Raw genomic sequence first — 57671 nt, 5'->3', positions numbered from 1 at the left:
CAAGTCTAAAGACAAGTTCTTAGCGAATGGCAATAATTCAGGTAAAACCACTTATGATAAATTATTACCATCCATGGCTTTAAGCTGGCAGATTTTACCTGAGCTGATGACTTATGCCAGTTATGCACAAGGCTTTGAAACGCCGACCTTTACCGAAATGTCTTATCCAGCAGATGGCAGTAGTCGCACACTTGATCTAAAAGCAGCAGAAAGTGAAACCTATGAGATGGGATTGAAATCTGCAAATACATTAGGTGATTTTACTGTTGCTATTTTCCAAACTCAAACTGAGAATGATATTGTCTCTGCAGAAAATGACAATGGCCGCTCTTCTTTCCGAAACGCAGATAAAACTTTAAGAAAAGGTATTGAACTCTCCTGGAATAAAAATGTATGGCGTGATTTAAAAGCACAAGCAAGTTATAGCTATATAGATGCTACTTTTGATGCTGAAATTCCCGCAATCGGTACGGTTGCCGCTATTTCAGCCGGGAACTATATTCCGGGGATTGCCAAAAATCAGGCATTTTTAAGTCTGGGCTGGAAGCCTGAAAGTGGCTTACACGCAGGACTCGATGTGCGTTACTCCGATAAGATTTATGTGAATGACTTAAATTCTGATACTGCACCAAGCTACACAGTCGCTGGTGCCAATGTAGGTTATCAGTGGAAAATGCAGGATTGGGCAGTGAATACTTTTGCACGGGTGGACAATCTGTTGGATAAAGACTATTCGGGTTCAGTCATCGTCAATGAAAGCAATTCACGCTTCTTTGAACCAGCGGAAGGACGTAACTGGAGTGCTGGCTTGAGTGTGACCAAAGCATTTTAAGTAAATTTTGAATAAAAAAATCCCGCTATGATGCGGGATTTTTATTTTATTGTCCCACAATGAATTCAGCTCGTGCATAGAGTTCATCAAAGGTAATAATTTCTACATTTTTTGAATTTTGCCGAAATAATTCAAAGGTTTTTTCTTTAATTTTTTTCTCTTGCGCATTTTTGCTTTTATCGAGTTCAGTCCATTTTCCAATAATTAAAATAGTCTTAGAGTCATAAGCTTTTTGTTTAATTTCTTCACCATTTTTATCATACTCTCTTGAGCTTTCACTTAGCTTAATTTGCCCGCTAGCTTTATGTTCCAATATTTGGGAATGTGCTTCGTATAAATCAGTAGATAATTTCCAGCTATTAGATCGATTCATCTTTTCGCTGAAGAGTTTCGTATCAGGTCTTTTGATTTCTACAAATGTAGTGAATTTATTGTCACCCAATAGAAAATCCGCATTGACTGCATTTTTCCCACCTAAGTTTGCTGCATTCAGATTAGCTTCATCTTGTAGTATGGACTGAAATCTATAATCTAAGCCATATCCGAAAATCCATGGATTGTTTTTAAAAAAGTATTGCCATACTTTTTCAGGTGATGAATTTTGGATGCTATTTTCATTTTTATATGTATTGAGATAATCTTCACTGTTGAGAAGTTTCTTAAATTTTTGAAGACTAAGTTTCCTATATCCAGTATTTACAATGTCGTGGTTTGTAATCACTCCACTATTTAGAAAATCAGAAACTAGGCTAGATTTATCATCGTTATTTAATGTTTGATTAATAAGTGTCGAGATAGATTCTTTGCATTGATTGTTTTGTTCTAAAGAAAACGAAATTTTGCGTTCAGTTACTTGTGAAATATCAAGGATTTTTATAATTTCAAGAAATTCAGTTATGTGCCCTAGTGTAAAAGAGGAAAGGGTGATATGTCCTTTTTGTTTTCCATTTTCATAGGTTGTTAATGTGAGTCCTTTGATTAATTCATTTTGATAAGTAAGTCTTAGTTTAATACGTGGACTTATCTGTACATCTAAATGGTTTTGATCAGTTTCAGGCAGAATTACACTGATATATTTACCTGACTGATTAGTGAAGTTGTTTTGGTATAAAGTGAAAATATCGGAATTATGTACACATTTTTCATCAAAATTCATTGATGGTGAGAATGCTTGGTATTGCATAAAGTTATCCCATTTATTTGATTTATATGAAAATATTTTTTTAATTCGAATCAGAATAAAAAAGGGAGGGATTAACCCTCCCTTTTTAGAAATAAATCTAAAAAAGCATTACCAGCTTAACGCACCACCAGTTTGGTAATCCGTTACGCGTGTCTCGAAGAAATTCTTCTCTTTACGCAAGTCCATCATTTCTGACATCCACTGGAACGGGTTGTTCACACCAGCGAACTGTTCAGGCAAGCCTAACTGCGCCAGACGACGGTTAGCAATGAACTTCAGGTATTCTTCCATCATGCCAGCATTCATGCCGAGTACACCGCGTGGCATCGTGTCACGTGCGTATTCGATTTCCAGCATTGTGCCTTCAAGAATCATCTGAATGATTTCTTCCTGGAACTCGGTTGTCCATAGACCCGGGTTTTCGATCTTGATCTGGTTAATCATATCAATACCGAAGTTCAGGTGCATGGATTCATCACGCAAAATGTACTGGAATTGCTCGGCAACACCATTCATCTTGTTACGACGGCCCATCGACAGGATCTGGCTGAAACCGCAGTAGAAGAAAATCCCTTCAAGTACACAGTAGAACGCGATCAGGTTGCGCAGCAGGATCTGGTCATTTTCAGGTGTGCCGGTTTTAAAAGTAGGATCACTTAAAGACTGGGTATATTTCAGACCCCACGCTGCTTTACGTGCCACTGACGGAACTTCGCGGTACATGTTGAAGACTTCGCCTTCATCCATACCGAGCGATTCGATACAATACTGGTAAGCGTGTGTATGAATCGCTTCTTCAAATGCCTGACGCAAGATGTACTGACGGCATTCAGGGTTGGTAATGTGACGGTAAATCGCCAGTACCAGGTTGTTTGCAACCAGTGAATCGGCAGTCGAGAAGAAACCGAGTGAACGCATGACAATGGTACGTTCATCTTCAGTCAGGCCGTTTTCAGATTTCCAAAGTGCGATGTCATGGTTCATGTTGACTTCTTGCGGCATCCAGTGGTTTGCACATCCATCAAGATACTTCTGCCAAGCCCATTCGTATTTGAACGGAACAAGCTGGTTCAAGTCGGCACGACAGTTGATCATCGCCTTGTCGTCAACCTGTACACGCTGTGCACCCATTTCAAGCTCTTCCAGACCTGGAGCAACATCAAGTTGTTCTAGAGAAGCAGATGCTCTTGCCAGCGAATCGGTTGGATTTGATCCTCGGTTTTGAGTGGCTCTAAGGGGTTGTGTAGTTGCCACATCCGGCGATGCGTTGCCTGCATCAGATACCATCTGTGAATTAGTCGCTTTTTGCGGCTCGACGGGCGCAGGCTGCTGTTCAGGAGCAGCCGGTTTTTGCGAATCATCTTCGAAATCGTCCCAACTTAGGATAGACATATCAATTCTCTCTACGTTGCTTCATATCTTTTATGAGACATTCAGCTTGGCTGAGATGTCTTACTATACGCTTAATTTGTGTAAGCAAAATTAAGTTTTATCGATGAATGCTGTGAATTTATACAGCAGCACTATCCCCACTACTTATTTTGTTTACGCTGCTGGCGTAGTTTGAACCAGAAATAAGCAAGTGGTGCGTAAAAGGTAATAGCAAAGGAAATCAGCAATGCCGCAAGTCCTAACATGTAGTTGTGGGTCATATAGGGCATTGAGGTTTCCTTTTACTTTTAGTTTGTGAATCCTAGCCGAAACTAGGATTCACGTTTAAATCATTTTTTAGATGATTTTGCTGGCTTCACTGTTTCAACAATCGTGGTCTTTGGGTGCTTTTTAGCATATTCCAAAGTAACGTATTGACCAGTGATAGCACTTCGAGCTGCTTTTTGATTATTAGCCATGCTCAGTACTCCTTGATACAAAATCAAGATGACTCTTACTGGCTCATAAACTAATTCAATGATAGAATCGCTCACGCATTCTCATATGCCAGCCTCGTTGTGACCATCTTGGTATCACTTCGAGATTGAAAGCCTTCTAGTTAGTTTTGGTCGACGCTAGAGGGCTTTTTTATTGCCTAAATTTCGTAATCCCCCTAAATCCCCCTTTATAAAAGGGGGACTTTCTCCCTCCTTTAATAAAGGAGGGTCGGGGGAGGATTTAAAACCTGTCAGATTACTGACAAGCCTCACAATCTGGATTGTCAATTGAACATGCCATTGGCACTGGAGCCGCTTGCGCAAAACCTTCTTCCTCTGCAGGAACTTCAGGTTTTTTCGCTTCAACCACTGGAGCGGCTGCTGCAACAGGTGCTGCAGTTGCAGTCGCTTTAACAGCATTTAGTGCGCCAGTGTTAATGGTCGATTTCTCAGCAGAAGTCGCACCCAATGCACGTAGGTAATAAGTGGTTTTAAGACCACGTAACCAGGCCATCTTGTAAGTGATGTCCAGTTTCTTACCGTTTGCACCAGCGATGTAAAGGTTCAGAGACTGAGCCTGATCAATCCATTTTTGACGGCGTGATGCAGCATCTACGATCCAGCGTGTATCAACTTCAAATGCAGTCGCGAAGATGGCTTTAAGCTCTTCAGGAATACGGGAAATCTTCTGTACAGAGCCTTCGAAATGTTTCAGGTCGTTGACCATTACTGCATCCCAAAGGTCACGTTCTTTCAACGCACGTACCAGGTACGGGTTAATCACGGTGAACTCGCCAGACAGATTCGATTTCACATACAAGTTCTGGAAAGTAGGCTCAATCGATTGAGACACGCCACAAATGTTAGAAATCGTTGCAGTTGGCGCAATCGCCATCACGTTTGAGTTACGCATACCGTCTTTTTGAACTTTGGCACGTAAAGTGTCCCAATCCAAACGTTGAGTGCGGTCAACTTCGAACATACGTTCAGGACGTGTTTTTGCAACCAGATCCAGTGAGTCGATTGGTAAAATACCCTGATCCCACAATGAACCTTTAAATGTCTCATAGGTACCACGTTCAACAGCAAGGTCACTTGAAGTTGAAATCGCGTAGTACGAAATCACTTCCATTGATTCATCAGCAAACTCAACCGCAGCATCAGAACCATACGCCAGGTTCATTTCGTATAAAGCATCCTGGAAGCCCATGATACCCATACCGACTGGACGATGTTTCAGGTTTGAATTACGTGCTTGTGGAACAGCGTAGTAGTTGATGTCAATCACGTTGTCGAGCATACGCACAGCAGTTTTTACTGTACGTGCCAGTTTTTCGCGATCCAGTACACCGCCTTGCACGTGTTGAACCAGGTTGATCGAACCTAAGTTACACACCGCGATTTCTTCTTTGCTGGTGTTCAACGTAATTTCGGTACACAGGTTAGAAGAGTGCACTACACCTACGTGTTGCTGTGGTGAACGTAAGTTACAGACGTCTTTGAATGTGATCCACGGGTGACCAGTTTCAAACAACATCGACAGCATTTTTCGCCACAAATCTTTTGCACGGATTTTCTTGTGCAGCATGTTTGTTTCTTTGGCAATGCCTTCGTAGTAAGCATAACGCTCAGCGAATTCTGCACCGGTCAAATCATGTAGATCTGGGGTTTCAGAAGGTGTGAACAATGTCCATTCCGCATCTTCGAATACACGTTGCATGAACAGGTCAGGAACCCAGTTCGCTGTGTTCATGTCGTGGGTACGACGACGGTCATCACCGGTGTTTTTACGAAGTTCCAGGAATTCTTCAATGTCCAGGTGCCAGGTTTCAAGATATGCACAAACTGCACCTTTACGCTTGCCACCTTGGTTGACCGCAACAGCCGTATCGTTCGCGACTTTAAGGAATGGAACTACACCTTGCGACTTACCATTGGTGCCTTTGATGTAAGAGTTTAAAGCACGCACTGGTGTCCAGTCGTTACCCAAACCGCCTGCCCATTTAGACAGCATGGCGTTATCACGCATTGCGCCATAAATATCATACAGGTCATCATCAATGGTGGTTAAGTAGCAGCTCGATAATTGTGGACGAAGCGTACCTGAGTTAAACAGGGTAGGCGTCGATGCCATATAGTCGAAGCTAGACAACAAGTTATAGAACTCGATGGCACGTTCTTCACGGTTTTCTTCATTGAGCGACAAGCCCATAGATACACGCATAAAGAACAATTGCGGCAATTCGAAACGTACGCCATCGGAATGGATGAAGTAGCGGTCAAATAAAGTCTGTAGACCTAGGTAGGTAAACTGGTTTGAGCGTTCTGGTTGAATCGCCGCTGCCAGTTTCGCCAGATCAAAGTTAAGCAGTTCTGGTGAAATAAGCTCAAGCTCAATCCCTTTTTTCAGGAAAGTTTCAAGTGCTTCACCTTCATGCGTATCCGTAGGCAGCCCCAGGAATTTCAAACCAGTCGCCACCAGATCATCACGCAACAAACGTGCGGTCACATAGGTGTAGTTCGGCTCTTGCTCGATCCGGGTACGGGTCGCCATCATCATGGTGGTGGAGATGTCAGACTCTTTTACACCGTTGTACAGGTTTTTCACGGTCTCATCGACAATGGCTTGTACATCAATTCCTTCAAGGCCTTCTGCTGCTTTAGTAACATGCGCAGTTAAAGCACTTAAATCAAGTGGCTTAAGTTGGCCTTCAGCATCGGTAATTTGCAGGGTCGGATGATGGTGTGCACCTAACTGTTTACGTGCTTCAGAACGTTGTTCACGGTAAATGACATAAGAGCGTGCAACTTTCTGTTCGCCCGTACGCATTAGCGCAAGTTCAACTTGGTCTTGAATTTCTTCGATATGAATCGTTCCGCCAGAAGGTAAGCGACGTTTAAAGGTATTCAGTACCATTTCCGTCAGTTGCTCGATACGATCATGGATCCGGCTCGAGTCAGCGCTTTGCTGGCCTTCAACCGCCAAAAACGCTTTACCAATTGCGACAGAAATTTTTTCTGCATCAAAAGCGGCAACATCACCGGTGCGTTTAATCACCTGAAGTTGACCAGGAGTTGAAGTGATTACGCTCATGTTAGCATAGCTCCATTGTCATCTATTTTTATGTTTATGGACCGTTTGAACTGGGCAAGTTTCATGCACAGTGTTTGAGGAATAAACACAAGACCTAGTGGTTTTAAAATTAATTGAACACAAGATACGGGAAAATTTAGGGTAGATCAATATTGACATTTAGCTAAATATTTTTCTTAAGTTTTGCTTTAATCCTTGTAAAAATATCGCTATTTTTATTGATTTTTGTATAAGCCTTATCAGGCAAGGCATAGCATAACAAAGTCCCGGGAAAGTGCTTATAGATAACATTGTGGATAACTAAAAAGTGCTGAATCAAGCAGTCATATTTTGTCCATGTAATAGTTGTGTAAATCACAAATCAGATCTAAATCACTGTTTCAAGCATAGTTGCCCAAAAAATGCACGATAAAATATTACAAAATGCTATCTTGATGTATCAGTTTGGTGAACGCTATCTTGTTTACAATGTAAACGTGTGTATATTGCAAGCATATTAAAAACGTATCTATTGGATTTCAAAAGGATACGCCTATAGCGTAGATCCACCAAATAAGGGGCAATACATGAGCCAAGAAGAAAAGTTACCCAAGATTTTAATTGTTGAAGATGATGAGCGTCTTGCTCGTTTAACACAGGAATACCTCATTCGTAATGGACTTGAGGTTGGGGTGGAGCCAGATGGTAACCGGGCCATTCGCCGGATTATCGCTGAGCAGCCAGATATGGTGGTGCTGGATGTGATGTTACCAGGAGCGGATGGTTTGACCATTTGTCGTGAAGTGCGCCCGCATTATCATCAACCGATCTTGATGTTGACTGCGCGTACTGAGGACATGGATCAGGTCTTGGGTCTGGAAATGGGTGCCGATGACTATGTCGCTAAACCGGTACAACCACGTGTATTGCTGGCACGTATTCGTGCATTACTGCGTCGTACGGACAAGGTGCCTGAAGATGAAGTGGCACAGCGTATCGAATTTGATGATCTGGTCATCGACAATGGTGGTCGTTCAGTTACTTTAAATGGTGATCTGGTTGATTTTACCAGTGCGGAATATGACCTGTTGTGGTTGCTTGCATCAAATGCTGGCCGTATTCTTTCCCGCGAAGATATTTTCGAGCGTTTACGTGGCATCGAATATGATGGTCAGGATCGTTCAATCGATGTGCGTATTTCGCGTATCCGTCCAAAAATTGGTGACGATCCAGAGAATCCGAAGCGTATTAAAACCGTGCGTAGTAAAGGTTATCTATTCGTTAAAGAAACTAATGATATTTAAGCAAATGTACGTTGTTGCTTGAACGAGCAGGATAAACTATAGGTGTTTAAACACAGTATATTTTTGCGTATATACGCAGGACTCGTCATCCTTGTCGTGTTGGTGGCTGTGTTCGGCTATCTGTTGGTACAGATTATCAACTATCAGCGTGCGCAAGAATATCGTGAGTCTCTGACTGATGGTATGGCCTATATCATCAGTGAGGGTGTCGCGCGCCAGCCAAATCTTCAGCAAAAGATGGATTGGGTTTCCGATGCTTCTGATTTGCTGGAATTGCCAATTCACTATGTAGAAGCCAGCAAGGTGGATATCACCCGTGCAGAAGGTCGCCGTATTGCAGATCGTAAAGCCGTGGTGCGCTGGGATGCCAAAACCGGCATTGCCTATATTGTGGTGGGGCTGCGCGATGACCCGAATCATTATCTTTATATTAAAGCTGACAGTATTACTGAACGGCAGATGAAAGCCTTGCCGGTGTTTATTCTGGACTATCTGGTCTATTATCCAGGTCAGGAAAAAGAATATCTGTCCGCTATTCAGGATCATTTTTCTTATCCGGTATCGATTGAAAACGTACAGAGCTTACCTTTAGATTCCGAGCAGATCGGGCGCTTGCGTCTTGATCACAGTATTATCCTGTATCGGGATAGTGCCTCAATCCGTGGCACCACCATTTCAATTATTTCGCCAATTCCAGGTTCGACCTCACAAGTCTTGGTGATGGGGCCGGTGCCATTGTTTAACTGGATGCCATTCCAGTTAGCGACTGGTATTACCTTATTGAGCCTGTTTGTGCTGAGTCTGGGGGTGTATGGTTTGCTGGTGCCAATGCAGCGCAAGTTGCGTGAAGTCAGCTATGCCTTAAACAAAATGAAAACCGGTAATATGTCATTGCGTCTTCCTGTCGAAGGAAGTGACGAAATGGCAACGCTGGCCTCTAGCTTTAACAATATGTCTGATCATATTCAGCGCCTGATTGAAGCCCAGCGTGAACTGATGCGTGCGGTGTCGCATGAACTTCGTACACCGGTGGCGCGGATTCGTTTTGGTGTGGAAATGATGGCAGATGAAGATGATTACGATTATCGTCTGCAACAGGTCGAACAGATTGATAAAGATATTGAAGCACTGAATACCCTGATTGACGAGATCATGACCTATGCCAAGCTAGAACAGGGCATGCCTTCGATCGAGTTTGAAAAGGTCAATCTGTTTGAAGTGCTGAATCAGGTAGCTCTGGAAACTGAAGCATTAAAAACCCAGAAAATCATTGAGCTACATTCAATGCCTGATGTGGTGGTTGAGGCAGAACGCCGTTATCTGCATCGCGTAATTCAGAATCTGGTCGGCAATGCGGTACGTTATTGCGACAATAAGGTGCTGATCAGTGGTGGTCTGGATCAGGATGGTCAGGCTTATGTCTCTGTTGAAGATGATGGCCCGGGAATTCCGGAAGTGGATCGTGCCCGGGTCTTTGAAGCCTTTGCCCGGCTGGATGACAGCCGCACCCGTGCTTCGGGTGGCTATGGTTTGGGTTTATCCATTGTCAGCCGGATTGCGTACTGGTTTGGTGGCAAGATTCATGTGGATCAAAGTCCGAGCTTGGGTGGTGCGCGCTTTATCATGAGCTGGCCTGCACAGCGTTATGTAAAGAAGAGCAAGCGCAAGTTGGCAGAAAAGACTGAGGAAATCAGTGATCATTCAGCTTGATGTTATATAAATGCTTTTGAGTTATAAAAAAAACGATGCCTGAGCATCGTTTTTTTATTGGGGAAGAATTTTATTCCTGAATGGTGGCATCCGGCTCAATCAATGGTTTGCCTTCTTTTAGGCCATGCAGGGCTTCAGGATTGAAGTCGATCATTAGCTTGGTATTTTTTCCATCAATGCTATAGCGCTGGATCAGCCTCTGATCACCAGATAAAGTTTCTACTTTGTATTCATCGGCAATATTCATGATGCCATCCAGATTAATGCTGGAAGAGGCATGATCCTCTTGAAACAGTGCATGGATATCGCGCAAGTCAAAAGCGACCTGACTTATATTGGGGTGTTTCTGGACATAATCTTGGATATGTCGCACCAGTAACTGGGCAAATAAAAAATAATTCGGCTTATGCGAGAAGCGTAGAGACATGCAAGGACTCCTTATTGTTACTTTATTAATGTCATTATGTGGCTTAGAAATACAAATAACATATTCTGAATCAGTCTGTTGGGTGTGTTGCAAAAAGATACAATTGCTTGCCTTGAGTGAGGTTGGGCTTAAAGTGCTTTAATCCAAGTTAAAATGTGAAAATCATGTTAAATATCAAATTAAATCAAAAGCTTTATCCGCTGAAAGTTATGGATAGAATAAGTTTTTGTCTGATTTTTCTTTGCTTTGGTCGTGAAAGGGGCTATATCTAAGCCAGAGGCCAAGCAAGAATGATCTGAAATGGATTTATTTTTCAGGAATACTGTTTATAGAAAAATTAATAGAAAATTAAAACTTAATCCAATAAAACGATTAAATCGGATGTTGAGAGATCAAACGCAAATTAAATGCTGAAATGCCTAAAAAATCATCCCAAAGACTAAGGCTTATAAACTAGCAAGTGAAATCCAAAATCAGGTACAATTGGCGGGATTAATTTTGTGTTTGGTGTATTTGAAGGCCAATACATACATTCTTTGTTAACAAATAGGCCTGCCAGGAGTTATCCCCGCATGAGTGCTATTACTCCATACGAATGGGCAATTATTGCCTTCGTGATCGGCGTTACATTTTTATGCGTCTTTATGCTGACCGTCCCATTACTCCTCGGGGGTAAATCATGGGGCCGTGCCAAGCAGGAGCAGTTTGAGTCAGGTGTTGTTGGTGCAGGTGGGGCTCGTATCCGCTTGTCTGCAAAGTTCTATTTAGTTGCAATTTTCTTCGTGGTGTTTGATTTAGAAGCACTTTATCTATATGCATGGGCGGTTTCTGTTCGTGAAGTAGGTTGGATTGGTTTTGCAACTGCAGCTATCTTTATTTTAGTTTTACTTGTTGGTTTGGTTTACGAATTATCCACAGGCGCACTCAACTGGGCACCTTCAGACAAACGTAAAGCCGCAGGAATTAAAGCTAAGATTGGTTCGCCAAATATGGATCTAGCAGAAATTACGCGCTTTAACTCAATTGAAGAATTGGTAATCGACCCTACAGGTCAAATCCCAGCTCAATCCTCTGGTCGTGTGAAAAGCTCACCGGCTAAATCATCTGATAAGGAGTAAGACGGGATGAAATATACATTAACCCGTGCGAATCCGGATGCTGATCAATATCCACTTCAAGAGCGTATCCTTGTAGAAGATCCGTTACTTGAAGAAGAAGTGAATAAAAATGTATTCATGACTCGTTTAGAGGATGTGGTACATACAGCAGTCAACTGGGGTCGTAAAAACTCAGTTTGGCCGTTTAACTTTGGTACATCATGCTGCTATGTAGAGTATGCGACGACCTTAACCGGTGTGCATGACTTGTCACGTTTTGGTGCCGAGGTGATTCGTGCTTCACCGCGTCAGGCGGATTTAATGATTGTGGCGGGTACCTGCTTTGTGAAAATGGCGCCTGTCATTCAACGTTTGTATGAACAGATGCTTGAACCGAAATGGGTCATTTCAATGGGGGCATGTGCCAACTCAGGTGGGATGTACGACATTTATTCAGTGGTACAAGGTGTGGATAAAATCATCCCGGTCGATGTTTATGTTCCCGGCTGCCCACCACGTCCTGAAGCTTTGATTCAGGCATTAATGCTGTTGCAAGACCAGATTCAACTCGAGCGTCGTCCGCTTTCTGCGGTGATCGGTGATGATCTTAAGCCAGTGTATAAGCCAAAGATGATGCCGGAACGTGACCGTAAGAAAGATCAGCGTGTTGCTGTGAAGAACTTGCGCTCTATGGATGAAATTAAATAATTTAAACGACTGGTCTTTTTTGCTGCACCCGCTATGGGTGTAATTGTCGTTTAGGTTGACTGAATTTGTATTAAATAGGAAGCCAAGCCAATGGCTGAAACTGACATTGCTATGCCAGAATCAACACCAGTTGATTCACGCCCAGCATTTGCCATCATTGAAGAACTCAAAACCAAATTTGGTGAGAACTTCTATGTGCAAACGACTTTCGAGGATTTCCCGACAGTCTGGGTTGAGCGCGCACGTGTACAAGAAGTTTTAATGTTCTTGCGTACAGTATCACGTCCTTACGTGATGTTGTTCGACTTGTCTGCGGTAGATGAGCGTCTGCGTACGCACCGCGACGGTTTACCTGCGTCTGACTTCACAGTGTTCTACCACTTGTTGTCGCTCGAGCGTAATACTGACATTCGTATTAAGGTTGCCTTAGCTGAAAGTGATCTGAATCTTCCGACGGCAACCAACATCTGGCCAAATGCCAACTGGTACGAACGTGAAGCTTACGATATGTTTGGGATCAATTTCGAAGGGCATCCAATGCTCCGTCGTATCTTGTTGCCAACCTATTGGGAAGGTTATCCGCTACGTAAAGAATATTCTGCACGTGCGACTGAATATACCCCGTATTTACAAGACAAGGCCAAGCAGGACTACGAACAGGAACATCTGCGTTTCGTGCCTGAAGATTGGGGTATGAAGCGCGGTAATGCCGATGAAGACTTCATGTTCCTGAACTTGGGGCCTAACCATCCATCTGCGCACGGTGCATTCCGTGTAATTTTGCAGCTGGACGGCGAAGAAGTGAAAGACTGTGTGCCTGATATCGGTTATCACCACCGTGGTGTGGAAAAGATGGCTGAACGTCAAACCTGGCATTCATTCATTCCGTATACAGACCGTGTCGACTACTTGGGTGGTTGTGCACAAAACATGCCTTATGTGATGGGCGTGGAGCAAATGGCGGGCATTACTGTACCGGACCGTGCGCAATGTATCCGCGTGATGATGTCGGAATTGTTCCGTATCAATAACCACTTGTTGTTTATTGGTACTGCAATTCAGGATGCCGGTGGTATGACCCCAGTATTCTATATGTTCGCTGACCGTCAAAAGATTTATGACGCGATTGAAGCGATCACGGGTTACCGTATGCACCCAGCTTGGTTCCGTATAGGTGGTACTGCGCATGACTTGCCAAATAACTGGCAGCACCTCATTCGCGAAATCCTCGACTGGATGCCGAAGCGTATGAATGAATACTACACAGCTGCATTACGCAACTCTGTATTCATGGGTCGTACACAAGGTGTAGCGCAATATGACGCTAAATCTGCATTGGCTTGGGGTGTAACCGGTACTGGTCTACGTGCTACAGGTATTGACTTTGACGTTCGTAAATATCGTCCGTATAGCGGCTACGAAAATTACGATTTCGAGGTTCCTTTAGAGTACGAAGGCGATGCTTATGCACGTGTCATGGTTCACTTCCGTGAAATCGAAGAATCACTGAAAATCGTCAAGCAATGTCTAGACAACATGCCGTCTGGTGCGTACAAAGCAGACCATCCACTGGCTGTTCCACCACCAAAAGACAAGACATTACAAGATATTGAAACCTTGATTACGCACTTCTTAAGCGTATCTTGGGGTCCTGTAATGCCGGCAGGTGAAGCATCTGTGATGGCGGAAGTGGTGAAAGGTGCGTCGAACTACTACTTGACTTCAGACAAGTCAACCATGAGTTACCGTACCCGTATTCGTACACCAACCTTCACGCATTTACAGCAAATGCCTTCTGTGATTAACGGCAGCCTCATGTCTGACTTAATCATTTATTTAGCGACCATTGACGTCGTAATGGCTGACGTGGATCGCTAAGGGGTAAACGCATTATGATGATTTTGACTGATAAAAAGCCACGTGTGAACGTTGAAGGAATTTTGACTGCGGACGAAATTCACGATATCGAACATCACATGGGGCACTATCCATACCCACGTGCGGCATGTCTGGACGCGCTAAAGTGTGTACAACGCCGTAATGGCTGGGTAGATGATGCGCAAATGAATGCCATCGCGCAAATGCTGAGCATGAGCGTTGCAGATCTGGAAGGTGTGGCAACCTTCTATAACCGTATTTACCGTCAGCCGGTCGGTCGTCACGTAATTTTGTTATGTGATTCGATTGCGTGCTTCTTGATGGGTGCGGAAACTTTGGCAGAAGCATTCCAGCGCGAATTAGGCATTCAGTTTGGTCAAACGACTGCAGATGGTCGCTTTACCTTGTTGCCAATTTGCTGTCTGGGCAACTGTGACAAAGGCCCAACCTTAATGATTGATGAAGACACGCACGGTCTGGTTGAAGTGACTTCGGTGAAACAGCTGTTGGAGAAGTATGTATGAATACTGAACCAAAACCAATTTATGGCGACGGTAACCCGGAAACGCATCCACTCACATGGCGTTTAAGCAAACAAGCGAACGTACGTAATGCAGATGATTACGAAGCGCTCGAAGGTTATGCAGGCTTTAAAAAAGCCCTGTCGATGTCGCCTAAAGATGTATTGGACGTGGTGAAGGCAGCGACTGTTAAAGGTCGTGGTGGTGCAGGCTTCCCGGCAGGCATCAAATGGTCACTAATGGCGCCAAATGACAATTCAGGTCCACGTTACCTGATTTGTAATGCCGATGAGATGGAACCAGGTACCTTCAAAGACCGTTTGTTGATGGAAGATCTTCCACATCAACTGATCGAAGGGATGCTGATCGCGGGTTATACACTTGAAGCAACCCACGGTTATATCTTTATCCGTGGCGAGTACATCGAAGCGGCTCAGTACTTAAATGAAGCGCTTGAGCAAGTTCGTGCCAAAGGTTACTTAGGGGATAACATCCTGGGTACCGGCTGGAACTTCGAGTTACACGTGCATACCGGTGCAGGTCGTTATATCTGTGGTGAAGAAACTGCATTGATTAACTCGCTTGAAGGCCGTCGTGCCAACCCGCGTACCAAACCGCCATTCCCGCAAGTTGCAGGTGCTTGGGGTCGTCCTACGATTGTCAACAACGTAGAGACCTACAACAACTTACCCGCCATCATGCTGCGTGGCCCTGAATGGTATATCGGCTTGTCTGCGGGCAAATCGAAAGATCCAGGTACCAAAATCTATGGTGCATCAGGTAAAGTGAAATTCCCGGGTCTATGGGAATTGCCTTTTGGTACGACTGCGCGTGAAGTGATTGAAGATCACGCGGGTGGTATGCGCGATGGTTTAACGCTGAAAGCATGGTTACCGGGTGGTGCATCAACGGACTTCCTGGCGGCCGAGCATATCGATCTTCCGATGGATGCGGAAAGCATCATGAAAGCAGGTTCTCGTTTGGGAACATGTCTGCTCATGGTGGTTGATGAAACCCAATGTATGGTTTCAGCAACACGTAACCTAGAAGAATTCTTTGCACGCGAATCATGTGGTTTCTGTACCCCTTGCCGTGATGGCTTGCCTTGGGCAGTGAAAGCGTTAAAAGCGCTGGAAAATGGCACAGGTAAACAGGAAGATATCGATCACTTACAAGAGTTAACGCGTAAGCTTTGGATCGGTAAAACTTTCTGTGCCCACGCACCGGGTGCAATGGAACCGCTCATGGGCGCACTCAAACATTTCCGTGGCGAATTTGAAGCGAAGGTGGTGAATGCCGCTGCTCAAGTTAGCTCCGTAGAACAAGCTTAAGGAATTCGACTATGGCTACAATTCATGTCGATGGCAAATCGTATGAAGTCAACGGCTCGGAAAACTTGCTACAAGCATGTTTGAGTCTTGGCATTGATATCCCATACTTTTGTTGGCATCCGTCCTTAGGTTCTGTCGGTTCTTGCCGTCAATGTGCCGTGACTCAATACGCGAATCCGGAAGATACCCGTGGTCGTTTGGTCATGTCATGTATGACGCCTGCATCTGACAATACCTACATTTCGATTGAAGACAAAGAAGCAAAAGATTTCCGTGCTTCGATTGTTGAATTCTTGATGACCAACCACCCGCACGACTGTCCGGTTTGTGAAGAGGGTGGTCACTGTCATTTACAAGATATGACCGTAATGACACAGCATGACCGTCGTCGCTACCGTTTCACCAAACGTACCCATTACAACCAAGAGCTTGGCTCATTCATTTCTCACGAAATGAACCGTTGTATCGCCTGTTACCGTTGTGTGCGTTATTACAAAGACTATGCAGGTGGTACGGACTTCGGCGTGTATGCCAACGCATCACGTGTGTATTTCGGTCGTCCGGAATCAGGCACTTTAGAATCTGAATTCTCGGGTAACCTGACTGAAGTTTGTCCAACAGGTGTATTTACCGATAAAACTCATTCGGCACGTTATAACCGTAAATGGGACATGCAATATGCGCCAAGCGTATGCCAAGGCTGTTCTTCAGGTTGTAACATCTCTCCGGGTGAGCGTTATGGTGAACTTCGCCGTGTCGAAAACCGTTTCAATGGTGAAGTTAACCAATACTTCCTATGCGATAAAGGTCGTTTCGGTACAGGTTATGTGAACCGCGAAGACCGTCCGCGTCAACCACAATTCCGTAAAGGTGCGACTGTAGAAACTGTTTCAGTAGATGTAGCACTTGATACGGTGATTGCAAATATCCAGGACAAAAAAGTTCTGGGGATTGGTTCACCGCGTGCATCACTTGAATCAAACTTCGCGCTGCGTGAGTTGGTGGGTCAAGAGAACTTCTCAACAGGTTTATCTCAAAAAGAGCAAAATCTGGTTGAACTTGCAGCTTCAATCATGCAAACCGAGGGTGTTTACAACCCGAATATGCGTGAAATTGAAAGCTATGATGCAGTTTTGATCTTAGGTGAAGACTTAACCCAAACTGCGCCACGTATGGCTTTATCTGTTCGCCAAGCTGCGAAAAATAAAGGCAAAGAGATGGCAGCGGAACGTCGTACCCAGGAATGGCTGGCTGAGCCGGTACAACGTATTGCTCAAGATGCGAAATCTCCGATTTACATCCTGGCTGCGACACAAACCCGTCTGTCTGATGTTGCCGAAGGCGAAGTGGTTGCTTCTCCAAACGACATTGCACGTTTAGGTTTTGCTGTTGCTGCGGGCGTGAAGGGCGAAGCAATTCTCGGTTTAGATGACGATGCGAAAGCATTTGCACAAACGATTGCCGACACCTTAAAAGCTGCGAAAAAACCATTGATCATCTCGGGTACCAGCTTACATGATGCATCAATCATGGAAGCTGCTGCACAAGTTGCACAAAATCTGGGTAATGCAGGCTTGACCTTGACAGTTCCTGAAGTGAACTCGATGGGTATGGCAATCTTCGGTGGTCAAAGCTTAGAGCAAGCCTTTGCACAAGATTATGATGCAGTGATCGTGGTTGAAAACGATCTGTATCGTCGTCTACCTGCTGCACAAGTGGATGCTGCACTTTCAGGCAAAGACGTGATTGTTTTAGATCACTCTGAAACTGAAACAGTGAAAAAAGCCGACATCGTGCTTTCTGCTGCAAGCTTTGCTGAAGGTGATGGTACGGTGGTATCGCAAGAAGGCCGTGCACAACGTTTCTACCAAGTGTATGACCCGAGCTACTACAATCCTGAATTGGCAATCAAAGAATCTTGGCGCTGGTTACACGCTCTGGAAACCGGCGTGAAAGGCAAAGCGATTTCTTGGACGTTGCTGGATGATGTGATCGAGTCAGTTGCGAAAAACGTACCTGCACTTGAAGGCATTCTGGATGTTGCGCCTGATGCGGGCTTCCGTGTCCATGGTCTTAAAGTAGCACGTGAACCACGTCGTTACTCAGGTCGTACTTCGATGCGCGCGCCATTGTCTGTCCATGAGCCAAAACAGCCAGTGGACAACGACTCTGCATTAACCTTCTCGATGGAAGGTTATGTCGGAACTCAAACACCTTCAGCACTGGTACCATTTGCATGGTCTGCCGGCTGGAACTCGCCGCAAGCCTGGAACAAATTCCAGGACAATGTCGGTGGTCATTTGAAAGGTGGTGATTCAGGCGTTCGTTTATTCGACCGTTTGGCAAAACTTCCGGCACGTACCTTTGTTGCACCGGCACCTGTTTTGGTTAATGCTGAAAGCTTCCGCCTAGTTCCAATGCACCATATTTTTGGTTCAGGTGAATTCACCGTAAAAACACCGGCAATGGAAACACGTATTCCTGAAGCGGTATTTGCGGTCGGTGAACAGGATGCAGCCCGCTTAAATGTTCAAGATGGTCAGACAATCACGGTGAAAGCAGGTGAGACGTCAATCGTTCTTCCAGTTCAAGTGATTGAATATTTACCGACAGGTTATATTGGCTACCCAATCGGTCTGGCACCGACGGTATCTCTTGCAGAGCCTGTTTCAGTCGCGGTAGGAGTGTAATTCATGGAACAAGAATTAATCCGTCAAACGCCGCTGTGGGCTGAAAACTGGCCAATTGCCTATTCAGTCATTCAAGCGATTGTGATCTTGCTGGTTGTAGTACTGATCGCTGCGTTGATGTCTTTTATTGAACGTCGTTTACTCGGCTTGTGGCAAGACCGTTACGGTCCGAACCGTGTCGGTCCGGGCGGTATGTTCCAGATTGTTGCCGACATGCTGAAAATCATGTTCAAGGAAGACTGGACACCAAAATTTGCTGACAAACTGACTTTCCGTATGGCGCCAGCAGTTGCGATGGCAACTGCTGTGCTGTCGTTCATGGTTATTCCTGTTTCACCTTATCTAGGTGTGGCAGACATGAGCATCGGCCTGTTGTTCTTTATGGCAATGGCAGGTATTGCAGTCTATGCAGTACTGTTCGGTGGCTGGTCATCCAACAACAAATACGCCTTACTCGGTGGTTTACGTTCTGCGGCTCAGACCATTTCTTATGAAGTGTTCCTGGGGATCTCGCTGATGGGTGTGGTGGCAATTGCCGGCTCATTCAACATGCGTGAAATCGTTGAAGCACAACGTGATGTCTGGTTCGTGGTGCCTCAGTTCCTTGGCTTCCTGATCTTCGTGGTTGCGGGTGTTGCGGTGACGCATCGTCATCCATTTGACCAACCAGAAGCAGAACAAGAACTGGCTGAAGGTTACCATGTCGAATACGGCGGCATGAAGTGGGGGATGTTCTTCGTTGCGGAATACGTCAACGTAGTACTAATCTCTGCTTTAATCGTGACGTTATTCTTCGGTGGCTGGCTCGCGCCATTCAACCTTGAAATTCCGTTCCTTCCAGCAGCATTCTGGTTCATTATCAAAACAGCATTCTTTGTAATGATGTTCGTGTTGGCACGTGGTTCATTAATGCGTCCACGTTATGACCAGGTAATGAATTTTGGTTGGAAAATTTGCTTGCCATTAGCTCTAGTCAACCTGTTGGTGACTGGTGCCGTGATCTTGTGGTAAGGGCAGGGAGAACAAAATGTTTAAATTTCTAGCTGGATTTGGATCGATTGTTCGTTCGCTTTGGATGGTGTTTAGCCATGTAACGCGTAAACGTGACACGATTTTATATCCAGAAGTGCCGGCCGAAGAAATCGTGCCACCACGTTTCCGTGGTCGTATTGTATTAACGCGTGACCCTGATGGCGAAGAGCGTTGTGTCGCATGTAACCTGTGTGCGGTTGCCTGTCCGGTAGGCTGTATCTCATTACAAAAAGCAGAACGTGAAGATGGTCGCTGGTATCCGGAGTTTTTCCGTATCAACTTCTCACGTTGTATTTTCTGCGGTATGTGTGAAGAAGCCTGTCCAACCACAGCCATTCAAATGACCCCGGATTTCGAACTCGGTGAATATGTTCGTCAAGACCTGGTCTATGAAAAAGAACACTTGCTGATTTCAGGTCCTGGTAAATATCCTGACTATAACTTCTACCGTGTCACCGGTATGGCAGTTGCAGGCAAGGACAAAGGTCAAGCACAGCGTGAAAGTGCACCTGTTGATGTACGGAGTCTATTACCATGATGTGGCCATTTTATTTAATGGCCCTTGTGGCCATTGTCTCTACGGTTCGCGTGGTGACTAACGCGAATCCGGTACATGCTTTATTAAGCCTGATTGTATCCTTGCTTGCTGTTGCAGGCATGTTCATGATCGTTGGTGCGCCGTTCGCGGCTGCCCTCGAAATTATTGTCTATGCTGGCGCGATCATGGTGTTGTTCGTGTTCGTGGTGATGATGCTGAATCTGGGTGAACAAACCGTTGAACAAGAACGTAAATGGTTAACTTCATCGGCGTGGGCTTATCCGGCGCTGATGAGCTTCCTGATCGGTCTGGTACTGGTATGGGTATTAAACTCTGATTACGCACAGCCTTCACTGGTAATGGGTGTGGAAATGGTGGGCCCGAAAGCCGTGGGTCAAGCACTCTTTACGCAGTACTTGTTGTTGGTTGAAGTTGCCGCGATGTTATTGCTTGCTGCATTAGTAGCTGCATTCCATTTGGGTAAACGTGAGCCAGATGCAGAAGAGGAAAAAGAATAATGGGCAACATCCCTTTAGAGCATGGTTTGATCGTTGCATCTATTCTCTTTGCACTGGGTTTTTACGGTGTAATGGTGCGACGCAACCTACTATTTATTTTAATGAGCCTTGAAATCATGATGAACGCTGCTGCTTTGGCGTTCGTCCTGGCGGGCAGTGCATGGGCACAGCCAGATGGTCAGATCATGTTCATCCTGATCCTGACGCTTGCTGCGGCAGAGGCTTGTATTGGTCTCGCGATCGTCCTTCAGTTCTATCATCGCTTCCATCACCTGGATGTGGATGCTGCTAGTGAGATGCGCGGATGAGTTATTTATATCTAACAATTTTATTTCCGCTCATTGGTTTTGTCCTGTTAGCGGCGGGGCGCAACAAGCTTCCTGAAAATGTTGCAGCGATAATTGGTGTCGGTGCAGTTGGTTTATCGGCACTGTTTGCACTGATTGCAGGTCTGGACTTTGTTAACAATGGTAAAGAACTCTATGTTCAGCACCTGTGGACCTGGTTCAATGTCGGTGGTTTTGCACCGGGCATCAGCTTGCAACTCGACGGTTTGTCTTTACTAATGCTGGGCATGGTGACAGGTGTGGGTTTCTTAATTCACATCTTTGCTTCATGGTACATGCGTGGTGAAGAAGACTTTGCACGTTTCTTCTCTTACTTCAACCTGTTCGTTGCAAGCATGTTGCTTCTCGTTCTTGGCGATAACTTGGCGTTATTGTTCTTAGGTTGGGAAGGTGTAGGTCTGTGTTCATACCTGCTGATTGGTTATTACTACCAGAACCCTGCAAATGGTCTGGCGGCAATCAAGGCGTTTACTGTTACCCGTATCGGTGACGTATTCCTGCTGATTGCCATGTTCCTGATCTTCCAGCAATTCGGTACTTTGAACATTCAGTACATCGTTGAAAATGCAGCGACTGTAATGACGCAAAGTTCTTCGCTGACCATCTGGACAGCATTGTTATTGTTCTTGGGTGCGGCAGGTAAATCTGCACAGATCCCATTACAAACATGGTTAGCCGATGCAATGGCAGGTCCAACACCTGTTTCTGCATTGATCCATGCTGCGACCATGGTAACGGCGGGTGTTTACCTGTGCTGCCGTCTGTTTGCAGTCTTTGAACTTGCGCCAGAAGTGATGGTGTTTATTTCGATCACAGGTGCGGTGACCTTGCTTGTAGCTGGTTTTGCTGCATTGGTTCAGACCGACATCAAACGTATTCTGGCTTACTCAACCATGAGTCAGCTCGGTTATATGTTTATGGCAGTAGGTGCTGAAGCATACCAGGCGGGTCTATTCCACATGCTGACTCACGCATTCTTCAAGGCACTCTTGTTCTTGTCGTCTGGTGCGGTGATTCTGGCTTACCATCACGAACAAAACATCTTCAAGATGGGCGGTTTGTTCTACAAGAACAAATTCCTGTTTGCATGTTTCGCGATTGGTGGCGGTGCCTTGGCAGCAATTCCATTCCTGACCATTGGTTTCTTCTCAAAAGACGCAATTCTTGCTGCAGTCTGGACGCAAAGTCATATTGCTGGTTTACCAGTGTATAACACGCTGTACTGGGTCGGTGTTGCAGGTGCTTTCTTAACCTCGATTTATACATTCCGTCTAATCTGGGTGGTATTCTTCGGCAAAGAAAACACGCCTTATCATGAAATCAAAGGTGCAACTTACTGGGCGCCACTGGCGATTCTTGCTGTCCTTTCGACAGGTCTGGCAATCGTACTGAAAGCACCCGTGATGAGCATTCTAGATGCAGCCCAAATTCCAGCCTTCATTATTCCTGAAGCGCTTGAAGCAGGTGCACATGGTGCTGAATACATCGCCATTGCTGTTGCATTGACGGGTCTTGCAGTCGGTGTCGTGCTGTTCGCTTTTGCTTACAATGCAGTCAAACGTTTTGCTGCCACTTCTGTGGGTGCGGGTCTGGTCAATATCTGCCGTAATGCATTAGGTTTCGACAAGCTTTATGACCTGATTTTCGTCAAGCCATATTTGCTGTTCGCTAAACTGTTCGGTCGTGATCCAATTGATGGCTTATGGCTGGTACTTCCTGCACTGGTCAAAAGTGGTCACAGCTTTACAAGTTCACGTCAAACCGGTTCACTGCGTGAATATGCATCTAGTATGGGGCTCGGTGTCGTTGTCCTACTGATGATCTTGATCGTGATTCAGGTCGTGGGGAAATAAAATGGAAGCTCCAAACAATATTATTTTGCCGGCTCTGATCCTCATTCCGTTCATTGCAGGTTTCATATGCTGGTTGGTCGATAAACTCGACCAACACTTGCCGCGTTATATCGCGCTGATCGGTATGCTGGTGACCTTGGTCTTGACCATAGTCCTTTGGCAGACTGGTACTTACAACTATGAATTAGGCGGTGCTACACCTTCGTGGGCTGCCGAATTCAAATTGCCTTGGATTCAAACCCTGGGCATTAACATTCACTTAGCAGTGGATGGTTTATCACTTCTTATGGTTGGCTTGACTGCACTCCTGGGTGTATTGGCAGTAGGCTGTTCATGGGGCGAGATTCAAAAGAACGTTGGTTTCTTCCACTTGAACCTTTTATGGTCTTTAGGTGGTGTCATCGGTGTGTTTCTGGCGATTGACTTATTCCTGTTCTTCTTCTTCTGGGAGATGATGCTGGTGCCGATCTACTTCCTGATTGCCCTTTGGGGTCATAAAGGGGCAGAGGGCAAGTCACGTGTTTATGCAGCTAACAAGTTCTTCATTTACACGCAGGTTGCCGGTTTGGTGATGCTGATTGGTATCCTTGGTCTGGTGACTGTGGGCTATACCATGACTGGCGAAATCCGTTTCGACTACAACTATCTATTAGGTGTGGCGAATACGCTTGACGCTCAGGCGCCAGCGGTGGCTTATGCATTCATGATCTGTTTATTCATCGGTTTTGCGGTAAAACTTCCAGTTTTCCCATTACACGGCTGGTTACCAGATGCGCATGCGCAAGCACCAACAGCGGGTTCTGTTGACCTTGCAGGTATCTTGATTAAAACTGCGGCGTACGGTTTATTGCGTTTCGTGATTCCGTTCTTCCCGGCAGCTTCGGCTCAGTTTGCAGATATCGCGATCATTCTGGGTTTAATCGGTATCTTCTACGGTGCTTGGTGTGCTTTCCAGCAAACCGACATGAAACGCTTACTGGCGTATACATCTATTTCCCACATGGGCTTTGTTTTACTTGCGATTTACGCAGGTAACATCCTGACCTTCCAGGGTCTGATGATCATGATGTTGGCACATGGTATTTCCTCTGCTGCACTGTTCATTATGTGTGGTCAGGTATATGAGCGTGTGCATACACGTGACATGCGTTTGATGGGTGGTATGCGTGGTCAGTTCCCGTATCTTGCATTCTTCCTGATGTTCTTTGTTGCGGCGCTTGTAGGTATTCCGGGTCTGGGTAACTTCATTGGTGAGTTCCTGATCTTGATGGGTGCTTATGCACAATTCCCAGCGTTCACTATTCTTGCGGCAATCAGTCTGGTATTTGCAGGTCTGTATGGTCTGATCCTGATTCACAAAGCCCTGTTTGGTGTGCCAAACGAAGCGCAAAAACAGCACTATACACATCCGTTAAAAGATCTGAATGCACGTGAAATCGCGTTATTGTTGATCTGTGCGTTTGGTCTACTTTGGCTTGGTCTATACCCACAAAGCTTCCTTGATGTGTCTAACTCAAGCATGGCGTGGTTAGCGAATAGCTACATTCCAGTTCAAGAAGTGGTTGAAGTTGCTGATCAGGTAACGACTCAACTTGAAAATGTGGAGATCCAATAAGCCATGAACTTCACAATGTCTTTTTCTGAGCTTATGCCGCTCGCACCTGTGATGATCGTGTCGTTAACTGCGATCGTCGTGATGTTGCTGACGGCAATCAAGCGTAACCATAATCTTGTTGCGACGACGACTGTTGTTGGTCTGAACTTAGCAGCGTTCTATATCATCTTCGTTCTGTTGGCAGGCACATTTGCACCTGCCAATGTGATGAATCTGTTCATCGTAGATCCATTTACGATGTTGTACCAGTTTGTGATTCTGATTGCTGCACTTGCCTGTAGTACCTTGTCACACGCGTATATCGAAACTTATAAAGATAACCGTGAAGAGCTGTATATCTTGATGTTGATATCTGTCGCGGGTGCAATGTTAATGGTGGCAAGCTCGCACTATGCATCATTCTTTATTAGTCTTGAGTTGATGTCGATTCCTGTATACGGCCTGTTGGCATATACACATCAACGTTCTCAATCGCTTGAAGCAGGTGTGAAATATCTGGTGCTTTCAGCAACTGCGTCTGCAATGCTGCTGATGGGTATGGCATATATTTATGCCTACACAGGTACTTTAAGTTTCGTTGCTGAACCGGGCAAACTATTTACTGTATTCAGTCAGCCAGCTGTGGTAATTGGTCTGGCCTTAATTGTATTTGCTGTGGCATTTAAATTATCGTTGGCACCATTCCACAAATGGACACCAGACGTCTACGCAGGTGCACCAGCACCAATCGCGACTTTCCTTGCAACTGTGGCAAAAGTGGCGATGATTGGTCTGTTTGTTCGTTATGTTTTGTCTTCAGGTTTGATCCTGGCAGACAGCTTCGTAACGATCATTTCGATTATTGCAGTATTGTCGATTCTTGCAGGTAACTTGCTGGCTGTTCGCCAAGTGAACCTGAAACGTATTCTGGCATACTCTTCAATTGCGCACTTTGGTTATTTGCTGGTTGCCATCGTCAGTTCACGTAATACCGATTTCTTACAGGTTCAAGGTTTTGTGACTTTTGAAAGTGTAAACGTGTATGTGATTACTTATGTATTAACCACGATTGGTGCTTTCGGTGTTGTGACGCTGATGTCGAGTCCGTATAACAATACGGATGAAGCGGGTAGTCTGGCTGAATACCGTGGTCTGTTCTGGCGTCGTCCAGTCCTGACTGCTGTATTAACTGTAATGATGCTGTCTCTTGCTGGTATTCCTTTAACTGCCGGCTTTATCGGTAAGTTCCTGGTGATTAAAACTGCAGTTGCAGGCGAGGCTTGGTTCCTGACTGCAATGGTGATCCTGGGTTCAGGTATTGGTTTGTACTACTACCTGCGCGTGATGGTCGTGCTGTACATGACACCACCTGAAACACCACGTCTAGATGCGGTGAATCATTGGGGTCAAAAAGTCGGTGGTATCATGGTATTACTTGCTGCACTTGCGGTACTTGTGATTGGTGTTTATCCAGATCCAGTGATTGCGATTTCTAAATATGCGTTCTTCGCAATATCACCTGAATTACAGCAATTCATTTTCACTTTGGTTCAAAGTGGTTTTAACTAATATCTGTGAAGATTGACGTTATTACAAAAAAGCCTCCATGATTGGGGGCTTTTTTATTTATACAAATCAATAAAAGCCTTTATAATAGCGGAAATTTATCTTTAACCTTTTAGGTGTTCTCCTGTGGCAATTCATGAAATCCGTCATCCGCTCATCCGACATAAGCTCGGCTTACTCCGTCGTGCAGATATCAGTACCAAAAACTTCCGCGAGTTAGCTCAAGAAGTGACCATGCTTCTGACTTATGAAGCGACTAAAGACCTGCCAATGGTTGAACATGATATTGATGGCTGGAATGGTGCTGTCACAGTTGACCGTATTGCCGGTAAAAAAATCACGGTTGTGCCGATTCTACGTGCCGGTATTGGCATGCTGGATGGTTTCTTAAATCTGATTCCAAGTGCAAAAGTATCTGTACTCGGTTTAGAGCGTGATGAAGAAACCCTGGAAGCCCGTACTTATTATAAAAAACTGGTTCCAGACGTACAAAACCGTATCGCGATGATCATTGATCCGATGTTGGCGACAGGTTCTTCTCTTGTAGCTGCAATTGATGTACTCAAAGCCAGTGGCTGTAAAGACATTCGTGTTATGGTTCTGGTTGCCGCACCGGAAGGTATTAAGCGTGTAGAGGCTGCACATCCTGATGTGATCATGTTCACTGCATCAATCGACAGCGGTTTAAATGAAAATGGTTATATCGTTCCGGGTCTTGGTGATGCTGGCGATAAAATCTTTGGTTCAGTTCAGAAAGACTAATTTTTGAACAGGACGAAAAAAGGGGCTACTACAGCCTCTTTTTTATATAATGTAGATCGGGCATTTTCAGCATAGGACAACAGCATGAAAGATGAATTATATCAGGGCAAAATCAAACAGTACGACCCTGCAAAAGGTTTTGGTTTTATTGGTTCAGCTGAGGGAGATGTGTTCTTCCATATTTCAGACTTTCCTGCGGCAGAAGGCGAGCCAAAACGCAATGAACGCGTGAAATTTAATGTGGTAGAAAATGGTGATAAGTATAAAGCCATTAAGATTGAACGTGTTGAGGATACTTCAAAGAAAGCTAAAAAAACCAAAGTAGCAACACACAATAAATCAATTACATCGGCATTGTTAAACAACTTCCGTGGTTAATGGATAATCTTCACACTAAAAATAGTTTTGATCACATTTAAAAAGAGGCTTTCGAGCCTCTTTTTTTATAGCATCACCGCTTATATATTCAAAGAGACAGATAACACATAAAAAATCCACCAAACAGCAACAATGCTGAACATTTCCTTTGGCTTAGAATACAAATTAAATGAATTCTATAGAGATAAATGTCATGTTTACGGATGGGAAAATTAAAACTTACGATTCCGAACGTGGTATGGGTACTTTGGAGTTGATAGGGGAAGCTCAAGAGTTAAGTTTCAAGCTACAGGATTTACCTTCGCCTGAAATTGAGCCACAAATTGGAGAGCGGCTTAAATTTAGAATAATTTCCCAACAAGAAAGCATGACCTTAGACAACATAGTACGTCTGGATATTAAAGTGCAGGATGAATTTGTGCCAGAAGTCGTCGCCTTGCAATCCTTGGCACCTACAGTGCCTGTTCCGGTACGTAATTCACTTTTCTTTAGTCCGACCCTATGGCTGGCATTGGTATCAGTTGTTGGCTTTATGATTTTTGGCGAAGTATAAATAAAAAAGAAATTTTAATTTTTTACTTTTAACTTAGGATCTATTCTTCTGTCATAAAATGCACTTCTAGTTTTTGTATTTCTGCTTTAGAGAATTTTACAAAAGATTTTCAGTCTCTTTTTGATTACAATCATAAAAAATATTAAAGATAAGAGCGAATTATGTTTCAAGAGGGGAAAATCAAAACCTATAATGAAGATCGGGGTTTTGGTTTTATTCAGATCGAAGGGCAATCTAAAGATTTCTTTTTTCACGTCAAAGACTTTCCCAATAAAGATATTCCGCCAAGAATTGGGGAAAAATTAAAGTTTTTAATTGTGGAAGATAATGGAAAATTTAAGGCAGACCATATTGTTCGCTTGGATGTTAAAGTAGAGATAAAGCGACATACTCCTCAATCTCGAGCTGCAAATACTATTCAAAGAAAGTCTGTAAGCGGGCGTGAGTATAAAGAGAAAAAGACAAAGGGATTTAATTTTATAAATTTTCTTGTAGGTTTAGTTATTTTAACTATATTTGGTGCTATTTTTATTCCATTTATCTCGGGGATATATCAAAGAGAAACATTAAAAATGCAGGCTGCTGAAGTAACTAATACATCTCAGCTAGTGAATAACCCTAAAACAAATCATGCTGACTTATATAGTTGTGATGGTCGAAAGCATTGTTCAGAAATGCGTTCTTACGAAGAGGCGGTATTCTTTATTAATCATTGCCCTGGAACAATGATGGATGGTGATCATGATGGCGAGCCATGTGAAGGGCAATTTAAAAATAGATGGTAATAAAAAAAGCACCTTAAGGTGCTTCTCATATTTTAGCTTTCACAAAAATTCATAAAGGCTCTCAGACCTGGACCCTGATATTTCTGGCGATGTACCAGCATAAACAGAGGACGAGTCAGTGACCAGAATGGTGTATCCAGAATCACCAGTTGACCTTTTTCACGTAAAGGCTCAATCGCAAGTTTGGAAATACAGGACATGCCGATTCCGCCCGCTACAATTTTCAAAATTGCTTCATTATGACCGAGTGTCAGACGGATATTGGCATCTGGCACATCTTTTAAGATGGCATTGTCAAACACTTCACGGGTACCTGAACCTTCTTCACGCAAAATCCATTCTACAGATTTAAAATCTTCAGCGGTTAGTTCACGGTTCAATTGCGCAAGAGGATGATCCGGTGCACAGCATACGGCCAGCTCATCATCACGCCAATGGATACATTGGAGCTGTGGCAGATGACAGGAACCTTCAATTAAGGCAAGATCCAGCTGGAACTGATTCACCGCTTCAATCATTTGGCGGGTATTACCAACTTGAAGCTGTAAATGTGCTTGCGGCTTGATTTTCAAGAAATCGGCCATCAGGTCAGGAATCAGGTAATCCGAAATCGTCAGGGTTGCACCTAAACGTAAATCGATACTTTGAAGCTCACCTTTCGCAACCTGTTCAAAGGATTCACAGCGGCCTAAAATTTCCAGGGCTTGAGGGAGAAGAAAGCGCCCCAAGTCATTGAGCTGTAAACGTTTGCCTAGACGGTCAAATAATGGAGCACCCAGACCATCTTCCAGATCTGCTAAAGCCATACTAGCCGCACTTTGAGTAAGTTTGACGGCATCGCTAGCCTTCGTTACGGTACCCTCTTGTGCCACTGCTACAAAAACAGCCAATTGGCGTAAAGTCATGCGCATGAGTAGAGCCTTAACATTTAAAAAATATTAATAAATTATATTGCCATGCTACCATGAGCACAGTCTTTCATGCCACGTTGAAATCATGTCAATTGAAAAATTTAGCCTAGAAAAAGTTTTATCTGTACACCGCTGGACCAATACATTATTCAGTTTCACCATGACACGCCCGGCACACTTCAAATTCACTGCGGGGCAATTTGCGCGTATTGGCCTGCAAGTGGGAGATGAACTGGTGGTTCGTGCCTATTCGGTGGTGTCATCTCCTTTTGATGAAACTCTGGAGTTTTTTTCGATTGTGGTTCCAGAAGGTAAATTTACTTCCAATTTACAGCACCTTAAAGTAGGGGATGAGCTGTTTCTGGAAAAAATTCCCTATGGTTATCTGACGCTGGCCCGTTATCAGTTGCCCTTGCCCAAAGACTTGTGGTTACTGGGCACTGGAACTGGTCTGGCACCGTTTCTGTGCATGTTGCAAGACTTTGAAACCTGGAGCAAATACGAAAAAATCAATCTGGTATATAGCGTGCGTAGCCGGGCTGAACTCGCTTATGTGGAACGGATTCAGGAAATTGCCGAAACCTTTGGCGAAGGACATAGCGGATTTAAATTTATTCCGATTATTACCCGTGAGCCTGATGCACCTTTGCACGATCGTTTACCGGTGCTGATTGCCAATGGTGAACTGGAAAAAGCCGTAGGTATGCAGCTCAATCCGCAAACCACCCATGTCATGCTTTGCGGTAACCCGGAAATGGTCGATGATACCAAAGAAGCCTTAAAAGCCCGTGGCCTGATCATGAACCGGCGTGGCGAAGGCAATATTGCAGTCGAGAATTATTGGTAAGTCTGAATTGCAGATAAAAAAGCTCATCCTTGGATGAGCTTTTTTATCTGCAAGGTGAATAATGACAGCTTAGTGCAGAATCTTGTTCAGGAATTGCTGGGCACGCTCACCACGCGCTGTATTAAAGAAATCATCTTTACTGCAATCTTCCACAATTTTTCCCTGATCCATAAAGATGACCCGGTTGGCAACCTGTCGGGCAAAGCCCATTTCGTGGGTGACACACATCATGGTCATGCCTTCTTTGGCCAGACCGACCATGACATCGAGCACCTCATTAATCATTTCAGGGTCAAGCGCAGAAGTTGGTTCATCAAACAACATGGCAATCGGATCCATGCTCAGCGCACGGGCAATCGCGACACGTTGCTGTTGTCCGCCAGAAAGTTGTGCCGGGAATTTATTGGCCTGTGCACTTAAGCCGACACGATCCAGATAGGCAAGTCCTTTCTGTTTGGCTTCGGCTTCAGAACGACCCAATACCTTGATCTGGGCAATGCTCAGGTTCTCGGTAATACTGAGATGCGGGAACAATTCAAAATGCTGAAACACCATGCCCACGCGACTTCTTAGTTTATTTAAATTGGTTTTCGGATCATTAATTTTAATTCCATCGACCAGAATACTGCCTTGCTGAACAGGTTCCAGACCATTGACAGTTTTAATCAGGGTGGATTTTCCTGAACCAGAAGGACCACAAACCACCACCACTTCACCTTGCCGAATCTGGGTGGTGCAGTCGGTCAGTACCTGAAAATCTTTATACCATTTACTGACATGCTGGAGGTCAATCATGACTTTGGCTTCGTTCATACAGTTAACCTCTGCTGTAATTTTTTAACAATATAGGTGGCGATCATACTGATGGTGAAATAGACCAAACCGGCAAAAATAATATATTGGGTGAGTAAGCCCATCAGGTCACCACGCACATAATTGGTGCGAAAAAAGTCCAACAGGCCAATTGCATACACCATGGTGGAATCCTGAAACAAAATAATGGTCTGTTGTAATAATAGCGGTGTCATTTTGCGAAAGGCCTGAGGTAGTACAATCAGGCGCATGGACTGGCCATAGCTCATGCCGAGGGCAGAGGCCGCATCTGTTTGTCCCTTAGGAATAGACTGGATTCCGGCACGGACAATTTCGGAAAAATAGGCGGCTTCAAACAGCATAAAAGCCACAATACTGGACACCAGTGCCGTATCCACGGTCAGATATTTTCCAGTCACCCCAGTATAGATAAAAGGCACAGCGAAGTAGAACCACATCAGTACCAACAGCAGGGGAATTGAACGGAACAGGTTGACATAACCCTTGGCAATCCAGTTCAACACCTTGATTGAAGACAGCCGCATCAATGCCAGTAAGGTGCCAATAAAGACCCCGCCAATGGTGGCAAAAAATAAGACTTTTAAAGTAATACTCAGACCATGCCATAGGGCAGGTGCGGATAATTGTAAATCCTGAAAAAATGCAGTGAACCATTCCATTATTTAGTCCCCGCAATCAGACCGGGCACCTGAAGGCGCTTTTCCAGAAAGTTCATCAAGCCAATCAGGCAGACATTGATCAGGATAAAAATCAGGGTGACATAGGTGTAAATCTCAATGGTATTTTGCGTATATTCGCTGATGGTTTTCATCTGGGAAATGAGTTCCGCAACCCCGACCAGTGAGGCCACCGAGGTGTTCTTGACACAGTTGGTCAGCTCAGAACTTAAGGGAGGTAAGATCATGCGAAAAGACTGCGGTAAAATCACATAGCGATATAATTGTGTGGTGCTAAACCCCATAGCATAGCCGGCATTGATCTGCCCGGGTGGAATGGCTTCAATCCCGGTACGCACCTGCTCACAAACCCGCGCTGCGGTAAACAGTCCCAAACCAATACTGGCTGAAATCAGCGCCGTGGTATTGGCTCCCAGATCATTGATCCACCAGCTTTGAATGCTGTTCGGCAGAAAATTCGGAACCACATAGAACCAGATAAATAACTGGATCAGTAAAGGCACATTCCGAAAAATGGTGACATAAGCGCTACCAATCGCCCGGGCCGTTGGGCTGGGCAAGGTGCGCATGATGCCCAGCAGGCTACCCAAGAGCATGGCAATCGACCAGGCTACAATCGCAATGACCGCTAACCAGCCGAGGCCAGTCATGATCCAGTTGAGATAGGTGCTATCACCAATCCCGGTCGGTTGTAATAAGACACCCCAATTCCAGCTGTAATTCATGATCACTCCAAAATGGGCTTAAACAGGTGATGCTTAAGCAGATGAATAAGATTCAGAATCTATTGATCGCGATCATGCGGGGTGCTGATCAGGGCCTTCAAGTCATCAGACATGGCAAAGTTCAGGTTGATATTTTTCGGTGGAATTGGCGACTGGAACCATTTCTGGTACATGCTATTGATTTCACCGGAGCTATATGTGGCTTTAATCGCGTCATCTACCACCTGCTTAAATTCGGGGTCTCCCTTACGTAACATACAGCCATAGATTTCATTGATGGGCGCTGTACCTACAATGTGCCATTGTTGCGGATTTTTAGCCTTGGATTTTTCTCCCGCCAGTAAAATGTCATCCATCATAAAGGCAGCAGCACGGCCACTTTGCAGCATTAAAAAGGATTCTGCATGGTCTTTGGTCGAAATAATTTCACCAATGCCCAATTCTTTTTCATGCTGACGAATATAGCGTTCCGATGTGGTGCCGGCAGTGGTCACCAGTTTTTTGCCTTTCAGATCGCTAAAATCTTGAATACCAGAATTGGTTGCGGTTAATAGACGGGAACCTACTTGAAAAAAGCCGACAGAGAAATCGACCTGTTGCTGGCGTTCCTTATTATTCGTCGTCGAGCCACATTCCAGATCAACCGTACCGTTGGAGACCAGTGGAATCCGGTTCTGGCTGGTCACCAGGTTGTAGCGGATTTTTAAATCAGGAAGATTCAGCTTTTGTTTGACGGCTTCGACCACTTTTAATTGCAGGTCATGGGCATAGCCGACTGGCTGATTCGGATTGTCAGCGATATAAGAAAATGGAATCGAGGAGTCACGATAACCTAATACAATCGTGCCGGACTGTTTGATCTTATTGAGCGTGCCAGAAGTATTCTCGCTGCCTTGCTGATTGCTTGGTGCCTGATTATCACTACAGGCACTCAGTCCCAAGGTCAGGGCACTGGCACACAGCAGCGTAGCGAATTGAGTCTTTGTTTTCATCGTGAAACTCCATTTTTCATTTTCAATTATTATGAGTACGCCCGTTTTCAGGCGCTGCTAAGACAATATTCTGATTATTGCTATAAAGTCTAAGTATTCGTTTATATTCATCTTAGTTGATGATTCAAGCATGACTCAAGCTGAATTTATTGCTGAAATGTTACTGAATCAGAAAAGGAAATCTGCGAGATGCTCAAAGGAATGCAAATAAATAAAGAGATTGAACTACAAGCATAAGAAAGAAAAAGTCATAAAAAAACCTCCAAACTGGAGGTTTTTTTATCGGTTCAAGCTTAATGCACAAACATATCCATCGATTCACGAATTTCTTGAATGGCCGTTTCGACATCGGAACTGAGCCAGGTCGGTTCAAAGAATCCAGCGTAGTGCTCAAGACGATCCGCAGGGACGACTAAGCGTACCGGACAATCCTCTTCCAATAAACGCCATGGAATAATTGGCACTTCATTGTCAAGCCATGCTGTTACATCTCGGATATCGATAATCATTGCGTTGACACAGTCCGGGAAAGGCATCACGGAAAACTCTTCAGTACGACGACGGAAATACTCCAAGTCTTGCCAGCGCAGTGCAAAACTCGGTTTACTGAATTCGATAATCCCGATCAGATGCTGATCGCGAGTATGATGCAAAGTGCATTGGTGGGTGACATCAGTGTCAAGATCCAACGATACACTTTGTTGACGATACGCCATAGAGCTCGATGAAATAAAAAAAATGAGGGACACATTATAGCCCATTTTATAGAAACTGAGCAGTGCTATTGTTTAGCGCAAATTTTAGTGTTGGTTCTGCCCTGAGGTCGCGTACTGAAGCTCTTGAATTTCAAAGGACTGCATACCACTCAGGCAACTCAAGCAAACTGGGATTGGAAAAGAATGGAGAAGCTAAACCTCATTATCAGCGTGATTATAGAGCCTTTTTCTTTTCTGATACGCTTTATATCGCTCTATAAGAAGGTTTAAGCGAATAGTGTTGCAATTATTCAAGCAATTAGATGTGTTGATCTGCCAGTAATTTTCTATGTCATTCACATGAGGGAAAAATGAATAGCAGGATAATGCTGAGTTAAACCTGTTCACCATCAACCAGTAGCGATCAGTGAATTAAAAATAAACACGCTTGCTTAAAGATTATTCTAAATATTATTCATACATATAACTTACATCCCGTCACCATCTCACCATGTTTTGTCACAGAAGCTGTTTTAACTGCTTGTTATGCTAAAAATCTACTTATGAATAACAAAGAGTGAGGATGGTTATGGTCGATGATTTCAATAAAAAACCACCTTTAGATCATCAGACAGCAGTGACGCAAAAAAAGCGTATTCCTGTTTATATCTTGATTTTGGTAGGTATCTTTTTACTGGCATTACTGTTCTATATGTTTGCTGACATGAATCCAGACGCAAATGATGCACCTGCTGGACATCCGAACCCTAATGTGCAACCTGCGACACCAAACAATACGACTCCAGTCGGTGAACCTACAGAAGCTACTGCAACGCTAGGTGATGGAACAGAAGCAACAGCAACTGCGACAGATGATGCACAGGCGGCTCGATAACTCAGACATATATCAAAAGCTCTAGTGAAACCACTGGGGCTTTTTTGCAATATATTGTGATGTTTAAGCTAATGATAGCTAGCTGGCTCAAGTCTAAAAACATCAAATCTGAAGGTGAATCCGAAAGAAGAAGGGGCTGAATGTTTCAAGGATAGGCTCCCGATTTCAGATAAATAGCTTAATAACAAAGAGGGTAAAACAACATGAATGATTATATGAGAAGTCCGCGTGGCGGCTTCGACGCCATGTATTATTGGGATCAGTTTCATCCCATTCTGAGTGCAATTGCCATATTAGTCATTGGTTGGATCATTGCATTACTGGTTTCGGCAGCAGTCAAGAAAGTCTTGCAAAAACTTGGAACCAATACACACTTAAATACGGCGACAGGCCATCGCTCTAATATCGAAAGTATTATTGCCCGGGTGGTGTTCTGGATTATTCTGATTATTGCCGTAATTGGTTCACTGAATGTACTCAACCTGACCAGTATCAGTGGTCCTTTCAGTAATATGATTCAGCAATTCCTGTTATTTATCCCGCAGTTACTAGGTGCAATTGCAGTCGGATTCATAGGGTGGATTGTCGCCAACCTGGTGAAAATAGGGCTACAAAAGCTACTTGACCGAACCCAACTAGACGAAAAACTCAGTGCTGAAGTGGGTGTCAGTCCCATTAGTCAGAACATCAGTGAAATTGCTTACTGGTTAATTTTATTACTGTTCTTGCCAATCGTACTGTCTATTCTGGGACTCAACGGTCTGTTGTTACCAGTTCAGAATATGCTGACTGATGTCGTAAGCTACTTACCAAATATCTTTATTGCTGCAGTGATCATTTTTGTCGGTTATATTCTGGCAAAAATTGTTCGCGGTATTGTTGAAGGCCTATTAAACAGTCTGAATGTACAACAACAAGCTGAAAAAGTAGGTATTTTCAAAAATTCCAATGTGGCACAGGTGATTGGTTCATTCATCTTCGCTGTCGTGATCATTACTGCATTGATTATTGCTTTTGAAGCATTGGGTGTCGAAGCGATTTCTCAGCCTGCCACGGCGATGCTGTATGAAATCATGAATGCCATTCCGAATATTATTGCTGCTGCCTTAATTCTGATTCTGGCTTATGTGGTCTCTAAACTGGTCGCACGTCTGGTGGTTGAAGTGGTATCGGGTACAGGTGTTGATGAAATTCCTGCCAAACTGGATGTACAGCGTTTTTTAGGCACCACTAAACTTTCGAGTGTGGTCGGTTATCTGATCGTATTGTTCACCATGTTATTTGCAGTGTCCGAAGCAGCAGACCGTCTCGGCTTTGAACAGGTGAGCGGCCTGATTGCGATGTTTATTTACTTCGGCGCTAACATCTTGCTCGGTGCCGTGATTCTGGTGATCGGTTTCTGGCTGGCAAATATTGTCGCGAACATCGTACAACGCGGTGAATATAACAGCTCACGCTGGTTAGCGAATCTGGTTCGTGTCCTGATCATGGGTCTGGTTGTGGCAATGGGTCTGCGTGCCATGGGTATTGCCGATTCGATTGTTAACCTGGCATTTGGTCTAACTTTGGGTGCTGTAGCAGTGGCATTCGCCTTGGCATTTGGTCTGGGTGGTCGTCAACCTGCGGAGCGTGTACTTACAGATTTGATTGATAAAGCCAAAGGAGAGGCCAAAGAACCCAATCCAGTCAAAGAAAAAGCTGAGAACAGCATATTTTCTGGATTAGGTGGCAAGACCACAGGTACAAGTGCAACCGACATGTCAGGTACTACAGGTGCGGCGATGGGTATGAGTTCTACAGAGAGCTCAATGAGCCAGTCCTCTGGTAGTTCGCAAACTGCTACGGGTACTAGCGATTCCTCAATCACAACTCCAGGAGCAGGCATCGTGCCAAATCAGGATTCAGACAAGAATACGCCTATGGGTACGGATTTATCCCATACTACTCCGGCAATCCTTACAACTGCACCGCAGGATGATGAATCATTGGGTATTGATCCGGTCAATCCGGATGCGGATCAAGCCGTACCGGATTCACTAAAAGTCGATCCGACTCATCCGCCAGTCAATAATCCATTTGGTTCAACTGGAGAAAAAGAGCCGGATGTCGATATTGATCGTTCTACTCAGAAAAAAGATGACCTGAAATAACCTGTTATCTTTAAGCAAAATCGACCACGCTCATGTGGTCGATTTTGTTCAGTCATAAGGAAAAATGAATGAATACCAAGAAACCTAACAAAGTTCTGGCTCCTTTAGTCATTGCAGGAATTACGATTGGCTTTTTTACCGCTGCCTATCGATTTATTTTTGTGAAGAGCAAACAGGACGAGCAGTCTGAGCGAGAGCTGGATAAGAAAATACCAGAGACAGACGAATTTAACTGAGAATAAAATTTTTCTGAGTACGAAAAATAGAATTTTCTTTTTAAAAAATATAGAATATTCAAATGAATACTAAAATGATTTTGGTATTTTTCTTGCATTAAAAATATAAAGAAAAGGAGATCAACACGATGTGGAAAGCACTGCAACATAAATTCATGGCATCTTCAGCAGATGACTTACCGCTATGTCTGCGAGAAGCTAAAAAAATGCAGCTGGCGATTGACCGTCTAACAAATACGGCCAATCTTAACCTGTTTAAAACAGATTATCTGGAATGAGTTAAGTAGCAATCCAGATTATCTATTGATTAAATATATTCCGATGCGGCATGTGCCGATGACCATGCCCATTGGAAATTATAGCCGCCCAAATGTCCGGTAACATCCAGCACTTCACCAATAAAATACAAGCCTTTCTGCTTTTGACTTTCCATGGTTTTTGAGGATACTTCCGTGGTATCTACACCACCCAAAGTCACTTCCGCTGTACGGTAGCCTTCTGTTCCTGAAGGTTTCACTTCAAAGCCATGCAAACGTGCCGCAATCTGTTCCAGCTTGTCATCGCTGATATTACCAATGGCAGTTTCAGCGCTTTCAGTCCAGATCAGACTTTGTAATTCAGCCACCACACTTTTCGGTAAATATTCATTGAGTAGTGTACGTAATAAGACTTTGGGCTGGCTTTGTTTTTTTGCTTTAAAGAAATCCAGTAAGTCTACGCTCGGTAAGAAATCGACCTCAAAGCTTTGACCGACATTCCAGTAGTTGGAAAGTTGTAAGGAGCTTGGCCCACTCAAACCGCGATGGGTAAACAATAACGCTTCGGTAAAGCTATTGAGTTCATTCGAGAGTGTTGCTTCTACGGCATTGCCGCTTAAGCGCGTGGTGACTTCTTTAAATCCGTCAGAGAAGGTAAATGGAACCAGGCCGGCACGGGTTGGATAGACGTGATGTCCAAACTGTTTTGCAATCTCATAGCCAATGCCTGAACCGCCAAGCGTAGGAATAGATAAACCACCAGATGCCACGACGACAGATTCAACTTCAAAATATCCCAGTGAGGTCGCCACCTGAAAGCCTTGATCATCGACTGGATTCACTGCTTTCACTTCGCAACTGGTCTTAATATCGACCAGACCGGTTTTATCACATTCTGCCAGCAGCATCGACAAGATATCTTTTGCACCATTTAAGGTAAACAGCTGTCCATTTTTGCGCTCTTCATAAGCAATGCCATATTCACAAACCAAGCCGATAAAGTCCCAGTTGGTATAACGCGTTAAAGCCGAAATCACAAAATGTGGATTGTGTGAAATATAATGGCTGGGTTCGACTTCCAGATTGGTGAAATTACATTTACCACCGCCAGACATCAGGATTTTTTTGCCAACCTTGTTGGCTTTTTCCACCACCACGACTTTACGCCCACGTTGCGCAGCCATATACGCCGTCATTAAACCTGAGGCACCGGCACCTATGACTAGAACATCGTATTGCTTGGAAGACATCACACACTCAAGGGAGAAGAAAAGGGAAGCATTATAGACAATTTTATTTCAGCTTTCTCTATTCCAGAAAAATCAGTTCAGTGATTGCAGATTTGCAGCGGATTTTAAACATAAAATATTTGAAAGCTGCTTAAAACTCATGCATAGTTTTTGTACAAACTAAAAACATAATAACAAGGAAAAGCGAATGGCAGGCGCGGAAGATTTAAAACAATATAATCTCATTACTTATATTCTTTATATTTTAGGATTTTTTCTTGGTCTGACTCCATTTATTGCGATTGTGATGAATTATATCAAGCGTGATGAAATGCGCGGTACCTGGCTGGAAAGTCATGTCGACTGGCAAATTAAAACCTTCTGGATCAGTTTGCTAGGCTATATCGTCGGTGGCTTATTGACTGTGATTTTGATTGGCTTCCTGATCGTGTTTCTGGTCTTTATCTGGCATATCTACCGATTGGTTAAAGGGTTAATTGCCTTAAATAACAATCAACCGATTCAAGCTTAGGTTGCTGTAAAACCAAAGGGAATATTACGGCCTTGCAGTCCGCCACTATGAATGACCAGTAGTTGAGACCCTGCTGCAAAATAGTCTTTCTCAATCAGATCAAAGATGCCCATTAACATTTTAGCGGTATAGACCTGCTCTAAAGGAATCAAGAACCGGCTTTCAAAATCCCGAATAAACTGCAGGAGAGCATTGCTGGTTTTGGCATAACCGCCACAGCAATAATCATCCAGAATATGCCAGTTGGTTTTCCTGGTCATTTGGGCGACTTCATTTTTTAAAAATGAACCTTTCAGCGCTGAAAATCCCAAAACCTGCTGATGCACCTGACTGGCTTCGATCAGACCGGTGATGGTTCCGCCAGTGCCGACTGCACAGCAAATCACATCAAACTGAGTATCTGACGGAGTTAAAATCTCCCGACAGCCCTGAATTGCCAAAGTATTGGTACCACCCTCAGGAATGACATAATGCTCAGGAAACTGTTGTGCGAGTTCAGCTAGATATTCCGGCTGTTGCTTGCGACGATAGTGTTCACGACTGACAAAATGTAGCTGCATCCCCAACTGCCGTGCGGTGGCTAAAGTCGGATTGAGTGGTCGATGGGCCAGCTCCTCACCCCGAATAATCCCCACACTCTGAAGACCAAACTGCTGTGCGGCAAATGCAGTGGCCGCAATATGATTGGAATACGCACCACCAAAGCTGAGAATCTGCCGATAACCCTGTCTTTGTGCTTCCAGAAAATTGTATTTCAGTTTAAAAAACTTGTTGCCTGAAATTTGCGGATGTACCAGATCCAGACGACGTATTGTTAAAATAATATCGTGAAAATTAATCTGTTGATCGGGAATATTTTGGGCAATCTCTGCAAACATAAAAATTAACACAGTCAGTTATTCGGCCATTATAGCGAAAGCAGTAAAGATCAGGGATTGAGAATAAGTCATTTTCAGGCATGAGATAAAAATTGACGCAGAATGTCACAAATATTCTGCTGATTATTTAAGCAGGGATGCTAATCTAAATACAGGAAACCCTTGAGGAGGGTAGAATAATGAAAATATTGTCCTATGCTGTTTTGGTTTGTGTAATGCTCAGTTTGTCGGGTTGTGATGATGCGATGAATAAGCCTAAAACAGAGACCCGTACCATGATTATTGGTGGTGTACCGGTACATGATCAGGATTACCAACTGTTAGACACGCAATTCATTGCTCAGGATCAGTTAAAACAGTAAGCCATTACAGTAACTAAAATTCCTGACCAATACTGAAATTTTTAGAGCAAATGATTCGGTTTTTGCTTAAAATAATCCTTCAATTTTTAAGTCAGGTTATCTCGTGGAATCATTCTGGATTTTAGGCTCAATTGCTGTTGCCCTGATGTTAGGTGCAATGAGTCCCGGGCCGACTTCTATTTATGTGGCAAAAAATTCAATTGCGATTTCACGTAAACATGGTTTATTTACTGCATTGGGGACTGGTCTAGGTGCTGCAATTTTCGGTTTGCTGGCAGTACTGGGTTTGCAGGCATTTTTGCTGGCTGTGCCGTCGGCTTATCTGGCCTTAAAAATTTGTGGGGGGCTATATTTACTTTGGCTGGCTTTTAAAATTATTAAGCATGCCAAAGATCCGATTGAGGCAGATTCGAGCATTACCAAACAGATGTCTTTACGTCGCGCTTTTACCACAGGTTTAATCACGCAGTTGTCGAATCCAAAAATTGCGATTGTGCTGGCCAGTATTTTTACCGCCTTATTACCAAAAGAAATTCCGAACTATTTCTATTTTGCTTTGCCCATTTTATGTTTTTTTATTGATGCTGGCTGGTGCTCACTCGTGGCTGTCGCACTTTCTGCTGAAAAGCCACGCCGTGTGTATTTAAAGTTTAAGGCATTGTTTGACCGTGCAGCAGGTGCGGTGATGACCGTGCTCGGATTAAAACTTATTTTCGGGATGAAATAGTTTCAACAGTTGAAGTCCTCATCCTTGGAAAGTGATCATTCTTGCTAGCTTTCCAAGGGATGGCTGATCATTTGAAATTAATCTTTAAAATGCAAGGGAATCCATTGATAGCTTTTAGCATCTTTAGAATAGACATGCCCAATTCCCGGAAATGGTAAATGTGGTGCTGCCACTGTCTGACCATTCTTCGCGTATTCAGCAAAATATTTTAAACGGGTTTCAATTGCCTTTTTCGGATTGACATCAAAGTCAACGCCGGTCTGTGGGCGATCAAACTGAAGCGTATGCGAGTGCACAATATCTCCAATAAACACCATCTGCTGACCTTGTGATTTTAAGCTAAAACCAAAATGCCCCGGTGTATGTCCAGCCGAACTGATAACATCGAAAGCATGGATTTTATCGCCAGTTTTAAAGGTTTTGAGCTGATTCTTGGCCTGATAGGGTGCAATGGCTTTCTTGATTTTATCGACTGTGCCCAAAAAACCTGCCTGCTTGGCTTTTGGTAATTTTTCTACCGTTTTGGGATTCATCCAGAAATCCAGTTCAGCTTGAGACACATAAATGTTGGCATTAGGAAAATTGGCAACGCCGTTATTACTGATGCCACAAACATGATCAGGATGTAAATGCGTGAGCAGGATGGCATTCACCTGTTCAGGTTTATGCCCTGAAGCCTGTAAATTGGAATACACTGAACCTAGGTGTGGACCATTACAGCTTGAAGTTCCGCTATCGACCAGAACCAGTTTCTTGGCTGTATTGACCAGAAAGGCATTCACGGAGGTCTGGATGCCTTTGGCCTGATCGACGTAGTATTTTTTCAAGATCTGATCGGCTTGGGCTGCTGGAATATCTTTAAATAAGGCTTTGGACAGATAATTGCTACCATCCAGCAGGGCAGTAATCTGATAATCCCCGAAGTTATGTTGATAATAACCGGGAACCTGTTTTTGTTGTTGGGTGCTAGAAACGGTTTGTGCATGTGTTTGAGAGATACCCGCCATTGAGCCTAGAGCAAGCAATGACATGACGAGAGAAGCGGTGAGGTATTGCATGGCTATTCTTATGTAATTAAAGTCAATTCTATGTATTAGCACGGATGCCAGCAAAAAAGAATATGAATATATTTACCATTTTTTAAAATAGGAAGGACGATTTGGCATCTGTACTAAAAATTCAGTCTGAATCTGTATATTGATTTTTTGAAATTTAAGAACTTGTTTTTCATTAAAATATTATTATAAATAAAATGCTTAGATATATTTCACTTTTTATGAAAAGCTCGTTAACATGGGGTATTACGAACAAGCTTTGGGTGTCGCGATGAGTTTTTGGAAAAGAAAAAACAATGCCAGCTTTGTATTTTTTATTATTACCTTATATTCACTACTGGGCTTTGGACTGGGCTATGTGATTTGGGAATTTGTGTTGCAAGGCTAAGTGACCCAGCAATAAAAAAGCCTCTAGAAATAGAGGCTTTTTTATATTTAAAACTTATTTAGCACATTCAGGCTGAGAACGGTCAATCACTTGAGTACCTTCTACACGATAGCCAATCTGGCCAACAATAAATGCTTGATTAAGCTGAGTAATTACTACATCAGAAAGTGCAACAGCACAACGATCTTTTTCAATTGCGCGATCTACTGCTGTTTTGAAGTTAGGAATACCAAGTGGGAATAAAATCACAGGAACTTTATCTTCACCTTTAACACGTTCACCTTTCACAAACTGGTTTGAGTTTAGGTTGTAATTTTTAGTAGATGCAACTGTCATGTCAGCCATACGTACCGAACAACCTGTAAATGCAATTGTAGATATCGCTAGAACTGAAACTAATAATTTTTTCATGCTTACCCCGAATAATTATAAAAGAATAAAAAAGCGCATTGATTTTATATTGAAAATATTAAAAATCAAGAAATTAAATTTAACTGATGATATAAAAAAGCCCCTACATACGTAGAGGCTTTTCTTTTCTTAAAACCTAAACTTAAGAAACTTTATCACCCGGTTTAGCACCCGATTCAGGTGAAATCACCCAAACACCATCGCCATTACCCGCAGCTAAAACCATTCCGTTTGAAATACCAAAACGCATCTTGCGTGGCGCAAGGTTTGCCACCATCACCACCAATTTGCCTTTAAGGTCTTCAGGTTGATAGAACTCACGAATACCGCTAAACACATTACGTGGTTCAGCTTCACCAACATTCAAAGTCAACTGAAGCAACTTGTCAGAACCTTCAACTATAGCTGCTTCAAGAACTTCAGCCACACGTAGGTCAACTTTCATAAAGTCTTCGATGCCAATAATTTCAGCTTCACCGACTTTAGGTTCAGCTTTCTTCTCGACCTTCTTTTCTTTTTTCTTTTCAGCTTTAGCTGGTTCAACAGCAGGAGCAGCTAAAGAATCTTTAGATGCATCGACCATGGCGGCAACCGCTTTTGGATCTACACGTTGCATCAATGGTTGGAACAATGCAATTTCATGACCCAGCAGAATCGTTTCACGAGAAGCGAAGTTGAAAGATTCTAATTGCAAGAAATCTTGAACTTGTTGCGCCAGTGTTGGCAACACCGGAGCCAAATAAACAGCCAATTGACGGAACAGGTTAATACCGACAGAACATACGTCATGTACTTGTTGTTCCTGGCCTTCCTGCTTCGCCAGCGCCCAAGGCTTTTTCTCATCGATGTATTGATTGGCTTTATCTGCAAGTGCCATGATTTCACGAATCGCAGCAGAGAACTCACGTGACTCATATTGCGCTGCGATTGAATCACCCGCATCAATAAAGCTTTGAACCAATTCAGGCTCTGCACAAGTTGCAGATAATTTATTGTCAAATTTAGTATTGATGAACTTCGCACAACGGCTGGCAATGTTGACCACTTTACCAACCAAGTCAGAATTTACTTTCTGCACAAAATCATCCAGATTCAAGTCAGAATCTTCAACTTTATCCGAAAGTTTCGACGCGAAGTAGTAGCGTAAATATTCAGGGTTTAAATGTTCTAAATAGGTTTCTGCTTTAATAAATGTGCCACGAGATTTCGACATTTTCTGACCATTTACAGTCAAGAAACCGTTTACAAATAACCCTGATGGCGTACGGTAGTTAGCACCTTCTAGCATTGCCGGCCAGAACAGCGCATGGAAATACACAATGTCTTTACCAATGAAGTGATACACCTCATTTTTAGAATCTTTTTTCCAGTAGTCATCAAAGCTTAAATCAGGACGTTTGGTTTTGATATAGTTTTCAAAACTCGACATGTAGCCAATTGGCGCATCGACCCACACGTAAAAGTATTTGTTGGGTGCGTCTGGAATTTCAAAACCGAAATATGGCGCATCACGCGAGATATCCCAATCGTTCAGGCCATTTTCAAACCATTCATCTAATTTGTTGGCAATCGAGACCGGTAAGCGGCCTTCATCACGTGTCCATTTTTGTAGGTATTCACCAAAATTCGGCAACTTAAAGAAGTAATGGTCAGATGATTTTTCGACAGGTGTTGCACCGCTTAAAGTCGAATGTGGGTTCAATAATTCGGTTGCATTATAAGTTGCACCGCAAACTTCACATGAATCGCCATATTGATCTTCTACTTTACATTTCGGGCAGGTGCCTTTAATGAAACGGTCGGAGAGGAACATGCCTTTTTCAGGATCGAAAAGCTGGGTGACAGGACGAACCGCGATATTGCCGGCATCACGGTTTTTGAGATAGATTTCAGATGCACGTGCACGGTTGGTATCGCTATGGGTAGAATCATAATGATCGAAGTGCACCGCAAAACCGTCAAAATCACGGATATGTTCTTTTTGCACGTTGGCAATTTGTGCTTCCGGTGAAATTCCGTTGGCTTCAGCACGTAACATGATGGCTGTGCCGTGAGCATCGTCCGCGCAGACATAAGTCACATCATGACCCATTGCACGCATCGCACGTACCCAAATATCAGCTTGGATATAACCGAGTAGGTGACCCATATGAATCGGGCCATTGGCGTATGGAAGGGCGTTAGTGACTAAGATATTACGCACGGATATGACTCTCTCATTCGTATATTATGCAAGGTGGATGATTTTACCTGATGCAGGTCCGAATACAAAGCAATCCTTTAAGCGAATCAATTCCATTTCACCGCGAATTCGTGTCGAAAGGTCTTTGTATTTACAGAATGTCTTGGAAATGTAGATTTCCCTATATTGCGTTGCCAATAACAGTGATAATAGGCCATTGATCTAAAAGCTTTGAGCTAGAAAACCATGATTGACGAAGATGATTTTGATTTTGACCAACCTGTCACGCGTATTAAACAAAATGCAGCGAGTCAAAAACAGTTGGGCAGTCAGATTTTAAAAGATGCAGAAGCTTATCTTGAAGACATCTCGGCAGATGAACATACACTTTTAATCAAAAACTTATCGGGTTTAGTCGCGCAAGATGCTTATTTCCAAGTACTGGCAGATCAGCTCGATCAACCGATTGGCGCGAAGTTTGCCAATGATGCTTTAAATTTGATGCATTTTTGGCCGGCCATTCACCAGTTTGAAGATATTGAGCAATTTAAGCTACTCGATATGATCAATAGCGAATATTTCCAAACTGAAATGCTGAAAGCCTTTGATGCCTTAGAGATTGATGAAGACATCAAAGCCAAGCGCCGTTTGGTGCTGCTTGAAAGCTTGAAAATGTACAAACTTGGCTTTTACAGCGGTTGTATTCCAAATGTTTATGCGCAGCTCGAAGGTATTTTGACAGATATCCTGATCAAAGCAGGTTTCCTCAAGCAAAATGGCACCAAGTTTGTCGATGTCTATAAAATCGTACCGGGTTTAAAAGGCAATGAAATTAAAAGCCTGTGGCATAAGTCTAAAATTGCGATTGAACTGAATCCGTATTTTGCTGAACTTGCTGCCTATAAAATGGATTCAAGCTCGAATGTGACCATGAGCCGTCATAACATGCTACATGGCACAGATGTCGACAACTTCAATCAAGCACGCAGCTTCATTCTGTTGATCTGGTTGTTCTCTGCGGTCAGCTTTATGAGCACCTTGCGTGTCTGACTTGAAATAATATCTCCTGATGCATTTGCATCCTATAAACATCTGATGTGAATTGGCAACACTGACTCTTTGGCTTTGGACATTATGCTATGACGGCATTTGAATTGGGCAGCCAAAGAAAATGTGCTGACAGGCTTACCAAGCCAGACTTTGTCGAAACCCCAAGTAATCGATGGACTTGAATCGCCAGAATCCAAAAGAGTTGGATTATTGACTTTGCAATACTGATTGGGCGCAGCTCATGCTACAGACTGCAAACAATAGCAACAACATGTACAGGCTTTGTTGCAGTTTGCTTACTGCGCCCAATTTGCCCCCACGCTTTGTGCTAAAAAATGGCCGATTGTTTATATGATATGCCTAAGGAGGGTACCTCATGACTCAGCAGAACCAGAGCAATAGTTCAAAGCAAAATCAAGACAAAGAACAACATGAGAAACAATTAAATCAGAAAGCCAAAGAAGAGCAAAAGCAAAACCAGAATGACCAGAAGCACAATCAGTCGCATGATACACAAGATACAAAGCCACACCAGACTGATGAAAATTCTGATAGCAAACAAAACTCTAAAGATACAGGCGCTGACTCGGAATCGAAGGATAAAGACTCTAAAGAGCAGCCATCTGATCAAAAAGATGATTCAAAAAATGAGCAATCAGATAACAAAACTGAAAGCTTTAAGATGGATGATTTAAAAGCGAAGGCCATTGCGATTGGTGAGGAGCTATTACAAAAAGGCGAAAAACTTCTGAATGAGCTAAAACATGGCAAGTCCAACGGCCAGAAAAATGATGATCAAGGTTCAGATGACGCAAAAAAGGCAAAAGCTGATCATAGCACTGAAGATAAATCATCGAATCAGTCAGATAAACAAAATGCTAAAGAAGCTCAGACCGATCAACAGGCAAGCATGGCCAATTTAAAAGATGAGGCTGTACATAAGTTTGAAGATACAAAACAGAAGATTACTGAGTTAGTCAGTGAAGCCTCTACCAAGCTGGGTGAGCTGAAACAGATGGCAACTGATAGCATGAATAAAATGAAAGAAAATCAATCTCAGGGCAATGATTCTGATCAGCAAAAAGATGCTAAAGCTCAAAATTCAGAATCGAAATCAGGTCAGTCTGACAAGAGTGAATCTAAAGAAGATCAGGATAAAAATGCCAAGGATCAGCAGCACAAGTCTGAAAATAATAAAAATCATAAATAGACTGTGATTATTGTAGAGCCACTTTAATCAAAGAAGGTTAAAGTGGCTTGCTACACCTAAAATCAATAAAAATTCTTTTCACATCAAAAAGAATCCAGTTGGCTTTACTTTGATTGATTCACTTTTAGCATGCCTATCCGCTACAATCCAACAAAACCAAGTAAAATGGTTGGAAATTGCAGATATCTCCTCGATCTTCTCGGCAGAGTGCTTAACCTTAAGCGAAAACCCCGTTAAACTATGCCATTCGGATATCTATCTATAGTTTTGGAGTAACCTATGTCGTGGCTTTCTTCGCTCAAATCGGTCTTTTCACCTTCGCAGGAGGTGAACGAAGAAGCTGTGCAAAAAGTATTGCAAAACTATCTGTTGCCAAATTCAAATGATCCGCTCAAACAGCGTATTACTCAGGTCAATGTTCAAGCTGAGATCCTACAAATCACCTTAAATACTTATCCTGAAGAAAAACAAGATCTGCAACAAATCCATGATGAACTGGCGCAAGCTTTGCAAAAATGTGGTATTCAAGAACTGAATATGCATGTGATTCAGCAAAAAACTGGGCCTAAAAGTCATAAATCGGATGGCTGCGGGCATAAGCATGCCAAAGGTGAAAGCTGTTCCAGTCAGCCTAAAGCAGAAGCAAAACCCAATCTTCCCCCTGTGGTGGATGCCTCCGCCCAGCCTGCAAAACAAGAAGAAGCTGATCCCAATAATCCACCGATTCAAAAAGCTGCACCTCAGCAACGTGATGTACCAAAACATCCACGTATTCAAAATGTGATTCTGGTGTCATCCGGCAAGGGCGGTGTAGGTAAATCGACGACTACAGTGAATCTGGCACTGGCTCTGCAAAAATTAGGCTTAAAGGTCGGTGTGCTGGATGCCGATATTTATGGTCCGAGTATTCCGACCATGCTCGGTAATGCGGGCAAAACGCCGATGATCGAAGCGGAACAGTTTGTCCCTATCGAAGCCTATGGAATGGCAGTGTTATCGATTGGCCATTTAACTGGTGATCACAATACTCCAGTGGCTTGGCGTGGACCGAAAGCCACCGGTGCATTGATGCAATTATTTAACCAGACCTTATGGCCAGATCTTGATGTTCTGATGATTGATATGCCACCCGGTACAGGGGATATCCAGTTGACGTTGGCACAGCGCATTCCGGTAACCGGGGCAGTGATTGTCACCACACCACAAAACGTGGCCCTACTCGATGCGACCAAAGGCATTGAACTGTTTAACCGTGTGCAAATTCCGATCATGGGCGTGATTGAAAATATGTCGACCCATATCTGTTCAAATTGTGGTTTTGAAGAACAGATTTTTGGCACAGGCGGTGGAGATAAACTGTCTGAGCAATATCATATTCCATTATTGGGTCGCTTACCTTTAGATGCTGAAATTCGTGAAAATGCCGATGCTGGCACACCTTCAGTCATTGCCGGAGATGATGCAGCCGAAAGCTATATGCTGATTGCAGAAAAAATTGCAGCGCAGCTACCTAAGGCCGAAAAAGATCAGAGCCGAATTTTCTAATTGACCCATTAAATAGAGAGTTCACATATTTAAGCCCTAATTCAAGTTAGGGCTTTTTTATTAATAATTCACGGAAATAAACAGCTTTAAATTAAGAAAATTGACTGAAATGACTGTTGCGTATTGGTTCCCAAAATGGTTTCAAGTGATTGAATTAAATTGATTTAATTCAGTGTGAATTCTGATTATATGTTCTCTTACAATTATTTTTTTGCAGCATTGACCGAACTATTCTATGCTACGCGGATTAGAGCGAGGTCAAACTATGATTTCATGGTTTTTTATTGGTTTAGTGGCAACCATTCTTTTAACACCAGGCCCAACCAATACCTTATTGGCATCTTCAGGCATACAGGTCGGATTTAAAAAAACATTTCGTTTAATTCCTGCTGAAGCCTTTGGCTATCTGATTGCCATTAGCTTTTGGGGCATTCTGATCGGAAAAATTTCCGTTCATCTTCCGCTTTTGCCGACCATTCTCAAGCTGTTTAGTGCCGGCTATATCCTTTTTCTGGCTGTGAAATTATGGCGCACGGCAGAACTCAGTGAAAATTTTGAAAATGTCTCGATTCGTGCACGAGAACTATTTCTGGCAACCTTGTTAAATCCTAAAGCACTTTTATTTGCTTCAGCGATCTTTCCGGTGATTGTCTGGAAAAGCAGTCAGCACTATGTGACTCATATGTTAGTATTCCTGGTTTTGCTGATTCCGATTGCATTCTTCTGGACTTTCCTCGGCTCAATACTGGCTAGAAAAAACAGTCGCTGGCTCAATCAAAAAAACCTGCAAAAAACCGCATCACTGGTGTTAATGAGCTTTTCTATTCCTTTAAGTTATTCTGCACTTTTAAGTTTATAAGCTGATCCCAATCAGCAATTTTTTGGTAACTTGAGCTCTAAGACTTTCACTTATTTTCATTAGTGTCAATTTCAGTTAAAGTACGTCGCAATAACTTGTTTTTAAGATTTTTGGATTATATCAATGGCAATTAAGTCTGATCGTTGGATTCGCGAAATGAGCGAAAAACACGGCATGATTGAACCGTATGCAGAAAACCAGGTACGTTTGGATGAAAATGGTCAAAAGCTGATTTCGTATGGCGTATCCAGCTATGGTTATGACGTGCGCTGTGCACGTGAATTTAAAGTATTCACCAATGTGCATTCTGCAATTGTAGATCCGAAGAACTTTGATGAACGCAGCTTTATTGATATTGAGTCGGATGTTTGTATCATTCCGCCGAACTCCTTTGCTTTGGCCCGTACCATCGAATATTTCCGCATTCCACGTAATGTCTTGACCGTGTGCCTGGGCAAATCTACTTATGCGCGTTGTGGCATCATTGTCAACGTCACTCCGCTTGAGCCAGAGTGGGAAGGACACGTCACTTTAGAGTTTTCAAATACCACTAATCTTCCTGCGCGTATTTATGCCGGTGAGGGTGTGGCGCAAATGCTGTTTTTTGAATCTGATGAAGTTTGTGAAACCTCATATAAAGATCGTGGTGGTAAATATCAGGGGCAGACCGGCGTTACTTTGCCGAAGACCTAATGCTTTAACGTATTGAATAACGGGACTTTATGTCCCGTTTATTTTTTTGAAATTTTCATTCATCGGAAACTGCGATTTTTCGCCTAATTGGCTTTGGCATCTAAATTAAAAGTCAGCATAATAGATTCCGAATAACCATAAAAAAGATGCAATGCATCATAAAAAACAAAATGTAGCGGCTGGGAAGCTGAAACATAAAGATGCGGAGCATCGGATAAAAAGGAAAGAGTGAGATGACTCAGATAAAAGATCTATTTAAATTTCGCAAAAATTATTTAGCAATGACAATTGGTTTAATCCTGTTGCCTTCTGCGCATGCGATGCAGGAATTATCAGATTCTTCTCTTTCTGACACCACGGGTGAGGGGGTTGCGCTCGTACTTGATGATTTTAAAATGGTGTTTCAAGGCCCTAAAGATATTTCTGCTGGTTCCAGTTATGCCAGAGGTATTGAAAATCCGGGACAGGCGGATACGGGTTTTATTCGCATTATTCCAACTGGTGAAAACTATGAAAAGCTAGGGGAGCGAATTTATAATAAAACATATGATTTAGCATATACCAATGCTTATTTGGGAGCTCAAGCTTCAACAGGTTACGCTACAATTTACAAAACCACTTATGATTCTATTTTTACACCTAAATACAGTGAGTTAGAGACTAGATATACAAAGGATATCAGAGCAACCGAAGAAGCGAAACAACCTGAACTTCGTTCTCAACTTGTTCAAGCATATTATGATTCACCACTGATGCAACAGTATTATGATCAGCGTTATGATGATTATTATAATGGTGCAGGGAATACCTCACCAGGTATTAATTACGAAATTGTAAATGATGGGACAACTCGACATTCACTAACACCATTAAGACCAAATAAATCTAAAGAATATGCAGAGGCAAATACCCGTGAAATGATTGAGTTGCTTTACGGTAATCGTGCTGGGGTAACGATTCCAAATTCTCCATTCCTTCAGACCACGCAATTTGGTACGAGTGGAAGAACCAGTGTTATAGACCCAACGGTGGCTGCATATATACAGTCACAGATTACTCAGAAAACAGATGCAGGTAAATTGCAGGCGAAAGTTGAAGCGGATGCACTTGCAGCACCCGAGGCAGAAAAGAAAAGATTAGAGCTATATCAGTTGCTTGTTAAAGAAGCGACTAAAATTGCCGAGGAAGAAGCTGCTAAAGCAAGCGTAGTAAAATTAAGAACAAAAGCAGATGTTTTCATTTATGGCCTGGCATTATCAAAAAGTGGTGACTCGCTGAGCACGCGATACAGTAATCAGAGTTTTAGCTGGGGATCTGCAGATAATCCTTGGTTATTCCGGGCAGGAACTGAAAACGTCAAACAGTTTAAGGACGCTGCGAAAGATGTAGGATATATTGCTTTGGAAGCCCCATTAAGTCCAATTGCAGGGGTCGAAAGTGATAATAATATCAAGCTGGGCTTGTGGAGCGATATTTTTGCGCGCGCGCTTGACTCCTCTAATCTTGTAGATCCTATAACAGGTGGGCCAATATCAGGACTTGATATAGATTACCGATTAAGAACCCAATTTGTTGCCAATGGCCTGAGTTTCAATGGTTCTCAAGTCCGCTTATTCCAAACCTTAGAATCTGACAATAAAGACTATAATCAAACTTTAGGTATGGCGAGTATTATTCGTTTAAATACCAATGATAATCCTGAAAACTTAAGTAAAACAGATACTAATCTGGATTATAAAGGTATTCGTTTAAGTACTGCAGCGAAAACGGATACACTTGATGGTGATGGCCCAACCCCGGCCTTGAACGGGAGTGTGGCTCCCATATTTCATGATTCTGAAGGTTTATATTTATATAGTCCAAATATTAACCTTGTGCTCGGTAATATGTATCAGCCTTTCGTGGTCGGTTCAGAAAACAATAATATTATTTTAGAAGTGACCCGTATTCCTAATATTTCTTCTATTTATAATCAAATTTATCAGAATTATGGAGGCGGGCTAGGAGAAGCTGAATTAAAAGGCTCTACCTGTAATGTCTATAGTTGTGGTACACCGATTAAAAATAATGCTACAGATACTGCCGCACTTTATCAAGGGCGTAATGCGACTCACAGCAGCATCTCAATAGGGACTACAGAGCGCATCTCAGGAACAAATTTGCTGCGCGCCAAGGATGGCCCCAACTCCACGGGAGTCGTATTTAAGAGTACTGATGGTATAAGTAAGAATTTTGGGTCTGCAGTCATTGATGGCGTGCTGATTCAGCATTTAAAAATTAGAACAACTGGTCTGTAAGGGAGTATAAAAATGTCCAAATTATTGACCTTCTGCGCATTAATATGTACCTCTATGCTTAGTCAAGCCGGATTGGAAGTCCTTAATCAGCAAGAGTTAACTGAGACAGTAGGACAGGGCGGAGCAGACCTTAACTGGACTTTATCCTTAAATCATATTTACGCCACAGATTTAACCAAAGATACAATTTCTCGACTTGATGGAAATGATAATCCACTAGAAGTATTTTATGTTTTAGATCCGACAACATGTGGTGCAACAAAACAGTTTTGCCGTTTGGCAATAGCCCCAAATAATCATGTCGATGCCAATGGGAATAAAAAATGGTTAGTATTTAAAGGTATTCAGGGCACGATTCAGATTGACAAGTTTTCTATCGATGGAACAACCATCATTAATCATCGTAATGAACCGCAAACAGCGATGAAAGTCAGCTTTTATGATGACAAACCTTTGAAAATCAGAAATTTGGGTTTCAGTACAGTGTCGATTGAAACGGGTACAGGGGGTGGTGCACTAGAAGGTTATGCCAATACAAGTGCTTATGACACTTATACAGCACGCACCTATAATACCGAAGGCGGTTTTTCTACCTCGACACAAGATGTGCCTTCATTTGATAAGGGGGCTGAAAAAGGTTTTATGGGATTGAATATTCATGGAAATCTGCATATGTCCGGTAATTTGAAAATATTTGGTTATAACTGTACAGGTGGGGCACAAAGTCGTTGTTAATTGCAGCGTCAAGTACAGCATAAGGATATAAAAATGAAAAAAACAACAATAAAGTTGAAGTTACTAACAGTATGCATGTGTCTTATACAGCAAGCTTATGCACTTGAAACCATTGAAGAGCAGGAATTGAGCGAAGTCACTGGACAAGATGGTATGGTGATTACTCATGAAATTTCTAAAGCCAACATTGCTCAAGTCAATTGGTATGATCCCAATCCAGATGCCAGTACCAAAAATGGGTTTAGGTCTACATAATGTTGAAATTATTGGAAAAGATAATAAGCCAATTATTAGTCAACTTGAAATAGATGTAGGTGCTACTTCACAAGGGGCAGGACTTCGGCTTGCTGCAAGTGTTTCACCATTTCAAGCCACTGCAGATTTAAAACTGGTAAAGACAGCCTGTACGACCAATCCATGTAGCCAGTCTGCGAATAGTATTCGGACTGCTGGCGTACAATCTAGTCAAAGTCTGGGTGCATTAGGGATTAGTACCTCTACGCCGCTTAGTGTTCTATTACAAACTACTGCAGGTTTATTTAATAAAGAAGCAATTGCCAGTATCGACTTTCAACTTAAAAATGCCACCATTAGTCATAAACTAGGTGAAAATAGCCTGATTTTAAATGACTTTAACTTTAATTTTGCGGGTCAGGGCTATATGTACATTGACCCCAATGAAGGTGTTGTACTCACCACCCGAAATGGCAATCAAGACCATTACGTGGATTTGAAACGTGTTGAAGATACCACTGATATTGCTGTTGGCCGGGTTAATCCCACCAATCCTGGCGTTAATATTGACTTGCGTTATAACACGCCAAATAACGAACGTAAAAATATTATGCGTCTTGGGGCTTCAGGTGCGGTGACCAATGCCAGATTATCCATGAATGCCGGTCAAACCCAGATTGGTACTTTTGATGTAAGTAACAAGTTAAATGGTGTTTTACAGCGTCAAGACAAAACTGCAGCAGGATATAGCGATCTGGTGGGTGAAGGGGGGTTGCATCTGGGCTTATCTGCCGACTTTACTGGTGCTGCTAGTGGTCACCCAAGCAACATGGCACCTACCGTGCTTGAAATTGGTCATACTGGCCATGGAAGCTATGCAGTCCAATTCTCCAATATTAGACCCCTGACAACACGGAATGCTGATGGAAATTTACATGGTAAAAATGCCTATATCGATTTTGGTGATATTTATATAAATACTATTACGGCTAAAAGTCTCGATTTTATCATCAATGAAAATATGCGAAAAACCTTGGGGCATAGTAGTGATGTACTGAAACAGACATTGAGTACAGCAGGAGATGGAGAGGATTTTGCTCTTATTGCAGTACGAGGAATGGACTTTCAGTCAATTGCTGCGAAAGCACGTTTTATTTCAGATAATTCCTTGACAGAACTTGGTGGGGATGGCGGTTCATGGGGGATTGGTATTCCTATTTATAATTTAAATGCCAATGTCGCATTGTCTGGAACAACTTATGGAACAGATAATAAGCAGGCAATTGCTTATAACATCATGGCCTCTACTGAAGGATACGGGGTCGACAAGAAAACCGGTTTGCCAAGTACAACTTCAATTATATTGATTGATGGTCAGGACGGTGTACAGGGTGAAGCTGTTAACTATTATGCAGGCTTTAGAAATATCGATGCTTTAATTAAATCTGAAGGGATTATTGGCTATGAAGATGAAGGGATTTATATTCGTGCCGATAAATTACTGATTGCAGCAAAAGCAGAGCTCGCAATGGGGCAATTACCAGGATCTAAATATAACTGTAGCACTGCATCAGTCAGTAAATGCGGAGGCTATGTGCCTCACGATAATTTTTCTAAACGTGATGATGTACTGACCAATATTGCCTTTAAGCTCGATGGAAATGGTGAGCTTCTGATTATTCCTGGGATAGATCCAACCGCAAGTTCATCAGATACCAACTTTTTGTCATTTGATGCAAACTTTAAATTTAGGCCACTCACATCAGAAGAAAGTGCAGATAAAGCTAATCTGGGTAGCTACTTTAGTATCTCCAATGAAGATATTGATTTAACAACAGGAGCATTAAACGTTTCTTCGATCAACTTTAACCGGATGGAAGGTCATTTGGGTGTTAATGGGAAAGTTCGTGTCAGTGCTGATACCGTAACGTTGGATAATCAAGTCAAACTCAATTATGAAAATAATATCGCGACACCATTTAAAACCAATTTTGCGATGGCGACCAATGGCAATATGCAAAACATGGCAAGTATTGCTATTACTGGCGGTACTTTGCGCAGCACAATGGGTATCACGCCACGCTAATAAGAATATAAGGACGATAAAATGAAAAAAGCACTTTTGAGTAGTATGGTTGTAGGAATGTGTGTGTTTACACCATACAGTTTTGCAATGACTACCTTAAATGATGAAGAGCTGTCCGATGTGGAAGGTCAGGCACTTCTTTCGATGGAAGTACAGAGAGGTTATAACCAAGCCGATGATCTTGGTACTAACTATGATCAGTCCAATATTTCATTTTATAAATTAGGATTAGAAGCCGAGATGGAGATCAATACCAATATCAAAAAGCTACAACTTGGTTGTGGAGGTATTAATGGTGCGACAGGCTGTGATATTGATATTGATCATATTGCTCTAAGTGGGCTGCCTACGAATTCGAACTATACATCCAATGATCGTGCAGGCAGTTCAGCATTGATTACCAATCCATTTCTTCAATTTGCAATTAAAAATCCAAATCAGGCATCTACTCGTGAAGTACTGGGCTTTCGCTTGAGTGCTGAAAAAATTCAGGGTCTTTTGACTTTAGGTACTGAAAATAGCAATACACCCAACGGTATTAACAGTTTCAGTGGGTATATGAAGACTAAAGCAGCATCCGGTGTGGCGAATACAGCTTCTCGTATTATGGATTATGCAGCCACAGGTCAAATGATTGAAGGTACTGTGAGAGGGAAATTAGGTAGTTTAACTTTACCTCTCGATTTACATTATAAATCAGATGATTATAGTTTTACTTTGCAGGAATCAACTGCACCTTTTACTATCCCTGCTACCATTGTTTCAGGTACTCGTATGAAAGAGGTGGTGTTAAAAGGTACAGGGACAGTTGATCGAATCGACTTTAATGGTCCATTAGAAGCACAGCTTTTAGGGGGGCTATTAAATCTTGATAAAGAAATTACAGGGTATTTAACAGGTCTAAAAACAGATATTACGGTAAATCAAAACCTTGGTCTAATTCACGCCTTATATTTGAATAACCCTGCATCATTATCGCTGCAATCACAAAAGATTTTATGGCCAGGTGCAGCTGTGGGAGCTAACCAAGGGTGGTGGATGTCTATGGAAGATGAAGTGGATTTAGGCAGTATTTCTCCAACGGATAAAGTGCAGATTACCGATGCTGTATTAAAACAAACTATCGCCGGGATTAATCACGATTTAACAAATAACATTCGTATTTGTGGTGGTATTATTAGTGGGTGTATTGCTGGTGGTTCTCTAGACGTAAGTGAAATCAAAAACCCCACCTTAATTGATTTTCCATTAAATAACCTAAAACTGGCAGGCCAGAACTTTCAACCGAACTGCTTCGGTGGACATATAGTCAAACTACTTTATTATCCATACAGGATTCGAAAAAAACTCGAAATAATTCATCGACTGAGTCGATCAACCATTCTTTACGCTTACGTTTAACCCATGCCCACATCTGTTCTATAGGATTTA

Annotated in this window: 54 protein-coding genes and 1 pseudogene (1 of these 55 running past the window's edge); 38 read left to right on the top strand and 17 right to left on the bottom strand. The window is 43.0% G+C overall.

The genetic code is table 11. The features are described from left to right. A protein-coding gene (locus FTU82_RS07650) for a TonB-dependent receptor (RefSeq protein WP_180101205.1) crosses the window boundary here: on the top strand, positions 1–832 show its 3' portion. The gene continues 1277 nt to the left of window position 1, outside the view; 832 of the gene's 2109 nt are visible here — the last part of the coding sequence; its start codon lies beyond the left edge, outside the window; the stop codon is at positions 830–832. A gap of 46 nt (positions 833–878) precedes the next feature. On the opposite strand, the gene FTU82_RS07645 is transcribed toward FTU82_RS07650, so the two are convergent. From FTU82_RS07645 to FTU82_RS07635, 5 genes are all read right to left on the bottom strand, one after another. Continuing rightward, complete coding sequence (locus FTU82_RS07645; RefSeq protein ID WP_180101204.1) at positions 879–2015, bottom strand: Shedu immune nuclease family protein; 1137 nt, start codon at positions 2013–2015, stop codon at positions 879–881. Between the two features lie 108 nt (positions 2016–2123). Further along, positions 2124–3407 (bottom strand): ribonucleotide-diphosphate reductase subunit beta, encoded by a 1284-nt coding sequence (locus FTU82_RS07640; protein WP_180101203.1) that lies wholly within the window; start codon positions 3405–3407, stop codon positions 2124–2126. A 140-nt stretch (positions 3408–3547) separates the two neighbouring features. Further along, positions 3548–3676: a hypothetical protein gene (locus FTU82_RS16155; protein WP_257221939.1), complete on the bottom strand. Its 129-nt coding sequence runs from the start codon at positions 3674–3676 to the stop codon at positions 3548–3550. A gap of 60 nt (positions 3677–3736) precedes the next feature. Beyond that, positions 3737–3865, bottom strand: coding sequence for a hypothetical protein (locus tag FTU82_RS16150; RefSeq protein ID WP_255209521.1), 129 nt, complete (start codon positions 3863–3865; stop codon positions 3737–3739). Positions 3866–4139: 274 nt separating this feature from the next. Next, complete coding sequence (locus FTU82_RS07635) at positions 4140–6977, bottom strand: ribonucleoside-diphosphate reductase subunit alpha (protein WP_180101202.1); 2838 nt, start codon at positions 6975–6977, stop codon at positions 4140–4142. A 566-nt stretch (positions 6978–7543) separates the two neighbouring features. Here FTU82_RS07635 and bfmR point away from each other — a divergent pair. After that, positions 7544–8260, top strand: coding sequence for a response regulator transcription factor BfmR (gene bfmR, locus FTU82_RS07630; protein WP_074383465.1), 717 nt, complete (start codon positions 7544–7546; stop codon positions 8258–8260). A gap of 42 nt (positions 8261–8302) precedes the next feature. After that, complete coding sequence (gene bfmS / locus FTU82_RS07625; protein ID WP_005097929.1) at positions 8303–9970, top strand: sensor histidine kinase BfmS; 1668 nt, start codon at positions 8303–8305, stop codon at positions 9968–9970. Between the two features lie 70 nt (positions 9971–10040). Here the strand turns inward: bfmS and FTU82_RS07620 are convergent, their stop codons facing one another. Beyond that, entirely contained in the window at positions 10041–10397 is a 357-nt protein-coding gene (locus tag FTU82_RS07620) for a hypothetical protein (protein ID WP_100329152.1), read from the bottom strand. Positions 10398–10969: 572 nt separating this feature from the next. On the opposite strand from FTU82_RS07620, the gene ndhC reads away from it, so the two are divergent. The 17 genes from ndhC to FTU82_RS07535 all read left to right on the top strand — a co-directional run bounded on the left by ndhC (position 10970) and on the right by FTU82_RS07535 (position 28548). Beyond that, positions 10970–11515 carry an NADH-quinone oxidoreductase subunit A gene (gene ndhC, locus FTU82_RS07615; protein ID WP_005097926.1) on the top strand — a complete coding sequence of 182 codons (546 nt, stop codon included), beginning with the start codon at positions 10970–10972 and terminating at the stop codon, positions 11513–11515. Positions 11516–11521: 6 nt separating this feature from the next. After that, the gene (locus FTU82_RS07610; RefSeq protein WP_005097925.1) at positions 11522–12202 is read left to right on the top strand and encodes an NADH-quinone oxidoreductase subunit B family protein; all 681 of its coding nucleotides are present in this window, start codon (positions 11522–11524) and stop codon (positions 12200–12202) included. A gap of 90 nt (positions 12203–12292) precedes the next feature. Beyond that, complete coding sequence (nuoC, locus tag FTU82_RS07605; RefSeq protein ID WP_180101201.1) at positions 12293–14080, top strand: NADH-quinone oxidoreductase subunit C/D; 1788 nt, start codon at positions 12293–12295, stop codon at positions 14078–14080. A 14-nt stretch (positions 14081–14094) separates the two neighbouring features. Beyond that, positions 14095–14604 (top strand): NADH-quinone oxidoreductase subunit NuoE, encoded by a 510-nt coding sequence (nuoE, locus tag FTU82_RS07600; RefSeq protein WP_004280775.1) that lies wholly within the window; start codon positions 14095–14097, stop codon positions 14602–14604. Next, positions 14601–15932 carry an NADH-quinone oxidoreductase subunit NuoF gene (gene nuoF / locus FTU82_RS07595; protein WP_005097923.1) on the top strand — a complete coding sequence of 444 codons (1332 nt, stop codon included), beginning with the start codon at positions 14601–14603 and terminating at the stop codon, positions 15930–15932. The genes nuoE and nuoF overlap by 4 nt, the downstream gene beginning before the upstream one ends. 11 nt (positions 15933–15943) lie before the next feature. After that, positions 15944–18622, top strand: a complete 2679-nt coding sequence (nuoG, locus tag FTU82_RS07590; protein WP_180101200.1) for an NADH-quinone oxidoreductase subunit NuoG — start codon at positions 15944–15946, stop codon at positions 18620–18622. Between the two features lie 3 nt (positions 18623–18625). Further along, complete coding sequence (gene nuoH, locus FTU82_RS07585; protein WP_005097920.1) at positions 18626–19633, top strand: NADH-quinone oxidoreductase subunit NuoH; 1008 nt, start codon at positions 18626–18628, stop codon at positions 19631–19633. Between the two features lie 16 nt (positions 19634–19649). After that, entirely contained in the window at positions 19650–20192 is a 543-nt protein-coding gene (gene nuoI, locus FTU82_RS07580) for an NADH-quinone oxidoreductase subunit NuoI (protein ID WP_005097919.1), read from the top strand. Then, entirely contained in the window at positions 20192–20710 is a 519-nt protein-coding gene (gene nuoJ / locus FTU82_RS07575) for an NADH-quinone oxidoreductase subunit J (RefSeq protein WP_171063341.1), read from the top strand. The genes nuoI and nuoJ overlap by 1 nt, the downstream gene beginning before the upstream one ends. Then, positions 20710–21018, top strand: coding sequence for an NADH-quinone oxidoreductase subunit NuoK (gene nuoK, locus FTU82_RS07570; RefSeq protein ID WP_004280769.1), 309 nt, complete (start codon positions 20710–20712; stop codon positions 21016–21018). The genes nuoJ and nuoK overlap by 1 nt, the downstream gene beginning before the upstream one ends. Next, entirely contained in the window at positions 21015–22910 is a 1896-nt protein-coding gene (nuoL, locus tag FTU82_RS07565; RefSeq protein WP_180101199.1) for an NADH-quinone oxidoreductase subunit L, read from the top strand. The genes nuoK and nuoL overlap by 4 nt, the downstream gene beginning before the upstream one ends. 1 nt (position 22911) lies before the next feature. Next, a complete protein-coding gene (gene nuoM, locus FTU82_RS07560; RefSeq protein ID WP_180101198.1) occupies positions 22912–24525 on the top strand; it encodes an NADH-quinone oxidoreductase subunit M in 1614 nt (537 codons plus the stop codon). 3 nt (positions 24526–24528) lie between these two features. Further along, positions 24529–26073, top strand: a complete 1545-nt coding sequence (gene nuoN / locus FTU82_RS07555; protein WP_005097913.1) for an NADH-quinone oxidoreductase subunit NuoN — start codon at positions 24529–24531, stop codon at positions 26071–26073. A 123-nt stretch (positions 26074–26196) separates the two neighbouring features. Continuing rightward, on the top strand, positions 26197–26832 hold the full coding sequence (upp, locus tag FTU82_RS07550; protein WP_005097912.1) for a uracil phosphoribosyltransferase: 636 nt from the start codon (positions 26197–26199) through the stop codon (positions 26830–26832). An 84-nt stretch (positions 26833–26916) separates the two neighbouring features. Then, positions 26917–27210: a cold shock domain-containing protein gene (locus FTU82_RS07545; RefSeq protein ID WP_180101197.1), complete on the top strand. Its 294-nt coding sequence runs from the start codon at positions 26917–26919 to the stop codon at positions 27208–27210. 193 nt (positions 27211–27403) lie between these two features. After that, the gene (locus FTU82_RS07540; RefSeq protein ID WP_180101196.1) at positions 27404–27763 is read left to right on the top strand and encodes a hypothetical protein; all 360 of its coding nucleotides are present in this window, start codon (positions 27404–27406) and stop codon (positions 27761–27763) included. A 161-nt stretch (positions 27764–27924) separates the two neighbouring features. Next, entirely contained in the window at positions 27925–28548 is a 624-nt protein-coding gene (locus tag FTU82_RS07535) for a cold shock domain-containing protein (protein WP_074383460.1), read from the top strand. A 32-nt stretch (positions 28549–28580) separates the two neighbouring features. On the opposite strand, the gene gigC is transcribed toward FTU82_RS07535, so the two are convergent. Beyond that, positions 28581–29459, bottom strand: coding sequence for a LysR family transcriptional regulator GigC (gigC, locus tag FTU82_RS07530; protein WP_004280761.1), 879 nt, complete (start codon positions 29457–29459; stop codon positions 28581–28583). Positions 29460–29544: 85 nt separating this feature from the next. Between gigC and FTU82_RS07525 the strand changes: the two genes are divergently transcribed. Next, positions 29545–30306 (top strand): ferredoxin--NADP reductase, encoded by a 762-nt coding sequence (locus FTU82_RS07525; protein WP_100355586.1) that lies wholly within the window; start codon positions 29545–29547, stop codon positions 30304–30306. A gap of 69 nt (positions 30307–30375) precedes the next feature. Here the strand turns inward: FTU82_RS07525 and FTU82_RS07520 are convergent, their stop codons facing one another. The 5 genes from FTU82_RS07520 to FTU82_RS07500 form a co-directional block, all read right to left on the bottom strand. Then, positions 30376–31101: an amino acid ABC transporter ATP-binding protein gene (locus FTU82_RS07520; RefSeq protein WP_171063342.1), complete on the bottom strand. Its 726-nt coding sequence runs from the start codon at positions 31099–31101 to the stop codon at positions 30376–30378. A 14-nt stretch (positions 31102–31115) separates the two neighbouring features. Further along, positions 31116–31799: an ABC transporter permease subunit gene (locus FTU82_RS07515; RefSeq protein ID WP_005169642.1), complete on the bottom strand. Its 684-nt coding sequence runs from the start codon at positions 31797–31799 to the stop codon at positions 31116–31118. Beyond that, positions 31799–32542 (bottom strand): amino acid ABC transporter permease, encoded by a 744-nt coding sequence (locus FTU82_RS07510; RefSeq protein ID WP_074383457.1) that lies wholly within the window; start codon positions 32540–32542, stop codon positions 31799–31801. Before FTU82_RS07510 ends, FTU82_RS07515 begins: the two co-directional genes overlap by 1 nt. A gap of 59 nt (positions 32543–32601) precedes the next feature. Beyond that, complete coding sequence (locus FTU82_RS07505) at positions 32602–33534, bottom strand: transporter substrate-binding domain-containing protein (protein WP_005169644.1); 933 nt, start codon at positions 33532–33534, stop codon at positions 32602–32604. Between the two features lie 293 nt (positions 33535–33827). Continuing rightward, a complete protein-coding gene (locus tag FTU82_RS07500; RefSeq protein WP_005097893.1) occupies positions 33828–34250 on the bottom strand; it encodes a hypothetical protein in 423 nt (140 codons plus the stop codon). A 568-nt stretch (positions 34251–34818) separates the two neighbouring features. Between FTU82_RS07500 and FTU82_RS07495 the strand changes: the two genes are divergently transcribed. The 4 genes from FTU82_RS07495 to FTU82_RS07480 all read left to right on the top strand — a co-directional run bounded on the left by FTU82_RS07495 (position 34819) and on the right by FTU82_RS07480 (position 37788). Continuing rightward, positions 34819–35124, top strand: coding sequence for a hypothetical protein (locus FTU82_RS07495; protein WP_005097890.1), 306 nt, complete (start codon positions 34819–34821; stop codon positions 35122–35124). A gap of 203 nt (positions 35125–35327) precedes the next feature. Next, the gene (locus FTU82_RS07490; protein WP_180101195.1) at positions 35328–37274 is read left to right on the top strand and encodes a mechanosensitive ion channel; all 1947 of its coding nucleotides are present in this window, start codon (positions 35328–35330) and stop codon (positions 37272–37274) included. Positions 37275–37342: 68 nt separating this feature from the next. Beyond that, positions 37343–37510: a hypothetical protein gene (locus tag FTU82_RS07485; protein WP_171509134.1), complete on the top strand. Its 168-nt coding sequence runs from the start codon at positions 37343–37345 to the stop codon at positions 37508–37510. A 128-nt stretch (positions 37511–37638) separates the two neighbouring features. Further along, positions 37639–37788 (top strand): hypothetical protein, encoded by a 150-nt coding sequence (locus FTU82_RS07480; protein ID WP_005263580.1) that lies wholly within the window; start codon positions 37639–37641, stop codon positions 37786–37788. A 29-nt stretch (positions 37789–37817) separates the two neighbouring features. On the opposite strand, the gene FTU82_RS07475 is transcribed toward FTU82_RS07480, so the two are convergent. Continuing rightward, on the bottom strand, positions 37818–39017 hold the full coding sequence (locus FTU82_RS07475) for an NAD(P)/FAD-dependent oxidoreductase (RefSeq protein ID WP_180101194.1): 1200 nt from the start codon (positions 39015–39017) through the stop codon (positions 37818–37820). Between the two features lie 187 nt (positions 39018–39204). On the opposite strand from FTU82_RS07475, the gene FTU82_RS07470 reads away from it, so the two are divergent. After that, a complete protein-coding gene (locus FTU82_RS07470; protein WP_180101193.1) occupies positions 39205–39528 on the top strand; it encodes a DUF4870 domain-containing protein in 324 nt (107 codons plus the stop codon). Here the strand turns inward: FTU82_RS07470 and FTU82_RS07465 are convergent. Further along, positions 39525–40406: a 1-aminocyclopropane-1-carboxylate deaminase/D-cysteine desulfhydrase gene (locus FTU82_RS07465; protein ID WP_180101192.1), complete on the bottom strand. Its 882-nt coding sequence runs from the start codon at positions 40404–40406 to the stop codon at positions 39525–39527. The two genes, FTU82_RS07470 and FTU82_RS07465, sit on opposite strands and share 4 nt — an antisense overlap. 179 nt (positions 40407–40585) lie before the next feature. Here FTU82_RS07465 and FTU82_RS07460 point away from each other — a divergent pair, with 179 nt between their 5' ends. Together FTU82_RS07460 and FTU82_RS07455 are read left to right on the top strand one after the other, a co-directional pair. Beyond that, positions 40586–40768 (top strand): NF038215 family lipoprotein, encoded by a 183-nt coding sequence (locus FTU82_RS07460; RefSeq protein WP_100358008.1) that lies wholly within the window; start codon positions 40586–40588, stop codon positions 40766–40768. Between the two features lie 103 nt (positions 40769–40871). Next, positions 40872–41495 (top strand): LysE family translocator, encoded by a 624-nt coding sequence (locus tag FTU82_RS07455; protein WP_005097872.1) that lies wholly within the window; start codon positions 40872–40874, stop codon positions 41493–41495. A gap of 77 nt (positions 41496–41572) precedes the next feature. On the opposite strand, the gene FTU82_RS07450 is transcribed toward FTU82_RS07455, so the two are convergent. Next, a complete protein-coding gene (locus FTU82_RS07450) occupies positions 41573–42553 on the bottom strand; it encodes an MBL fold metallo-hydrolase (RefSeq protein ID WP_180101191.1) in 981 nt (326 codons plus the stop codon). A 268-nt stretch (positions 42554–42821) separates the two neighbouring features. Between FTU82_RS07450 and FTU82_RS07445 the strand changes: the two genes are divergently transcribed. Next, entirely contained in the window at positions 42822–42938 is a 117-nt protein-coding gene (locus FTU82_RS07445; protein WP_086044934.1) for a hypothetical protein, read from the top strand. Between the two features lie 54 nt (positions 42939–42992). On the opposite strand, the gene FTU82_RS07440 is transcribed toward FTU82_RS07445, so the two are convergent. Together FTU82_RS07440 and metG are read right to left on the bottom strand one after the other, a co-directional pair. Next, the gene (locus tag FTU82_RS07440; protein ID WP_180101190.1) at positions 42993–43349 is read right to left on the bottom strand and encodes a hypothetical protein; all 357 of its coding nucleotides are present in this window, start codon (positions 43347–43349) and stop codon (positions 42993–42995) included. 142 nt (positions 43350–43491) lie between these two features. Beyond that, entirely contained in the window at positions 43492–45552 is a 2061-nt protein-coding gene (metG, locus tag FTU82_RS07435) for a methionine--tRNA ligase (protein WP_180101189.1), read from the bottom strand. A 225-nt stretch (positions 45553–45777) separates the two neighbouring features. Here metG and FTU82_RS07430 point away from each other — a divergent pair, with 225 nt between their 5' ends. The 9 genes and pseudogenes from FTU82_RS07430 (at position 45778) to FTU82_RS07390 (ending at position 57641) form a co-directional block, all read left to right on the top strand. Beyond that, positions 45778–46581, top strand: coding sequence for a hypothetical protein (locus FTU82_RS07430; RefSeq protein WP_074383445.1), 804 nt, complete (start codon positions 45778–45780; stop codon positions 46579–46581). 376 nt (positions 46582–46957) lie between these two features. Continuing rightward, complete coding sequence (locus tag FTU82_RS07425) at positions 46958–47791, top strand: hypothetical protein (RefSeq protein WP_180101188.1); 834 nt, start codon at positions 46958–46960, stop codon at positions 47789–47791. Between the two features lie 279 nt (positions 47792–48070). After that, on the top strand, positions 48071–49336 hold the full coding sequence (gene apbC, locus FTU82_RS07420; protein WP_074383443.1) for an iron-sulfur cluster carrier protein ApbC: 1266 nt from the start codon (positions 48071–48073) through the stop codon (positions 49334–49336). Positions 49337–49601: 265 nt separating this feature from the next. Further along, a complete protein-coding gene (locus FTU82_RS07415; protein ID WP_100329137.1) occupies positions 49602–50195 on the top strand; it encodes a LysE family translocator in 594 nt (197 codons plus the stop codon). Between the two features lie 123 nt (positions 50196–50318). Next, complete coding sequence (gene dcd / locus FTU82_RS07410) at positions 50319–50888, top strand: dCTP deaminase (RefSeq protein ID WP_004280726.1); 570 nt, start codon at positions 50319–50321, stop codon at positions 50886–50888. A 233-nt stretch (positions 50889–51121) separates the two neighbouring features. Then, positions 51122–53185, top strand: a complete 2064-nt coding sequence (locus FTU82_RS07405) for a hypothetical protein (protein ID WP_180101187.1) — start codon at positions 51122–51124, stop codon at positions 53183–53185. Between the two features lie 12 nt (positions 53186–53197). Further along, positions 53198–53920, top strand: coding sequence for a hypothetical protein (locus tag FTU82_RS07400; protein WP_005169679.1), 723 nt, complete (start codon positions 53198–53200; stop codon positions 53918–53920). Positions 53921–53953: 33 nt separating this feature from the next. Further along, positions 53954–56240, top strand: a pseudogene (locus FTU82_RS07395) (DUF6160 family protein). Positions 56241–56261: 21 nt separating this feature from the next. After that, complete coding sequence (locus tag FTU82_RS07390) at positions 56262–57641, top strand: hypothetical protein (protein ID WP_257221935.1); 1380 nt, start codon at positions 56262–56264, stop codon at positions 57639–57641. Positions 57642–57671: the final 30 nt, after the last annotated feature.

Origin of the sequence: Acinetobacter sp. YH12151 (genome assembly GCF_013418355.1) — a bacterium.
Classification (GTDB): domain Bacteria; phylum Pseudomonadota; class Gammaproteobacteria; order Pseudomonadales; family Moraxellaceae; genus Acinetobacter; species Acinetobacter pseudolwoffii.
Note: the sequence above shows the minus strand (reverse complement) of the source record. Positions and strands in the feature narration are given on the sequence as shown.

Excerpts from the sequence above, each read along its gene's own strand:
- FTU82_RS07645 (WP_180101204.1), bottom strand. The coding sequence starts at position 2,015 with ATGCAATACCAAGCATTCTCACCATCAATGAATTTTGATGAAAAATGT.
- FTU82_RS07640 (WP_180101203.1), bottom strand. The coding sequence starts at position 3,407 with ATGTCTATCCTAAGTTGGGACGATTTCGAAGATGATTCGCAAAAACCG.
- FTU82_RS16155 (WP_257221939.1), bottom strand. The coding sequence starts at position 3,676 with ATGCCCTATATGACCCACAACTACATGTTAGGACTTGCGGCATTGCTG.
- FTU82_RS16150 (WP_255209521.1), bottom strand. The coding sequence starts at position 3,865 with ATGGCTAATAATCAAAAAGCAGCTCGAAGTGCTATCACTGGTCAATAC.
- FTU82_RS07635 (WP_180101202.1), bottom strand. The coding sequence starts at position 6,977 with ATGAGCGTAATCACTTCAACTCCTGGTCAACTTCAGGTGATTAAACGC.
- bfmR (WP_074383465.1), top strand. The coding sequence starts at position 7,544 with ATGAGCCAAGAAGAAAAGTTACCCAAGATTTTAATTGTTGAAGATGAT.
- FTU82_RS07620 (WP_100329152.1), bottom strand. The coding sequence starts at position 10,397 with ATGTCTCTACGCTTCTCGCATAAGCCGAATTATTTTTTATTTGCCCAG.
- ndhC (WP_005097926.1), top strand. The coding sequence starts at position 10,970 with ATGAGTGCTATTACTCCATACGAATGGGCAATTATTGCCTTCGTGATC.
- FTU82_RS07610 (WP_005097925.1), top strand. The coding sequence starts at position 11,522 with ATGAAATATACATTAACCCGTGCGAATCCGGATGCTGATCAATATCCA.
- nuoC (WP_180101201.1), top strand. The coding sequence starts at position 12,293 with ATGGCTGAAACTGACATTGCTATGCCAGAATCAACACCAGTTGATTCA.
- nuoE (WP_004280775.1), top strand. The coding sequence starts at position 14,095 with ATGATGATTTTGACTGATAAAAAGCCACGTGTGAACGTTGAAGGAATT.
- nuoF (WP_005097923.1), top strand. The coding sequence starts at position 14,601 with ATGAATACTGAACCAAAACCAATTTATGGCGACGGTAACCCGGAAACG.
- nuoG (WP_180101200.1), top strand. The coding sequence starts at position 15,944 with ATGGCTACAATTCATGTCGATGGCAAATCGTATGAAGTCAACGGCTCG.
- nuoH (WP_005097920.1), top strand. The coding sequence starts at position 18,626 with ATGGAACAAGAATTAATCCGTCAAACGCCGCTGTGGGCTGAAAACTGG.
- nuoI (WP_005097919.1), top strand. The coding sequence starts at position 19,650 with ATGTTTAAATTTCTAGCTGGATTTGGATCGATTGTTCGTTCGCTTTGG.
- nuoJ (WP_171063341.1), top strand. The coding sequence starts at position 20,192 with ATGTGGCCATTTTATTTAATGGCCCTTGTGGCCATTGTCTCTACGGTT.
- nuoK (WP_004280769.1), top strand. The coding sequence starts at position 20,710 with ATGGGCAACATCCCTTTAGAGCATGGTTTGATCGTTGCATCTATTCTC.
- nuoL (WP_180101199.1), top strand. The coding sequence starts at position 21,015 with ATGAGTTATTTATATCTAACAATTTTATTTCCGCTCATTGGTTTTGTC.
- nuoM (WP_180101198.1), top strand. The coding sequence starts at position 22,912 with ATGGAAGCTCCAAACAATATTATTTTGCCGGCTCTGATCCTCATTCCG.
- nuoN (WP_005097913.1), top strand. The coding sequence starts at position 24,529 with ATGAACTTCACAATGTCTTTTTCTGAGCTTATGCCGCTCGCACCTGTG.
- FTU82_RS07545 (WP_180101197.1), top strand. The coding sequence starts at position 26,917 with ATGAAAGATGAATTATATCAGGGCAAAATCAAACAGTACGACCCTGCA.
- FTU82_RS07540 (WP_180101196.1), top strand. The coding sequence starts at position 27,404 with ATGTTTACGGATGGGAAAATTAAAACTTACGATTCCGAACGTGGTATG.
- FTU82_RS07535 (WP_074383460.1), top strand. The coding sequence starts at position 27,925 with ATGTTTCAAGAGGGGAAAATCAAAACCTATAATGAAGATCGGGGTTTT.
- gigC (WP_004280761.1), bottom strand. The coding sequence starts at position 29,459 with ATGCGCATGACTTTACGCCAATTGGCTGTTTTTGTAGCAGTGGCACAA.
- FTU82_RS07525 (WP_100355586.1), top strand. The coding sequence starts at position 29,545 with ATGTCAATTGAAAAATTTAGCCTAGAAAAAGTTTTATCTGTACACCGC.
- FTU82_RS07520 (WP_171063342.1), bottom strand. The coding sequence starts at position 31,101 with ATGATTGACCTCCAGCATGTCAGTAAATGGTATAAAGATTTTCAGGTA.
- FTU82_RS07515 (WP_005169642.1), bottom strand. The coding sequence starts at position 31,799 with ATGGAATGGTTCACTGCATTTTTTCAGGATTTACAATTATCCGCACCT.
- FTU82_RS07510 (WP_074383457.1), bottom strand. The coding sequence starts at position 32,542 with ATGAATTACAGCTGGAATTGGGGTGTCTTATTACAACCGACCGGGATT.
- FTU82_RS07505 (WP_005169644.1), bottom strand. The coding sequence starts at position 33,534 with ATGAAAACAAAGACTCAATTCGCTACGCTGCTGTGTGCCAGTGCCCTG.
- FTU82_RS07500 (WP_005097893.1), bottom strand. The coding sequence starts at position 34,250 with ATGGCGTATCGTCAACAAAGTGTATCGTTGGATCTTGACACTGATGTC.
- FTU82_RS07495 (WP_005097890.1), top strand. The coding sequence starts at position 34,819 with ATGGTCGATGATTTCAATAAAAAACCACCTTTAGATCATCAGACAGCA.
- FTU82_RS07490 (WP_180101195.1), top strand. The coding sequence starts at position 35,328 with ATGAATGATTATATGAGAAGTCCGCGTGGCGGCTTCGACGCCATGTAT.
- FTU82_RS07485 (WP_171509134.1), top strand. The coding sequence starts at position 37,343 with ATGAATACCAAGAAACCTAACAAAGTTCTGGCTCCTTTAGTCATTGCA.
- FTU82_RS07480 (WP_005263580.1), top strand. The coding sequence starts at position 37,639 with ATGTGGAAAGCACTGCAACATAAATTCATGGCATCTTCAGCAGATGAC.
- FTU82_RS07475 (WP_180101194.1), bottom strand. The coding sequence starts at position 39,017 with ATGTCTTCCAAGCAATACGATGTTCTAGTCATAGGTGCCGGTGCCTCA.
- FTU82_RS07470 (WP_180101193.1), top strand. The coding sequence starts at position 39,205 with ATGGCAGGCGCGGAAGATTTAAAACAATATAATCTCATTACTTATATT.
- FTU82_RS07465 (WP_180101192.1), bottom strand. The coding sequence starts at position 40,406 with ATGTTTGCAGAGATTGCCCAAAATATTCCCGATCAACAGATTAATTTT.
- FTU82_RS07460 (WP_100358008.1), top strand. The coding sequence starts at position 40,586 with ATGAAAATATTGTCCTATGCTGTTTTGGTTTGTGTAATGCTCAGTTTG.
- FTU82_RS07450 (WP_180101191.1), bottom strand. The coding sequence starts at position 42,553 with ATGCAATACCTCACCGCTTCTCTCGTCATGTCATTGCTTGCTCTAGGC.
- FTU82_RS07445 (WP_086044934.1), top strand. The coding sequence starts at position 42,822 with ATGAGTTTTTGGAAAAGAAAAAACAATGCCAGCTTTGTATTTTTTATT.
- FTU82_RS07440 (WP_180101190.1), bottom strand. The coding sequence starts at position 43,349 with ATGAAAAAATTATTAGTTTCAGTTCTAGCGATATCTACAATTGCATTT.
- FTU82_RS07430 (WP_074383445.1), top strand. The coding sequence starts at position 45,778 with ATGATTGACGAAGATGATTTTGATTTTGACCAACCTGTCACGCGTATT.
- FTU82_RS07425 (WP_180101188.1), top strand. The coding sequence starts at position 46,958 with ATGACTCAGCAGAACCAGAGCAATAGTTCAAAGCAAAATCAAGACAAA.
- apbC (WP_074383443.1), top strand. The coding sequence starts at position 48,071 with ATGTCGTGGCTTTCTTCGCTCAAATCGGTCTTTTCACCTTCGCAGGAG.
- FTU82_RS07415 (WP_100329137.1), top strand. The coding sequence starts at position 49,602 with ATGATTTCATGGTTTTTTATTGGTTTAGTGGCAACCATTCTTTTAACA.
- dcd (WP_004280726.1), top strand. The coding sequence starts at position 50,319 with ATGGCAATTAAGTCTGATCGTTGGATTCGCGAAATGAGCGAAAAACAC.
- FTU82_RS07405 (WP_180101187.1), top strand. The coding sequence starts at position 51,122 with ATGACTCAGATAAAAGATCTATTTAAATTTCGCAAAAATTATTTAGCA.
- FTU82_RS07400 (WP_005169679.1), top strand. The coding sequence starts at position 53,198 with ATGTCCAAATTATTGACCTTCTGCGCATTAATATGTACCTCTATGCTT.
- FTU82_RS07390 (WP_257221935.1), top strand. The coding sequence starts at position 56,262 with ATGAAAAAAGCACTTTTGAGTAGTATGGTTGTAGGAATGTGTGTGTTT.